The following is a 48908-nucleotide window of genomic DNA, read 5'->3' on the forward strand; positions in this document are numbered from 1 at the left end:
GGCCAGGCCGAGGAGCTTGGCAATGGGCGGTGATGCGGGAGCGCCCAGAATGGACCTTGACGCCGCGACGATCATCGCCAATGCCCCGGATCCCGTGTTCGTCTCCGACCTCCACGGCAAAATCTTGCAGGTCAACGACGCCGTCTCCCAGCTCCTGGGCTTCCGCCCGGACGAGGTGCTCGAGCAGTCCCTCTCGCGCTTCATCAGCCCTCAGGAGACCCGGGAGTTCACCGCCGCGCTGCGCGAGGTCGTCGAGCGCGGCGTCACCCGCAACGCCCGCCTCAACCCTCGCAGCGCCAGCGGGGAGGTCATCTCCACCACCCTCAACGCCTCCGCCCTCCGCGACTCCGACGGCAAGGTCATCGGCGCCATCGGCATCCTGCGCGACATGCGCGAGCTCGACAAGGCCCGCGCCTACGCCGAGAGCCTCATCAAGAACGCCCCCGACCCCGTCTTCGTCTCCGACCTCGAGGGCAAGATCCTCCAGGCCAACGACGCCGTCTCCCAGCTCCTCGGCTTCCGCCCGGACGAGGTGCTGGAGCAGTCGCTTTCGCGCTTCATCAGCCCCGAGGAGACCCGCGAGTTCACCGCCGCCCTGCGCGAGGTCGTCGAGCGCGGCGTCACCCGGAACGCCCGTCTCAACCCCCGCAGCGCCAGCGGCGAGGTCATCCCCACCACCCTCAACGCCTCCGCCCTCCGCAACCCCGACGGCAAGGTCATCGGCGCCATCGGCATCCTGCGCGACATGCGCGAGCTCGACAAGGCCCGCGCCTACGCCGAGAGCCTCATCAAGAACGCCCCGGACCCCGTGTTCGTCTCCGACCTCGAGGGCAAGATCCTGCAGGCCAACGACGCCGTCTCCCAGCTCCTGGGCTTCCGCGAGGACGAGGTGCTCGAGCAGTCCCTCTCGCGCTTCATCAGCCCCGAGGAGACCCGGGAGTTCACCGCCGCCCTGCGCGAGGTCGTCGAGCGCGGCGTCACCCGCAACGCCCGCCTCAACCCCCGCAGCGCCAGCGGCGAGGTCATCCCCACCACCCTCAACGCCTCCGCCCTCCGCGACCCCGACGCCAAGGTCATCGGCGCCATCGGCATCCTCCGCGACATGCGCGCCTACGAGCAGGTGGTTCGCGACCTCGAGAAGTCCAAGACCGAGCTGCAGGAGAAGATCCTGGACCTCGAGAAGTTCGAGGAGGTGGTTGTCGGCCGCGAGCTCAAGATGATCGCCCTCGAAAAGGAGCTGGAAGGCCTGCGGAAAGAGCTGGAGAGGCTGAAGGTGGAGCGGCAGCAGATCTGATGGGGCGGAGCGGCGATCGCCGGCCGGAAGCAGCGGCGCCGGACGACCGGCTCGAGTCCCAGGCCGGTCTCCACGAACATGTCAAGATGCTGGAGCTGCGCCTGCGCAAACGCGACGAGCAGCGCCGCGCCATGCTTCACATCATGGGCGACCTCAACGAGGTCAACAAGCGCCTCGGCAACCAGCGCAAGGCGACGCTCCACATCCTGGGGGACTACGAGAAGGACCGCAGCCGGCTGGCCCGCCAGACCGAACGGCTCGACAACTCGCGGCGCGCCCTGCTGCACATCCTCCAGGACTCGCACCGGTCCAACCTGCGCCTGGAGGATAGCCGCAAGGCCATGATCCACATCATGGGCGACCTGCAGGACACGACCGCCGAGATCCAGCGTGGCGAGCAGGAGCTGCGCGACAAGCAGGAGCAGCTCGTCCAGGCCGCCAAGCTGGCCACGCTCGGCGAGCTCACGACCGGGGTCGCCCATGAGCTCAACAACCCCCTCAACAACATCGGGCTGTTCGTAGGCAACGCGACCGATCTCATCGAGCTCGGCGTATTGGACGGCGAGCGCATCGTGCGTGAGCTGCGGAACGCGATGCGGCAGGTCGGCAAGGCCACCGAAATCATCTCGCACCTTCGCACGTTCGGACGGGTGGCGTCGGTGAGCCGCCAGCCGGTCTCCATCACTCAGGTGATCGAGCGGGCCCTGTCGCTCATGCAGGAGCAGCTCCGGCTTCGTGACATCGAGGTCGCGCTGGACCTGGGGCCGGCGCCGGCGGTGGTGATCGGGAACGCCATTCAGCTGGAGCAGGTCTTCATCAACCTGCTCACGAACGCGCGCGACGCGATGGCCGACTCGCCGCACAAGCTGGTCCGCGTCTCGGCCCGCGTCGGGGAAGGCCTGGTCGATCTGACCTTCTCCGATACGGGGCCGGGCATCCCGGAGGGCCTCGAGCAGCGCATCTTCGACCCGTTCTTCACCACCAAGGAAGTGGGGCGAGGCACCGGCCTGGGCCTGTCCATCACGTACGGGATCATCAAAGACCACGGCGGCACCATCGCCGTCGCCAACCGACCGGGAGAGGGGGCCACGTTTCTCATCGAGCTCCCCCGAGCCCCCGACGATCGGCCGGCGCCGCCAGCGGTATGAGCGCGGCCCGGGTGCTCATTGTCGACGACGATATCGCCCTGTTGCGGGCGCTTCCCGAAGCCCTGCGGCTGCGAATCGACGCGGTGACGGTGGACACCTGCGACACCGCGTCAGAGGCGCTGAGCCAGATCGCAGCCACCGACTACGACGCCATCATCAGTGACATCAAGATGCCGGGCATGGACGGCCTGGCCCTCCTCGCCGAGATCCGGGCCCTGCGGCCGGACACGCCGACGTTGCTGATCACCGGCCACGGGGAGCACGACCTGGCCGTGCAAGCGTTGCGTGGGGGTGCCTACGACTTCATCCAGAAGCCCATCGACCGGGAGTACTTCGTGGCCTCGCTGAGCCGGGCGGTCCAAATGCGGCAGCTGAGGCGCCGCGTCAAGGAGCTCGATCAGCTCAAGACGCAGTTCTTCGCCGACGTGAGCCACGAGCTCCGGACGCCGCTGGCCTTGATGCTGGGGCCAACCCAGAAGCTGCTGGCGGTGGGCGGGCTGACCGAGGAGCAGCACCACGACCTGGAGGTGATCGACCGCAATGCGCGGACGCTGCTCAAGCGCGTCAACGACCTGCTCGACGTCGCCAAGCTGGATGCCGGACAGGTGGGCGTCAACTACGCCGAGGTCGACCTGGGGCGGCTCCTACGCCTCACCGCCGCCCACTTCGAGGCATTCGCGCAGGAGCGCCGGATCTCCTTCTCGGTCCGGACACCGGGGAGCGTCATCGTCCAGGCCGATCTCGAGAAGCTGCAGCGGGTCTTCTTGAACCTCCTGTCCAACGCCTTCAAGTTCGTCCCCGACCTTGGTCGCGTGAGCCTGGAACTCCGCGTCGACGGCCAGCACGCGCTGGCCACGGTCCAGGACAACGGCCCCGGGGTGAAACCCGAGCTCCGCGAGGCGATCTTCGAGCGCTTCCGGCAAGGCGAGAGCGGCTCACGTCGCGGCTTCGGCGGTACCGGCCTGGGGCTGGCCATCGCCAGGGAGTTCGTGGCGCTGCACGGCGGGACTATCACCGTCGGCGACGCCCCCGGAGGTGGCGCGCTCTTCAGCGTGGCCCTGCCGCTGGTGGCGCCGGCGGGCGCCAAGGTCGACACCGCGGCCGAGGGCGCCGACGATGGTGTGGACGTCGCGCGCCAGACCCTGGAGGAACTGCGCCAGAGTCGCCCCGCCGGCGGGAAGCCGGATCGGGCGGAGACCCCGCCGCCCGCGCCCCGCGCTCCGGCTGGGGGGACGGGCCCGGAGCCGCCGCGCCCGCTGGTGCTGGTCGTCGAAGACAATCAAGAGATGAACAGGTTCATCGCGGAAACCCTGGCCCGCGACTATCGCGTCGCCACGGCCTTTGATGGCCAGGAAGGTCTCGAGAAGGCGCGCGCGCTCGGTCCGGACCTGATCCTCAGCGACGTCATCATGCCGCGGCTGAGCGGCGATGACCTCGTGCGCGAGGTCCGCCGGCATCCCGAGCTGGACACCGTGCCCCTCGTCCTTCTCACCGGGAAGGTCGACGACGAGCTGCGGGTGAAACTGCTTCGCGAGGGCGCCCAGGACTACCTCACCAAGCCCTTCTCAGCCGAGGAGCTGTGCGCGCGGACCCGAAATCTGGTGATGATGAAACGCGCCCGCCAGACGCTCCAGGAAGAGCTCGCCACCCAGAGCGACGACCTGGCGGCCCTGGCCGCCGAGGTCACCGCCCGCCAGCGCCAGCTGCAGGCCGCGCTGGCCGCGCTGCGCGACAGTGAAGAGCGCTCCCGTCTCCTGGTGGAGAGCGTCAAGGACTACGCGATCTTCATGCTCGATCCCGACGGGCGCGTCGTCAGCTGGAACGCCGGGGCCGAGCGCATTACCGGCTATGCCGCCGACGAGATCATCGGCCAGCCCTTCGCCCGCTTCTATCCCCCCGACGCCGTCCGCCACGGGGCGCCCGAGCACGACCTGAACCGAGCGGGTGCCGAAGGGAGATTCGAAACCGACGGCTGGCGCGTGCGCAAGGACGGGACATCGTTCTGGGCCAACGAGATCCTCGCTCCACTGGGCGATGCCGCCGGCCATCACCGTGGCTTCTCCATCGTCACCCGCGACGTGACCGAGCGCCGGCGGGCGGAGGAGCAGATCAGGACCTCGCTCAAGGAGAAGGAGGTCCTCCTCAAGGAGCTTCACCACCGCGTCAAGAACAACCTGCAGGTCATCTGCAGCCTGCTCAACCTCCAGTCCCTGAGGATCAAGGATCGCCGGGCGCTCGAGCTGTTCAAGGCCAGCCAGAACCGGGTCAAGTCGATGGCGCTCATCCACGAGCAGCTGTATCAAGCCGGTGACCTGGCCACGATCGACTTCGCCGAATACGTCCGGCGCCTGGCCGTCAACCTGTTCCGTTCGTACGGGATCACCACCGATGCCGTCCGCCTCACGCTGAATCTCGACACCGTCGCGCTGGGGATCGATACGGCCCTTCCTTGCAGCTTGATCATCAACGAGCTCATCACGAATTCGCTCAAGCACGCCTTCCCGCCCGGCAAGGCCGGCGAGATCCGCATCGGCCTCCGCGCCGGCCCCGACGACGCTTGCGAGCTCAGCATCAGTGACAACGGCGTCGGGCTCCCGCCCGATTCCGCGCTCTCCACCGCGCCGTCATCGGGTCTGCAGCTCGTGGCCACCCTCACCAGTCAGCTGGGAGGCACGATCGAGGTCCAGCGCAACGCCGGCACTCGATTCACGATCCGAGTCCCGGGAGAGACCGCCAACGAAAGGGGGGGTCGACGATGAGCCCGACCCGGATTCTCGTCGTGGAGGACGAGGCGATCGTCGCCAAGGACATCGAAACCGCCTTGCACGGCCTGGGTTATTCGGTGCCCGCCGTGGCCGCCTCCGGGGAGGCCGCCATCGAAAAGGCCGAGGCCCTGCATCCCGACCTCGTGCTGATGGACATTCGGCTGAAAGGGCAGATCGACGGCGTCAAGGCCGCCGGTGAGATCAGCGGGCGCCTGGGGATCCCCATCGTGTACCTCACCGCTCACGCGGACCAACAGACCTTACGGCGCGCCAAGACCACGCAGCCGCTCGGCTACATCCTCAAGCCGTTCGACGAACGCGATCTCAGCGCGGCCATCGAGCTGGCGCTGCACCGGCACCGGGCGCAGCTGACCCTGCGCAGCCTCGCGCTGGTCGACGAGCTCTCCGGCCTCTACAACCGGCGCGGGTTCTTCACCGTCGCCCGCCAGCACGTCAAATTCGCTCGCCGGACGAAGCAGGGGTTCTGGCTCCTGTTCATCGACGTGGACCGTCTCAAGCAGATCAACGACGTCTTCGGACACCAGGAAGGCGACGCCGCCCTGGTCACCACCGCCGAGATCCTCAAAAAGACGTTTCGGGAGTCGGACGTGCTGGGACGCCTAGGCGGGGACGAATTCGTCGTGCTGGCCATCCACGCCTCGGAGGACAGCGCGGCCTCGATGATGGCTCGCCTGGAGGAGAATCTCGCCGAGCGCAACCGGCAGCGGGCGGGCGGCTACGAGCTGGCGCTGAGTGTGGGGATCGCGCGGTTCGAGCCGGAGAGCAGCGCCTCCATCGAGGAGCTCCTGGCCAAGGCCGACGAGGCCCTGTACGAGCACAAGCGGACCAAGCGGAAGAGAACCTGACCCGGGCCGGTCGCCGGGGCGACCGGTCAGAAGTACTCGAACGTGGTCTCGCCACGCTCCATCCGCAGCCGCAAGTCGGCCATGAAGACCAGATAGGGGTGGGCGCCGCGCGCCAGCAGCGCTTCCCGGTCGCCGGCCAGCAGGGCGCCCTGCTCGTCCTCGGCGAGACCCATCTGGCGCAGGGCGGCGGTGGCATCGGCCAGGAACCGCGCCCGGAAAGCTGGATCGGACTTGAGCGCGTAGAGGCAGCGGTTGAGCCGGTAGGCGCTGGCCGGCGGAAACCGGTAGTGAGCCTCGTCCATCAGAGGAGCCGCTCGATCGCGGTCGTCATATCGGCCACTCGACCACCGCGTTGCCGTGGTGCCAGGAGGGCTCGTAGCAGTAGACGTCGGCCTTCGCATCGCCGACCGCGCCCAGGACCGTGATCCACGTGCGCAGCTCGATGTTGCCGACCTGGTCCAGCTCCTCGCCGGTGACCTCCGCCAGCTCCCCGCCGCGGCCCCCCGCCAGCTTGTCGAGCACGCGCCGATCCCAGTCGAACTCCGGCGAGGCGTAGCGGTCGGTGCCGGGGAAGTGCGACATCCCGCCCGACGCCATCAGGACGACGCGCTCCGGGCGCGCGCGCACGATCTCCCCCACCACCCGCCCCCACTCGTGACAGCGCCGCGGGGTCGGTTGGGGCGGCAGGTAGACGTTGACATGGAGCGGCACGATCGGCACCGCCGGCTCGGGCATCGTGAAGTGCAGCGGCACGAAGAACGCGTAGTCGAGCGGCGCCTCTTGCGTGTAGAAGAGGTCGAAGCCGCGCTCGACCCCGTGCGCGACCAGGGCGCGGGCCAGCGGCTCGTGGATGAGGAAGCGGTAGCGGTAGGGCCCGAACGCGCCCGCGCACTCGACGCCCACGTACACGGCCAGCGCCGGCACCGCGTCGAGGAAGAACGCCTCGATATGATCGCCGGCGACGATCACCAGCGCGTCGGGCCGCAGCTCGGCCAGGCGCCGCTGGACGCGCGCGAAGGCGGCGTGCACGCGCAGCACCAGGTCGCGGTCTTCGCTCTCCGGCCGCGCCAGGAGCTGGGGCGTGTGGGCGCAGGCGAAGGCGCCGACCAGCATCAGCGCCCGGCCGCCGCCACCAGCACCGCCCGCGGAATGATGAGCCGCGCCGCCATCACCGGCCGGGGGGACGTCCCGATGCGCAGCTCGCCGACGATGGAGAGCAGCATGTAGGCCTCCCGGCGGTCCAGGCCGGTCCGCGCCACGAAGAAGTCGACGGCGCCCCGCGCGGCGTCCTCCGTCGCGATCTCCACGGTGGGGCCGAAGCCGAGCACCTGCACCGTGTCGTCGACCTCGATGATCGGCCGGTCGAGGGCGCGCTGCTTGTCCAGCGCCACCCGCGCCCGGACGGTGGCATCGCACTCCACGCCGGTGCCGCTGATGATGCCGTCGCTGATCGCCGCGTGGGGATCGGCGAAGAAGAGCAGCGCGCCCTCCACCATCACCGGCAGGTGGACGCGGGCGCCGGCGCGCACGTCCTTCTGGTCGAAGTCGCCCCCGTAGGGTCCGGCGTAGGCGGGCTTGTAGCCGTCGGGCGGCATGGTGGAGACGGTGCCCAGGTTCGGATTGAGCGGGAGGGGAATGCGCCCGCCGAACCACGCGTAGCCGTCCTTCACGGGACAGCCGACGGCGGTCGGCTCGCCGAACTCCGCCCGCAGCACGCCGAAGTCGCGGACGATCGCCGTCTTGCCGTCGCCGTGGGGCGTGATCTCGAGCAGGTCGACGACGACGGCGTCGCCCGGCTCGGCCCCGCGCACGCGCACGGGCCCGGCGATCGGCGCCAGCGGGTGGCCGTCACAGGCGGGCGTGAACGGCGTGGGGACCAGCCGGATGTCGGGCACGTCGGCGAAGGCGCCGCGGACCTCGAGCGTGAACTCCTCGCCCGGCGCCACCTCGAGCGCGGGCGGGGTGGAGGGGTTGACGTCGAAGAGGTACCAGGTCTTCACCGCGGTCGTCATGTGGTCAGCCTCCGCACGATCTCATCGAACGCCTTGTCCGCCAGCGCCCGCACCTCCTCGCGGGTGAGCGGCTGGATCGGATGCGGGACCACGACGGTCCGGTAGTCGCGGGCGCCCAGCGCCTCGGCCTGGGCGCGGGCGGCGTGGACGAACTCGGAGGAGACGACCGTCGCGGTGGGAATGCCATGATCCTCGAAGAACACGCCGTCGTGCACACTGCACGTGGTGCACGACCCTCAGTCGGCGAGCGCTTCGATGAGAACGTCGGTGCGCCCCACGATCTCCTGGCGCAGGGGGTCGGGCGCCGGCCGCGCGAACGTCGGCTTCTTCTTGCGCACGATCGCCTGGGGCCGCGCCCGCTCGCGCAGCAGCTCCTCGATGCGGTCCAGCAGGTGGTCGCCCTTGGCCTTGGAGATGTCGAGCAGGGTGATCACCGTGCCCTCGAGCGTCGCCGGCCGGCGCGCCGTCTGCCGGGGAACGGCCACCGAGTCGGTCGGGTCCAGATACTCGTCGGGCGGGTTCGCGGACATGGGGTCCTCCTTCACGGGATGTGGATCTTCCTGAAGACCAGGCTGGAACCCTTGGAAAACGTCCAGCCGGGGACGATCGCCGAGAACCGCCCGGCGGTGCCGCCGGCGACGACGATCTTGAGGTTCTCCGGCGATCGGAACTTGGGAACGAGGGTGTCATCGTCCTCGGGCCGCGCGAACTTCCGCAGCACGTGCTCGGGCAGCCCCTCGCCGCCGTCCTTGCCGGGGACGAGGTCGCGCACCGGGCGCCGCAGCCGCTCGAAGAGGTAGCCGCGGATGTCCGCCTTCGTCCACCCGTCGCCCGCGATGGTCCGGGCGTGTTCGGGCGACAGCACCAGGAGCGTGTCGCCCCAGTGCGTCATCTTGTGGTTGGCCACCACGGCCAGGCTCGGCGCGATGGTCGCCAGGAGGTCGGCGGCCCGCCGGCTCCGCTGGTCGTACACGCCGAGCGGCGCGTCCGCCGCCAGCACGGCGACCGTGCTGTCCTGGGGTCCGAACCCGTGCTCGACGGCCAGCGACGGCCACGGGCTCACCTCTTCGTATTCGCCGATGCAGTAGGTGTAGCGCCCGGGATGCGCGAGGGTCGACATGCTGATGGCCCCGGGTCGCGCGCCCCCGACGTTCACGCACACCAGTCTGAGCGCCCGGCCGATGGTGGCGTTGGCGCGCCGGCCCGAGCCGAAGACTCCGGCACCGCAGTTGACGTCGAGCGCGGTGCGCGCCGGCCCGTTCACGATCACCAGCGGGCTAGGGGCGTTCGTCGTGGCGGAAACACCGTGGAGGTCGAAGGCCTCGTCGCACACCGCCTCCACCGCTGCGATGACGACGGGCAGGTACTCCGGCCGGCAGCCGGCCATGACGGCGTTGACCGCGATCTTCTCGACGGTGGCGCGGCCGTAATTGGGCGGGACGAGGGCCACGAGGTCCTGGCCGTGGCGGCCGCAGCCCTCGACCGCGCGCCGGACCCGGTCGGGCGTCGGCGGTACCACGGGCAGCCCGTCGGTGACGCCCCGGGCGTGGAGCGCCTCGATGGGGTCGGCCTCGGTTTCCGGCTCCACGATTGGTCGGCCTCCCGGCGGCATGCCAGGAGGCTAGCACAGCTCAATCGCCGACGGGCCCCGTGGACCACCCCGTTTCGAGCGCCGGCTCCGCCGGCGCCACCTTTGGGGGAGGCTCGGAGGGGGGCCGTGAGGCCTCCCTTCGACCATGAATTCGGAGGGGGGCCGTAACGCCCGTCCCCTCCGATTCGACTAGTGCCGTTCCAACTTGTTGATACTAAATCTGTCCACGAACGACGTACACGGTGCCTTCCTAGGCGCGAATAGTTGGAACGGCACTAGCTGCGGCAGACCCGGAAGTTCGCGTAGTCGCCCCGCGCGCTCGACTTGGTGTCGTCGGAGTCCGTGAGCACGGCGATGCCGGCGGGCTTGGGCACCTCCTTCTCCTCGAAGAACTTCAGAAAGTCATCGCGCGTGTTGACGCGCTCCTCCACCCACTGGCCCTTCCGGTCGGAGCCGCTGCGGAGCACGCGCACCTGCGTGAGCCCGTTGTTCGAGGTCAGATGGACGCCCACCGGGACCTTCTCGCTCCAGACGTACTTGACCGCCTTTGGCCCCACGATGCGGGAGTAGGGCACCAGCATGTATACGGCCAGCGCGCTGTCGTTCTTGCCGTCCTTCTCGTCGGCCCCCCGCGGGAACTCCTGCGGTCGCCACGACCAGGCCAGGACGGGATAGGCGTCGAGGTTCCACTCGTGCTGCTTGGCCGCCTGGATGCCGAGCCCCTTGGAGTGGGCGCGCAGGAAGCGGAGCCCGCCATCCTCCTGCACCGAGTAGACCGCCTTGCCCGCGTCCTTCCGCGCCTCCCAGTCCGCCGGGAACTCGCCGACCTTCGCCTGGGCGAAGTCCTCGACGATCTTGCAGGCATCCGGCGCCTGGGCCGGCACCGGCGGCGGGGGAACGACGAGCGCCATGACCAGCGCGAATGCCAGGGACAGCCACGACCACTTCATGAAGGCACCTCTTTCGAGCGCCGGCCTTGCCGGCGCCCTCCTTCCTGGGGGAGGTTTGGGAGGGGGCCGTCGCGCCCTGTGGGCGCGCCTGTGAATCGCCCTCTCCCACGTTAGCGTCCCCGGCGCCACCAGTGATGCACGAGGTTGTCCACGACCTCGCCGAGCTGGCCGATCGTCCGGCACTCGCGGACGAGGTCGCAGGCCGGCGCGTACAGCGGCATCACGCTGTCGCCGACGCCCCAGCCCCACTGACCCTCGGGGTTCAACCAGATGATACCCTTCACCCGCTCGCGTATCATTCTGAGCGCCCAGGCCTGCGGGTCGTTGTAGTTGTTCCGGGCGTCGCCCAGGACGAGGATCGTCGTCCGCCGGTCCAGGGTGTCCAGCTCCGTCCGCACGAACTGGCTGAAGGCGTACCCGAAGTCCGAGCGGCAGTGGTAGTCGACGGGCGCGGCCTTGAGCGCCCACTCGATGGCGCGTTCCACCGGGTAGGTGCTGAAGGCCTCGGTCACCTCGGCCACCTCCGAGACGAACACGAACGAGCGCACGCGGCTGAAGCACTCCTGGAGGCTCCAGACGAGCTGGAGCATGAAGCGGGAAGCGTTGCGGACGGAGTCGGACACGTCACAGACGGTCACCAGCTTGGGCTTGTCGCGGTGGCGCCGGCGGAGGAAGACCTCCATGGGGACCCCGTCGTACTGCAGGCTCTTGCGGATCGTGCGCCGGGTGTCGAGGCGGCCTCGCTGCTCCTGGCGCTGCCGCAGCACCAGCGCGTCCTTGATCTTGCGGGCCAGGCGCGCCACCACCGTCTTCATCTGCGCGACCTCGTCCGCGGTCAGCGCGAAGAGGGGCTTGTCGGCGAGCGTCTCGCGCTGGAGCCTCTCGCCCTGGCGCCAAGCCCGTCGCTCCAGCTCCCGCTCGACGTGCTGGCGGATCAGGCGGCGAAACGCCTCCAGCCGGAGCTCCAGATAGTTGCGGATGCGCGCCAGCTGCCCGGGGTCCAGCCCGCGAGCCTCCAGCAGCCGGAGGATCTGCTCGAGATCGCGCTCGATGGCGGCGACGTCGAGGCGGTCGGCGAGGCGGAGCGAGAAGTAGCCGACCTGCAGGAAGTACATGAGGCGCTCCAGCCCGACGTTGCGTCCGCCGGAGCGGATGGTCATCTCCATCTCCGCCCCTTGCCCGCGCAGCAGCAGCTCCGTGAGCTCGTCGAGATCCAGGCCCTCGTCGGCGACGAGCTGGTCGAGGAAATCTTGAAGATGGGGATCCTCGGGCCCGACCGCCTTCTTGAGACCTTCCCCCAACGCCTGGAGATCGAGGAAGTACAGGTCGAAGAGCCGGTCGAAGGTCGCGCGGTCACGCCCTTCCTTGACGAGCGTGGTGGCCAGGGCGGTCTTGAACGTCTCGCGGTCCCGGAGCCCGACTTCGGCGGCGGCGGCCAGCGCGTCTAGCGCCTCTGACGGCGAGATGCGGATCTCGGCCCGGCGGAGGTCGCCGATGAACTCGAGGATCCGCTGGTCCACGCTCAGTCGGCGAGGACTTTGTCGAGCGCCCCCCGGACACGCTCGAGGTCCTTCTCGTACTTCACCAGCATCGTCAGCGTGGACTCCACCAGCGCGGGATCGAGCGTCTGGGCGTTGAGGATCACCAGCGAGCGCGCCCAGTCCAGGGACTCCGAGACCGACGGCGACTTGCGCAGGTCCATCGCCCGGATCCTCTGGACTGCCGCCACCACCGCCTTGGCCAGCCGCTCGGGGATCTGCGGCACCTTGAGGCGGATGATCTCGAGCTCCTCGGCCGGCGTCGGGAAGTCGATGAACAGGTGCAGGCAGCGCCGCTTGAGGCCGTCGCTGAGCTCCCGCGCGTTGTTGGACGTGAGCGCCACGAACGGGATGTGCCGGGCGCGGATCGTCCCCAGCTCCGGCACCGAGACCTGGAAGTCGGAGAGCACCTCCAGGAGGAACGCCTCGAACTCCGGCTCGGCCTTGTCGATCTCGTCGACGAGGAGGACGACCGGCGTGTCCGCCAGGATCGCCTGGAGCAGCGGGCGCGGCGAGAGGAACCGGAAGGAGAAGAAGGCGTCCTCCTGCCCGGCGATCTTGGTGACGGCGTCGGGCAATGACATCGCGTCGGTGATCAGCTCACCAATCCGCTCTCGCAGTAGTTGCGAGTAGAGCAACTGCTTCGCATATTTCCATTCATACAGCGCCTTGCCCTCGTCCAGCCCCTCGTAGCACTGCAGGCGGATCAGCGGGCGCGCGGCCACGTCGGCCAGCGTCTTGGCCAGCTCGGTCTTGCCCACCCCGGCCGGTCCCTCGATGAGCACGGGGCGGCCCATCCGGGCGGCCAGGAACACGACGGTGGAGATCCGCCGGCTCGCGATGTAGTTCGCGGCGCGGAACCGCTGCTGGACGTCGTCGACCGATTCGAACATGGACGCTCCTGTCGGAGAGAAGTCGGCCGCTGAACTTCGAGTCATTGTAACGTAGAATGCAGCATCCGCGAGCCGGGAGGAGTCTGCATGAGCCGCCGTCGCACCCTCCGCACCCTGGTCGAGCAAAAGGCCGGTCTCGTCGTGCCCGGCGCCTACGACGGCGTGTCGGCGAGACTGATCGAGCACGGCGGCTTCCCCGCCGTGTACATGACGGGTTACGGCGCCTCGGCCTCCCGGCTCGGCCTGCCCGATCTCGGCTTCACCGGGCTCGCCGAGATGGCCGACCACGCGCGCAACCTCGCCGCCGCGGTCCAGATCCCGCTGATCGCCGACGCCGACACCGGGTACGGCAACGCCCTCAACGTTCGCCGCACCGTCCAGGCCTACGAGGCCGCCGGCGTGGCGGCGCTCCACATCGAGGACCAGGCGGCGCCCAAGCGCTGCGGCCACCTCGCGGGCCATCAGGTGATCCCGCGCGGCGAGTTCGCCGGCAAGATCCGCGCCGCGGTCGAGGCGCGCAGCGACCCCGACCTCCTGATCATCGCGCGCACGGACGCCATCTCCGCCGTCGACTTCGACGAGGCCCTCCGGCGGGGCGAGGCGGCGGCGAAGGCCGGGGCCGACGTCCTCTTCATCGAGGCGCCTCGCGCCGAGGCGCAGGTGGAGCGGATCGCGCGCGAGTTCGACACGCCGCTGCTCTACAACTACGCTCCCGGCGGCCGGTCACCGCTGCTTCCCTTCGCGCGGCTCCGCGAGCTGCGCTACGCGATTCTTCTGCTGCCCGTGGACACGCTCTTCGTCGCGGCCAAGGCGGTGGCGGACTTCCTGCGGGACCTCAGGGCCGGGGACGACGCGCGGTCGCTCGCTGACCGCTACATCGCCTTCCGCGAGTTCAACGACCTGATCGGCGTGACCGCTCAGCTCGCGCTGGCCGAGCGCTACCGGGACGACGGCCGCTAGCGTTCGGCGGAGTGCCCGACATCGGGCATAGTGCCCGCCTTCCGAGCCCTCGGCACCGCTACAAGCCGCTGATTTCCTTGATCCCACCCCTGGCATGCCGCCTGCTCTGTCTCGGTGCCGAGGGGGGAGTTGGAAATGACGGACATCTGGTACGACCTGACGCTGAGAGAGCTGAGCGGACGTGACGACATCAGCGCTGAGCGCGTGAAAGAGGCGCAGGCAGCGCAGGCGTCCGCCTCCGACGAGAAGTCCCGAGAGCCAGCGGCCGAATCCCGCTGACGCCGGCGCCCTCGTCAGGCCGCCTCGCTGGCCAGACCCGCCGGCAGCGTCACGACGAACGCCGCGCGGCCGCCGGCAAACTCGGCGCCGACGTTGCCGCCGTGCTTCTCCACGATGCGGCGCGCGATGGCCAGACCGAGCCCTCACCGCCCGGAGCTTCTCCCACGGTCCGCACCGTGATCTGCGGGTGCCCGTGCGCCTGCTCGAGGCGAACCTCGATGCACCCGCCGACGGGCGCGGCCATGGCGGCGGTGGCTAGCACGTTGGCGACCGCCCGCTGCAACCGATCCAGATCACCGACGAAGGCGGCGGCAGCAGGATCGAGCGTCGCCTCCACCCGAATCGCCCGGGCATCGACCGCCAGCCGGGCCACCGTGATCGCGTCCCGGATCAGCATGACGAGATCCAGCGGACGGAGATTCAGGCGGACCTTGCCGGTCATGACCTCCGAAACCTCCCGGAGGTCGTCGATGACTTGCACCTGCGCCAGCGCGTTGCGCTCGATCGCCTCGAGCGCACGCCGGCACGTGTCCTCGTTGAACGCGCGCGCTCGAAGCACGCGCGACCAGCTGAGGATCGCGGTCAGGGGCAGTCCGCAACTCGTGCGAGAGCATGGCCAGCAGCTCGTCGAGCCCGATGTCCGCCAGGGAATCCTTCTCCATGCCCAAGATCGCCTGACGATGCAAACAGCCTACCGACCGGGACGCGCGATTCGAATGTAACTCTTGCTCGGCCGTGGCCTCGAGCGCCCGCCGGCTACAGCTTCGGAGCGAGCTCAGAAGCGAATCGCTCGAGGTGGTCGAGCTCGTCGAAGACCGGATTGAGGAGGATCAGGCGGGCTCCACCGGCCATCACCCGCGCGAGCCCGTCGAGGCACTCCGGCCCGTCGCCCCAGACGGCCGCTTGCTCGGCCAGCGCGGGCCGGCCGTAGAAAGCGCCGAACCACTCGGCGAGCCGACGACCGGCCCGCCCGCGGTCGCGATCGACCGCGATGTAGACGCGCTTGCCGATCGGAAAGCGCGCCGGATCGCGTCCGGCCTGGGCGAGCAGTTGGCGGAGCGTTTTCACCTCTTCGGTGAACTGCGCCGTAGAGATCGAGCCGGCGCCGATGAAGCCGTCGCCCAGCTCGGCGGCGCGTTTGAGCGCGTTGGGATGGTGGGCCCCGAACCAGACGGGTGGGTGCGGCTTCTGCAGCGGCTTCGGCTCCATCGCCGCGTTCTCGAGCTTCCAGAAGGCGCCCGTGAACGTGACGCGCGGCGCGGTCCAGAGCAGCTTCATCACGCGGATGGACTCGGCGAAGCGCGCGGCCCGGCGTTCGGCGGTGATGCCGAAGGCGGGATAGATCTTGGCGTTGCCGCCCAGCCCGACGCCGACGATCAGGCGGCCGCCGCTCAGGTGGTCGAGCGTGGCCAGGCTCTTGGCCAAGTGCACGGGACTGCGGAGCGCCGTGAGCAGAACCGCCGCGCCCAGGCGCAGGCGCTCGGTGACCGCCGCCGCGTAGGCGAGGAGCTCCACGGGCTCCAGGCTCGGAATTCCTCCGAGGATCTGCTCGACGACCCAGGCGCTCCCGAAGCCGAGGGCCTCGGCGCGGCCGAGGAATTCCCGGAGGCGCGGCTGATCGATCTGCCCTTCGGGAAACGTCTGGGGAATCGCGACGGCCAGCTCGACGCGCGTGCTCACTCTCGCACCTATTTTTCTATAGGCTCGCCTCGGACGCCGGGGCCCCAGCCCCTGGCCGCCCTGCGGCTCGCACGACCTTACTTAGGCTCGCCTCGGACGCCGGGGCCCCAGCCCCTGGCCGCCCTGCGGCTCGCACGACCTTGCTTAGGCTCGCCTCGGACGCCGGGGCCCCAGCCCCTGGCCGCCCTGCGGCTCGCACGACCACCGTCGATCACGAGACGCGCGCATCGTACCATACGTGACCGGCACCTGGTGGCGCAGGCCCACCGGACGTGACTCGAGTGGAGGTCAAGCACATGAAACGTCGACGACTGACGCCCAGGGAAACCGCGTTCCTCCAGCGGGAACGGGTCATCCGTGTTGCCACCGTGGGCCGCGACGGCACGCCGTGGGTCGTGCCCGTTTGCCACGCGGTCGAGCGTGGGGCCATCTACTTCGGCAGCGACAAGGACGGCCGGAAGGTGCGGAACATCGTGAAGACGAAGCGCGTGAGCCTGGTCGCCGACCGCTACAGCGACAACTGGGGGCGTCTGCGCGGCGTGGCCGTGGCGGGGCGGGGCGAGATCCTCACGCGCGGCCCGGCCTTCGCGCGCGCCGTGCGGCTGCTCTACCGGAAGTACCGGCAGTACGAGAAGGTGGCGGCGCTCGAGCCCGGGGAGTCCGTCATCGTGCGCGTGCGACCCAGCCAGGTCATGAGCTGGAATTACGCGCAGTGATATAGTGAGCCCGCCGATCATCACCCCAGGAGAACCCTGATGAGCGCCGTCAAGGACGACATCGCCAAGGCCGTGGACCGCCTGGCCGACGACCTCGAGCGCCTGTCCCGCAAGATCCACGACAATCCTGAGCTGGGCTACCAGGAGGTGAAGGCGTCCGGCTGGCTGGCCGAGTTCCTGGCCGCCCAGGGCTTCAAGGTGGAGCGCGGCGTGGCCGGGGTCGAAACGGCGTTCCGGGCGACGATCGAGACGGGCGAGGGACCCACGATCGCCATCCTGTGCGAGTACGACGCCCTTCCCGGCATCGGCCACGCCTGCGGTCACAACGTGATCGCCGCCGCCGGGGCGGGCGCCGGCGCCGCGCTGGCGGCCCTGAAGCAGCAGCTCCCGCAGGGCCGCATCCAGGTGGTCGGCACGCCCGCGGAGGAAGGCGGCGGCGGCAAGGTCCGGCTCGTCCACGGCGGGGTCTTCAAGGGCGTGGACGCCGCGATGATGATCCACGGCTGGGACAAGTGGATCTCCCACCAGGATCTACTCGGCATCGTGCGGGTGGGCTTCGAGTTCACCGGCCGGGCCGCCCACGCCTCGGCGGACCCCTGGGAGGGCGTCAACGCGCTCGACGCCGTCATCCAGACCTTCAACAACGTCAGCATGCTCCGCCAGCAGGTGAGGCCCGAGTACCGCATCCACGGCATCATCACGCACGGCGGCGCCGCGCCGAACATCATCCCGGAGTTCGCGGCCGCGACCTTCTACGTGCGCGCGCCGAAGCTCGACGAGATGTGGGCGCTCCACCGGCGGGTGGTCGCCGGCGCCGAGGGCGCCGCCAAGGCCACCGGCTGCACGCTCAAGGTCGTCGAGCAGGACAACACCTACGAGCCCATGAAGCGCAACCAGACGCTGCTGGACGCCTTCCGGGCGAACATGGCGCGGCTCGGGCTCCTGGAAGCTCCCGCGGTGAAGGACCGGCTGGGCTCGTCCGACGTCGGCAACGTCAGCCAAGTCGTCCCCACCATCCAGCCGCTCGTCAAGATCGCGCCGGACGGCACGCCCATCCACTCTCGCGCCTTCGAAGCCGCCGCCGTCAGCCCGCTGGCCCGTCAGGGCCTGCTGGCCGCCGCCAAGGTCATGGCGATGACGGCGCTCGATCTCCTGGCCGAGCCCGGCCTGCTGGCCCGAGCCCACCAGGAGTTCGCGGCGCCGAAATGAGCGCTCCTGTGTCAACCCAAACGTCCGCCGACTCCATCAAGCCCAAGATCGCCGAGGCGGTTGATCGCCTCGCCGACCAGCTGGAAGCCCTATCGCACCAGATCCACGACCATCCCGAGCTCGCGTTCAAGGAGGAGAAGGCCCACGCCTGGCTCACCGAGTTCCTCGAAAAGCAGGGCGTGCGCGTCGAGCGCGGCGTCGGCGGCCTGCCGACCGCCTTCCGGGCGACCCTCCCCGGGACCGGGGCGGGGCCCACCATCGCCATCCTGTGCGAGTACGACGCGTTGCCCGGCATCGGGCATGCCTGCGGCCACAACGTCATCGCCACCGCCGGCGCCGGGGCCGGCGCGGCGCTGGCGCGCGCGCTGGGGACGCTGCCGTTCCCCGGTCAGATCCAGGTGATCGGCACGCCGGCGGAGGAAGGCGGCGCGGGAAAGGTGAAGCTGCTGGAGGCGGGCGTGTTCCGAGGCGTGGACGCCGCGATGATGATCCACGGCCGCTGCGGCACCCGGGTCTGGCGTCCAAGCCTGGGCATCATCAAGGTCGAGGCCGAATTCTTCGGCAAGGCGGCCCATGCCTCGTCCTGGCCGTGGCGCGGCGTGAACGCGCTGAACGCGGTCATCCAGCTCTTCGTGGCCATGGACGCGATGCGCCAGCAGCTCCGTCCCGACGCGCGCGTGCACGGCATCATCAGCCAGGGCGGGGCCCAGCCCAACATCATTCCCGAATACGCGAGCGCGGAGTTTTACCTGCGCTCGCTGGACAAGGCGTACTGCTACGAGTTGCTCCGCCGCTTCCAGGCCTGCTGCGAGGGCGCCGCGGCGGCGACGGGCTGCCAGGTGAAGGTGACCCCGGAGCCCACCGTTCACGAGCCGCTCAAGCCGAACGTCACGATGGCGCGTCTGTTCGCCAGGAACCTCGAGCTGATCGACTGCCCGGAGGATCCCGAGGACGGCCAGGCCGGCTACGGCTCGACCGACTGCGGCAACGTCAGCCAGGTCATCCCCACGATCCATCCCTACGTCCGGATCTCGCCGGACGGTGTGCCAGGCCACTCGCGCGAGTTCGCCGAGTGGGCGCGCTCGCCGCTGGCCCGCGCCGGGATGCTGGCCGGGGCCAAGGCGCTGGCGATGACGGCCCTCGATCTGCTGGCCTCGCCCCCCGTCCTCCACCAGGCCCAGGAAGACTTCTCACGCGGAGGAGGCATGTCATGACAGCGCTGAGCCTGCTGGCCGTCCTCTCGCTCCTCGCCGCCGGCTGCGCGGGCATGATGCAGCCCACAGTTGCGACCGCGACCGCGCAGCTCAAGAATGCCACCGGCGACGTGGTCGGCACCGCCACCTTCACCGAGGTCAGCGGCGGCGTGCGCATCGTGCTGGAGACGCGCGGCCTGCCGGCGGGCGAGAAGGGTGTGCACATCCACGAGGTCGGCCAGTGCGACCCGCCGGCGTTCACCTCGGCGGGCGGGCACTTCAATCCCGGCAAGCGGCAGCACGGGCTGCAGAATCCCCAGGGGCCGCACGCCGGCGATCTACCGAACATCACCATCGCCGCCGACGGCACCGGTCGCCTGGAGACCACGACGAACCGCGTCACGCTGAGTGGCGGCGACACCTGGCTCCTCGACGCCGACGGCAGCGCCCTGGTCGTCCACGCGGCGCCGGACGACTTCAAGACGGACCCCACCGGCAACAGCGGCGCGCGGATCGCCTGCGGCGTGATCGGTCGCGGCCAGTCCGCGTCGCGCCCGGAGCCGCCCCGGGCGCGACCCCTGATGGGCGGGTACTAGGCGTCCGGTCGGAGGTACGTCACCGTGTGGTGCGTCAGCAGTCGCCCCTGGCTAGCCACGCACTCCGCGACGCCATAGATCATGCGCCGTCCCAGCTTGAGGATCCTGGCCGTGCAGAGGAAGTCCTCGCGCCGGGCGGGGCTGAGAAACGTCGTCTTCAGCTCGGCGGTGACCGACCGGTCGTCCGGCCCCAGCCTCGTCGCGATCGCGAGCCACATGGCGATGTCCGCCGCCGCCATGAAGGCCGGCCCGCCGACGAGTCCCCCGGGCCGCTCGAGACCGGCCCGGAACGGGACCTGCACGGTGCACTCGCCGTCCCCAAAGGCGTGAAGCCTGAAGTCGTAGTCGCGGGCAAAGACCGCCTGCGCCATCAACTCCCGCAGCTCACCCTCGGTCGCGGCGAGCGTCACAGGGCCGCCCGGACCTTCTTGGCCTGGTTGAGATGATCGAGCGCGTGCAGGCGCCAGACGATGGCGTACGCCTTCCAGTCCAGCTCCTCCACCCAGTGGAGCGGGACCAATTCCCCCCCGTCGCGCGGCACGTTGACGACCATGACCAGCGGCGCCCGAGCCTCGGTCTGGAAGTCCTCGCGGACGCGGGCGAGCGTGTCGACGATGTCGCCATGGACGCGTTTCAGCTCGCTGCGCAGCCACGGCCACGGGCGCAGCAGGGGCGCCTTGGACTGGAGGCTGGCCGGGATCGGCTCCCCCGGCGGGCGCTGGCCAGCCAGCAAGCAACGCAGCTCGTCCAGCCCAGGCCGGTGCGTCTCCACGAGATGGTCGACGACCTCCTGGATCGTCCACTCGCCGGCGATCGGGCGGCGCGCGACCATCTCGGGCGGGACCGAATCCAGGAAGCTCTCCAGCGCCGCGAAGGCCGCGGCGACGCGCTCCTGGATGGCCGACGGCGCCACCAGCGTCCCCCGTGCTCGCAGGTACTCGCGCGCCTTCTGCCGAGCCTCGGCCTCGTGATCCATGGACCCCTCCTTCTTCGTCGGACCCGTCAACGAGCGAGATACCGCTCGAGGGCCTCCTCGCAGAACCGTGCCGCCGCGCCGACGCTGAACGCCTTGGGATCGAACGTGAGCTGGAGCGCGACGCCGTCGAGCAGGCCCAGGACGACCGCGGCGGCCTGGGCCGCGCCGACGCGCCGGTACCGTCTCGTCCGGATCCCCTGGGCGACCAGCGCGGCGAGGAGCCTCCGCAGCCGGATGTAGAGCTCCGCGTTGATGGCGCGCAGCCGCCTGTCGTGCATCATCTCGCCCCAGAACTCGACGAAGACGATCCAGACCTCGCGCGCCTCCACGGCCGCCTCCAGGCTCGCGCGGATGAGCGCGCGCAACCGCCCCCGGGGGTCCGCGCCGCTTCGGGCCTGGGCCGCCGCCACCCGCCGGTCGAGGTCGGCCATCACCGTCTGCAGCGCGGCCACCAGGATCGCCCGCTTGTCGGCGAAGTAGTAGTGCAGGATCCCCTGGCTCACCCGCGCCTCGCGGCTCACCTTCTTCATGGTGAGGCCCGAATACCCTTCGCGGGCCAGGCACCGGATGGTCGCGCGCACGATCTGCTCGCGCCGCAGCGGAGCGACGCCGACTTTCGGGCTCAGGGAAACCGTCTCCTTCGGGTATGGGCTGTTTCTTGATTGGCCGACCAATTATGTGCGATCGGCGCCGCGTTGGGCAAGGCTCGTTTTCGGAAACGGGCTTACAGTCAGGCGAACAAGCCGGCGAGCGTGGTGCGGACGTCACCGCGATCGAGAACTTCCACGTAGGCGATCCCGCCGTTCACGCCATCAGCGGCGGGGCCCGTCGCCGGGCGCCGTGGGGATCTGGATGAGGGCACGGCGCTGCCGCCCATCGTGTACTGGGGCAGCCGGCCGTCTCCGCGCGCCAGGTACTACTGCTGGATCAGCGCCGGCGTCAGCGAGGAAGCGACCTTGGCGTTGTAGGCGGCCTCGGCTCGCCCTTGAGGCGCAGCGCCTCGGCCACCCCGCGCGCCTCCTCGCGGGCGGCATCGCCCTTGCCCTTGGCCGCCATGATCTCCGCCTGGCGCTGGGCCTGGATCAGCTCGTACCGCTGCTGCTCCGCCTTCTGCTCCTCGATCTGCTTGGCCTCGATCGCCTTTTCGTAGGCCGGATCGGGGCGGATGTTGGCCAGCGAGGCCTCCTTCAGCTCGACGCCGTACTTCGCCAGCCACGTCGCTCACTGCTGCGCGCGGCGGCGCTCGGCCGCGCGCTCCGCCTCCAGGCGCTCGAGCGCCACCGCGGAGTGGTCCGCGAAGGTCATGGCCGCGGCGATGGCGCGGTGGCCCGCGCGCTCCGCGATCAACCGGTGCATCGCCTGACAGATGCGGCGGTACGACGGATGCCCCTGGGGGGCGCTGCGCAGCTCAATCACGTGCATCGCCTCGCGGGCGTTCATCTCCATGTAGAAGCGGACGCGGTAGGCCATGGACACGGCGTAGGAGGCGACGTCGGGCAGGCCGGCGGCGGCGAGGGCGTCGTGCAGCGTGGCGGCCTCGTCCATGACGCGCGCCCAGTCCCCGCGCCCGCCCGCCTCCTCGACGGCGGCCGGTATCAGGTAGCCGTGGCGCGGCGTGAGGCGCTGCCACTCGAGCGAGAGCAGGCGATGGCGCTGCAGATCGCGGAAGGCGCCGTAATCGCCCAGGATGTCGAAGCGGTAGGACGTCCGCTCGAAGGCGCGGCCCGGCCGGTGGCGGCGGTTACGGCGCTTGCCGACGTACGCGGTCAGCACGGCCAGACGTTCCTCGTGCGTCATCTTCCGGGCGGCGGCGAGGAGCTGATCGTCGGGCAGCGCCGCCGCGGCGTAGAGCGCGGCGGCGACCACCTTCACCTCGCCCTCGGGATCGAAGTCGCTCAGCGTCACCTCGTCGCGGGGTTCCGTCTGCATGCCCTCCAGGAGGCGCTCCGCCACCTCCCGGACGGCCTGGCGCGTCTCCGCCAGATAGGCGGACCAGACGCCGCCCCGCTCCGGGTTGTCCACGCGCCGCAGGAACGCCGGGATGACCTTGCGCAGCTCCGTCAGCATGAGGTCGGCGTACGCCCGCACTTCGGCCAGCGGGTGCGTGCGCATGCGGAGCAGGAGCTGCTCGTAGGCCTGTCCGGTGCCGTAGATCCCGACATTGGAGATCGTCGCCGCCGGCAGGAGCCCGCGCAGGGTGTCCAGCGCCTTGGCCCGGATGCTCAGGCGATGCACCTGCTCGGAATCGCCCTCGGCCCGCGGAAACCGCGCCGCGTAGAAGTCGCGCAGGCGCGGCAGCCAGGCGCAGTAGGTCTCAAAGGCGCGGTCGAGCGTCGCTACATAGCGCTCGCGCAGCGCGCCCGGGAGCTCGGCGGGCACGTGGTACCGGTAGCGGCCGCCGGGGCGGTCGTCGTAGGGGACGTAGCGCGTGGATTGCTCGAGATAGGCCATGAGGCGGCCCCACTCCAGCACCTTGGTCAGGATGTTCGACGCGCCCTCACAGGCCAGGTGCACGCCGCCGAGCTGGGCCACCGAGTCGTCGCCGTACTCGACGAAGACCCGCTCGTAGAGCTGCTCGGCGCGCGCGGTACCGACCTCGCCGGCGCTGGGCCGACCGGCCGCCGGCGGCGCCAGGCCCGCGGTGAGGAACTCGTCGAGGAACAGCCGGCGGAGCGACTTCGGCGACCGCGAGTACCGCGCGAAGAGCGCGCCCTTGACGACCTCGGGCAGATTGGTCAGGGCGAAGACGGGCCCATCGAGATTGGTGAAGTACGGCGCGAGCGCGGCCCGCTCCCCCGGCGTGAACGCCTCCGGCATCCCCTGCGATATTACCCGAACCGTCCCGCGCCGGCGTGAAAACGCTCGCCACCGCCAACCCGGCGCCCGGGAGCGACTCCCGGGCGTCCGGCGACGTCGCGGTGAGCGACGTCAGGCGATGGCGACCGAATTACCCGGCGATCCGGTCGCCCCCTTGAGCGGCAGGGGGGTGAAGGACCAGGCGAATTCGTAGACCTTGTCCTGCGCGAGGTCTTCGAGGTACTGGTTCTCGATGTTGTAGATGCCGTTCGTCGTCATCCAGATCGCGTGGCACTCGAAGGGACGATCTTGATCCTCCCCGGGCACCGCCTCGGTCGCCCAGTTGTCCCCGCCCACACAGGCGATCTTCTTCTCGACGAGCCACTTCGCCACGGTCGCGCCCGGACCGGGCTCGCCCTTGTTGAACTCCACGTTGTCCTTCTTCCAGAGCTTGATGTGGCCGGTCCGAAAGAGGACGACATCACCTTCGCCCGGCTCGCGGACGCCCTGGCGCCGCAGGGTCTGCATGACGTCGTCCATCGTGATGACGTATCCGATCGGCAGGCGATCGCCCCCCTTGTAGGAGAGCACGTCGAGCAGGATGCCGCGGGTGAAGAAGGGCTTGACGTTGTGGATGCCGAGCTTCTGCAGCCCGTAGGGCCCGCCCACCTGGGCCTGGGTGAAGCCGTTGTAGTAGCGGATGTCGTTACCGACCTTGATGGCGATGTGACCGAGACCATCGAACTGGGAGCCGACCTGCCCGATCTCGCCGCTGAACATCTCGTCGTTGTAGTGGAGCTGATGCTTGCCGAACGGTCCGCCCGTCGGCCCGCCGGGGATCGTGATGGACACGTGCCGGGCCCCGAAGAGCGGGATGCCGGCCTCCAGGATCATCCCCAGACGATAGACCGTGCCACGCTTGATCAGGCGGGCGGCCTCGAGCACCTTCGCCGGCGTGATCCGGTTGGAGGCACCCGCCTCGTCTTGCGGACCCCAGGGCGAGGGCCACCAGTCACGCCCCATCGGGTTGACCGCCTGCGCCTCGGCTTGGCCCACCGCGCCCACGACGGGCCCCGCGGCTATCCCCCCCGCGACGCCAGCCGCGAACCCGGTCTTCACGAAATCTCGCCGCGAGACCGCGCCTTCCGCCGTCTCGAAGCACCCATCCTCGGGCAGGGTGAAGTATCGCTTCAGCCATTCAGGTTGCACGGTCAGACCCTCCTTCCGTGACTATCCCTTGCGCATGTAGGCCGGCACCTCGCTCGTCAGGAAGTCCTCCCGGGGCGGCGAGAAGATGTCGACGACCTCGGTGTCCTCCGGGAACCAGGCCTCGTGCTCGACCCCCCCGGGGATGAGGCCCACGTCGCCGGCGACGCACATGCGCTTCTCGTTGCCGAGGCGGAACTCCATCCGGCCCGAGAGCATCCAGAAAACCTGCTCGTGCGGATGCTGGTGGGCGGCGGCGTGGGCGCCCGCTCTCATCGACCACCAGACGACCATCTCCTTGTCGCCAGCAAGGACGCGCCGGCTGATCTTGTCGGTGACCTTCTGCTCGGGCAGGTTCCGGAGCGCGTGAAACCCTTTCATGACGGGCATGGATGCGCCTCCTTCGCGGGCTCGGGCCACCACCGTAATCAGGCCTCCGCACGGTGTCAAGGACGCCGGACACGCGCGGAATGCGGTAGCATGAGGGGCCCATGGCCCGACTGAAGATCGGCTTCATCCCCATCGAGGGCGGTCACTACTACCAGGAGGCGCTCGAGGAGGTCGCCAGGGCCGAAGCGCTCGGCTTCGACTCCGTGTGGATGGAGGAGCATCACTCCGTCACCGATCACTACTGGCCGTCGCCGCTGACCGTGCTGGCGGGATTCGCCACTCGCACGTCGACGGTCATGCTGGGCACCGACATCCTCGTCGCCGCCTTCTACCATCCCGTGCGCCTGGCCGAGGACATCGCCCTCCTCGATGTCATGTCCCAGGGGCGCATCACGCTCGGGATCGCCATCGGCTACAAGCCTGACGAGTTCGCCCTGTACGGTGTCGACCTCGAGAGACGCGGGGCCCGGTTCGAGGAGCAGCTCGCGATCATGAAGGGCCTCTGGACCCGGGAGCGCGTGAGCTTCGAGGGCCGCTACTACGCGCTGGAGGGGCGGCTCGAGCCCAGGCCGGTCACGAAGCCGCACCCGCCCGTCTGGATCGGCGGGTGGGGGGAGCTCACGCTGAAACGGGCGGCGACGCTGGGCGACAACTGGATCCCCGGACCGACCGCCGACCTCAGGCGCCTGCTCGAGGGCAAGCGGCAGTTTCTCGAGAACCGCAAGGCGGCCGGCCGGACGGAGCCGATCGCCGAGTGGCCGCTGACCCGCGACCTCATCATCGCCGACACCGACCGGAGGGCCCGCGAGCTGGCCGAGGAGCACATCATGGTCGCCTACCGCAAGGAGTACGCGGGGGGCTGGCGCCACCCGTTCATCGACGCCAGCATCGCGACGAACCTCGAGAAGCTGATGGAGGATCGGTTCATCATCGGCGGCCCCGAGCAGTGCGTGCGCCAGATCCGTCGCTTCGTGGAGCAGTACGGCGCGACCCACCTGATCTGCCGCACGTTCTTCCCCGGCATGGCCCACGCCCACATCATGCGCGAGCTCGAGCTCATCGCCCGCGAGGTCGTGCCCGCCTTTCGGTGAAAGGTCTAACCAAACCCGGGCATGTAGCCTAACTATCTGATATACTGGGGTTTCACCGGGGGATTCCCGGGGGAAAGGAGTGGAGCCCCATTTCGCAGGCTGTCTACCGGCTCGACCGCTCCTATGCTTGGAACTACGCTCACGCCCCCGCCCTCCCGCGTGTCCGCCGGCTCCCTCCCGGGCGGGGCGGCCACCTCTTCGATTACTCCCTGAACTCTCCGCTCGGCGTGGCCGCCGGGCCCCTGCTCAACTCGAAGTGGGTCGAGGGGTACGCCCGCCTGGGGTTCGACGTGCTCACCTACGCCACCGTCCGTTCCCGGATGCAGCCGGCGCACAGCCTGCCCAACATCCGCTACGTGGAAACCCGTGACCAGGTGGCGATCGCCGCGCGGCGGTCGCCGGTCGACGGCGCCACCATCGCGTTCTCCCTGGGCCTGCCGTCGATGGAGCCGGAGGTGTGGCGCAAGGACGTCCGCCGCGCCAAGGAGCGCCTGGGGCCCGGCCAGATCCTGGTCGTCAGCGTGGTGGGCACGCCCGACCAGGAGGCGGGCATGGAGGCGCTCATCGACGACTACGCGCGCTGCGCGGTCTGGGCGGCGGAGGCCGGCGCCGACGCCATCGAGGTCCACCTCGCCGTCCCCAACGTCTTCGGCGAGCCCGGGCAGATGGTGTACGAGCATCTGCCGCTGGCGGCGCAGATCCTTTATCGCATCCGGACCGGCGTGTCGGTCCCCGTGCTGGCCAAGCTCGGCCTCTTCCGCAGCCCGCGGGCGCTGCACGAGACGGCGACGAAGCTGGCGCCCTGGACGCACGGCTTCGTGCTCGTCCACGGTGTCCCGCGCCGTGTCCTCGACGAGGACGGCAACGTCGCCTTCGAGGGCAGCGGGCGCGAGTGGGCCTACGTGGTCGGTGCCGCCACCTACCCGGTGTGCTCGCGCCAGGTCGAGGAGATGCTGGCGTGGCGCAAGGCGGGCGTCTGGAACCGGGCGGTGCTGGCCGTCGGCGGCGTGACCACGGCCGAGCGCGCGCGACACTTGCTCCAGGAAGGCGCCGACGCGGTGCTGGTGGCTACCGCCGCGCTCTCCGACCCGCTGTTCGCCACGCGCTTCCGGCAGGCGATGGCGACCTCCGCCGTCGCCTAGCCCGGTCCCCCGCGCGCTCACGTGGCGACGTACCCCGCGCCGCCTGGACGGCGCGGGCCATGGTCGCGGCAGCCCGTGCTACGCTACTGGCGATGCGCTGGCTGATCGTCCTTCCATTCGAGCGGCCGGGGCTCGCGGGAATGGACTTCGCCGACGAGCTGCGCGCCCTCGGCCACGAGGTCCGCACCTTCGCCTACCGCCGCGACAACCCCCTCTACAAGAACCGCGGGACCAAGGCGCTCTACCAGCGCTTCATCCTGGGTCGGCTGGAGCGGGCGTGCACGAGCTGGCGACCATCCGTCGTCCTGGTGGTCAAGGGCGGGCCCATCGCGCCGGGCGCCATCCGACGCGTGAGGGCCCGGATCGATGCGCTCTTCATCAACGTCTTCTTCGACAACCCGCTCTGGATGATCCCCTTCGAGTGCATCGAGCCCTACGACCTGTTCTTCACCAAGGATCGTTACGCGCTGGGCAGCCTGCGGCAGGTCGGCCTTACCAACGTCCATTACCTGCCGCTCTACTGCATCCCGGCCGACCATCATCCGGTTACGCCCACCGCCGACGAGCGCGCGCGGTACGGCGCGCCCGTCTCGCTCGTCGGCAGCCGCTATCCCTACCGCGAGCGCTTCGTGCGCGCGCTGGCCGACTATCCCCTCCGGATCTGGGGCTCCGGCTGGCAGCGGGCGGAGGACCCGATGGTACGACGGATGGTCGCCGGCGGCCCGGTGTGGGGCCGGGAGAAGCTGCTCGTCTACTCGGCTTCGACGCTCTCGCTGAATCACCATCATCCGATGAACGACATCGTGGGCACCAACAACCGGACGTTCGAGCTCGCGGCGGCGGGCGCTTGCCAGGTGGCCAACTTCAAGGAGGACCTGACGGATCTCTTCAAACCCGGAGAGGAGATCCTCGTCTACCACGATCTCGGCGAGCTCCGCCGGCACCTCGATTACTATCTCGCCCACCCCCAGGAGGCCCGCGCGATCGGAGAAAACGCCCGACGCCGCGCCCTGGGCGAGCACACGCTGCGCCACCGCATCGAGGAGATGCTACCGCTCATCGACCAGCGCCTCGGAGCGACGGCCCGAACGTCGGGCGCGGCGGCGCCCCCCCGGCCAAGATGACGTCGACGGACTCGCTCGCTCAGAACCTCACCTGCATCGACTGCGGCGCCAGCTATCCGCTCGGCTACCGGCTGGAGTGCGCCAAGTGCCAGGGCCTGCTCGAGCTCCGCTACGACCTCGACGTCCTGCGCGGGCGCGGTCCCGCGCTCTTCACGGGCACCGGACTCTGGCGCTACGCGCCGGTGCTGCCCATCGCCGATCCGGCGCACCGCATCACGCTCGGCGAAGGCGGCACGCCGCTGCTCGACTGCCCCCGGCTGGCCGCCCAGCTCGGCGTCAGGCGTCTCCTGATCAAGTTCGAGGGCCCCAACCCGACCGGCACCGTGAAGGATCGGTCCTCGGCTACCGCGATCGCCGCCGCGCGCCAGTTCGGCTTTCGCGCGACCTCGGTGGTGAGCTCCGGCAACGCCGGCTCGTCCATCGCCGCCTACTCGGCGCGGGCGGGACTGCGCTCGCTCGTCTTCGCCTACGAGCGCGCCTCGGCGCCGAAACTCCTGCACATGGCCGCGACCACCACCGACCTCGTCATCTACCGGGGCGTCTACGACGACCTCATCACCCATTGGGACCGGCTGGTGGAGGAGCGCCTGTTCTTCGACTGCGGGGCCTCTCGCAACGCCTACAAGCACGAGGGCAAGAAGACGCTGGCCTACGAGGTCGCCGAGCAGACCGGCTGGCGGCCGCCGGACGTCGTGGTGGCGCCCGTCGCCGTGGGCGAGACGTTCATCGCCGCCGCGCGCGGCTTTCGGGAGATGCACGAGGCCGGGTGGATCCCCCGCCTACCGCTGATGGTCGCGGCCCAGGCGACGGGTGCCAACGCCATCGCCCGCGCGTTCCGCGAGCGGGGGCCGATCACGCCGCTGAAGATCGGCTACACGGTCGCCGAGGGACTGGCCGCCGGCAATCCCGGCCGCAAGGGCGAGTGGACCCTGCGCCTGCTGCGCCAGCTCGGCGGCCTCGCCGGCGACGCCGGGGACGAGGAGATCCTGGCCACCCAGCGCACGCTGGCGCGGACGGAAGGCATCTGGGCGGGGCCCACCGGCGTGGCGGCCCTGGCCGTCCTCACCCGCCTGCTCGCGCAGAAGCAGCTCGATCCCGCGCAGACGATCTGCGTGATCGTGAGCGAGACCGGACTGAAGACCGAGGCGGAGCCGCCGAGCCGGCAGGGCGTGGCGTTCGACTCCGAGTCGCTCGAAAAACTCGTCCGCGAGCGTCTCGGCGTCTAGTGCCGCTGCCCCGGCGGTTTTATCTCCGCCCCCCGCGCGCCGTTGCGCGCGGTCTCCTGGGTTGCATCCTGGTCTCGCGGATCGGCGGCAGGCTGACCGCCGGCCGCATCGTGGAGACCGAAGCCTATCTCGGCCCCGAGGACGCGGCGTCGCACGCCGCCTTCCGCCCCGGCAGCCATGCGCTCTTCTACGGAGACGGCGGCTTCGCCTACGTCTACCTCAACTACGGGATGCACCACTGCCTGAACGCCATCACGGAGCGCGCGGGCCGGCCGGGCTGCGTGCTCCTCCGCGCGCTGGAGCCGGTGGCCGGGCTCCGCGCGATGGCCCGGCGCCGCGGCGTCCCCGCGCAGTCGCCGCGGCTGGCCACCGGTCCGGGAAACCTGACGCGCGCCCTCGGCATCACGGCGCGCGAGAACGGCGCCGACCTCACGCGCGGCCGGCTCACCATCGAGCCGCCGGACACGGCGCGCGACCTCCGCATCGCTCGTGGTCCCCGCGTGGGCATCACCCGCGCGGCGGACCTTCCCCTGCGCTTCTGGATCGCCCGCAGCCGGTTCGTGTCGCGCTGACCCACCAAATCGGGGGCTCGCAGAACTCTTGAGCCTTGACCTGGGTCACGAGGGCAATGGCTCCTTCCGCCCTACGTCCTCCTGGTACGCGTTGATCTCCGCGTCCATCTTGACCTCAAGGAACGCTGGCGTCTGCCGGATCAGTTGCACCCTCCAGCTCTCGTCGGACCGTCGAGGGCATCCGGCGCCCTCCCCGCTCGAGCGGGTCAGTCCAGAAGCGGCGCACGCTCCGTCCGCCGCGCCCGGATCACTCGGGGCCGGTCATTCATTCTCCTTCTCCGGTAGCGAAAACGCGATGATGGCATCTCCGACGGGGTTGGGCGGGAAGTTGTTTCTATCCGGCACGTTTCCACCAAAGGCATTCACGATGAACTGGCGGCCCTTCACCACGTAGGCGATCGGAGAAGCTGCGGCTCCACCAGCGTTCGCGACACGCGCGGGTGCATCGAAGGTAAACAGGATCTTGCCCGTCTCGGCATTCGCGGCGTGGAACTTACCGTTGCCCTCCCCGAAGAACACCAGATCGCCGGCGACCACCACCCCTGATTTGGCCGGCTGATCCACCTCGATCTTCCAGACCACCTTGCCGGTCCTCGTGTCGGTTGCGCCGAACAGGCCAAAGGGATTCGAACCGGGAACCCGGTTGATGAAGCTGGAGCCGAGGAAGAGCCCTGCCGCATTGGGGCCTCGATTGTCCGGTCTCGTCTGAAAGAGCGTGGGCTCGTACCTGGTGCCATAGTAAACGAACTTGGTACGCGGGCTAAAGGCTGCTGGATTCCATTCGCATCCCCCGTCATCGCCCGGCACGATCAGGCGCAACGTCTCATCGGGCGGGGTGTACTGCGGCGACAGCGTAATCGGCTCGCCGTTAAAGTGCGTGGGAGTAGGCCTGACGAAAGTCAACGGCGTCAACGGCTCGACGGAGGACACGGGCTGGGTCGGCGCGGCATGCTGGAAAGCAGGACCTGGCGGGACCGGTACCTCGGTCACCGGAAATATCGGCTGGCCAGTGATTCGGTTGAGGATATAGTAGTTACCGTTCTTGCTGCAGTGGCCCAGCGCCTTGAACTTTTCCCCATCCTTTTCGAGCGGGAACAGGACTGCCGGTTGGGCGCTGTCATAGTCCCAGATGTCGTGGTGCACTGCCTGGAAGTGCCACCGGGGCCGACCCGTTCTCAGGTCGAGAGCCACGATCGAAGCAGAAAACAGATTGTCCCCGGCTCGGTCCTGGCCGAGGACATCCGGCGCAGCATTCCCGGTGACGACGAAAATCAGTCCCAATTCCGGATCGATGGCGGGCGGGTTCCATACTGCCGCGCCCCCTCTCCGGAATGAGTCCCCGGCAAAGCTCTGGGGCTGCGTGGTAAAGAAGCGCCACACTTGTCTGCCGGTCTTCGCGTCCAAGGCGATCACCTGGCCTCGCACCTCGAACTCGCCCCCCGATGGGCTAACGATGACCAACCCATCCACAAACTGCGGGGCATTGTTGATGACAAAGCGTTGCCTGAAGTCGACGACCGTGTTCTTCCACACGACCGCGCCCGTGGCCGCGTCCAAGGCCACGACCACGCCGTCGAGCCGGCCATGGAAGACCTTGTCGTCTCCGACAGCAACACCCTTGTTGTTCCGGCCGCAGCAGACCGAAAACTGCTCAAGTGGCGGCATCTCGTTCGGAATCTCCAGGGGCTTAAAGGACCAGATCTCCTGGCCCGTCGCCGCATCCAGGGCGAACAGGTTATCGTGCCCGTCGGTGACGAAGAGCCGGCCATCGACGGCGATTGGCGAGACCTGCAACTCCGCTAGGGGGTCAAGGACACCAGTGTGGAACACCCAGGCAACCTTCAGCTTGTGGACGTTGTGCCGATTGATCTGGTCGACCGGCTGGAATCGCGTGTTGGCCAGGTCGTTGCCGTAGTGAGGCCAATCGAGGTTCTCCGCAGCTTTGACCAAGGGCAGGTACGGGAGGAGCCACAACGCCAAGACGACAACGAAGACCAGCGCAATGCCTAGCCGAACCGGGTAGGACGCGAGTCTCTTCCCTCTCATGGTTTCCTCTCCTCTCCTGTGCGAAGATCATCTGCCGACAGCCCAGCCGCGGTCCGCATCTGCATATGGCTAGTGCCGTTCCAACTATTCGCGCCTAGGAAGGCACCGTGTACGTCGTTCGTGGACAGATTTAGTATCAACAAGTTGGAACGGCACTAGTCCAATCCCACGGATCGTTCGAACCAGCGTGGCGCAGTCCATTTCAGGGGCATGGCTGCTTCCCCTAAGGGCCGGACGGTTGGGTCTGACGACACGGGAGCCTAGCCCCGAGCCGTTATGGCTGTCAATCGGGTGAAGTGTCTCGGCGAGGTTGACCTCCCTTGCCTTGACTGGCAGCTGGGCGGGGCCGGGGACGGCACCGGCGGGGCCGGCCGCGAGCCGACAAGGTGAATCGAATACGGTCACCCTCTCGCGCGCACTACAACGGGTACGGCACGAACTCCTGGGCGATCTCCACCGGCCCCCCGAAGGCCTTCCCCGCCTCGTCGGCGAGGGCCTCGAGCTCGTCGTGGTAGTCGGCCTCGATGTGGGCGAGGATCAGCCGGCGGACGCCGGCGCGCGCGGCCACTTCGCCGGCCTCCCGGCCCGTCGAGTGCACGCCGAAGCGGCCGCGGTCGCGGTGGGGAAACGTGGCCTCGTGGATGAGCGTGTCGGCGCCGCGCGCCAGGACGACGACCCGGTCGCAGGGCGCGGTGTCCGACGAGTAGACGACGCCGCGCCCGCCACCCGACGCGGCGTCCACGCGGACGGCGAAGTTGGGCATGGAACCGTGATCGTTGGGCGTGGTGCTCACGCTCAGCGGCCCCAGGACGAACGCCCGTGCCCCCTCCTCGAGCGCGATCCCGGCGAGGTCGAGTGGGAACATGCCGGGGCGCTCCCAGAGACGGAAGACGCTCAGCACCTGGCGGAGAGGCTCGACGTGCTCCGGTCGGCAGCGGACGGTCAGCGGGCGCTGCCGCCCGAGGAGGATCAGGTTCTGCAGGAGGGCGGGGAGGCCATAGGCGTGATCGGGATGGATGTGCGTGATGACGACGTGCGTGAGCGCGAGCGGGTCCGCCCCCGCGCGCCGGAGCCTGGCCACCGGGCTGCCCCCGCAGTCGACGAGCATGGCGCCCTCGGGCGCGACGAACACCAGCGACGTCGTGTCACGCGCCGGCGATGGAATCGCGCCCGCGGTGCCCAGGAACGCGAAATGCACCTAGCGTCCCCGGCGCAGCGCCTCGGGGTCGAACAGCTCGTCGGGCAGGTTGGCGTTGACGGCGACGGAGCGGACGATGACCAGCAGCACCATGCGGCCGTCGGCGAAGAGTTCCTGGCGGTAGGGAAAGAAGAGGCCGTCCAGCAGCGGCCGGTGTTCGGACAGCGTCAGATCGACGAGCCGGACGCCCTTGAGCAGGCGCTCCCGGGTGATGACGCGGATCACGCCGTACTGCTCGTCGAGCCACACCGCCGGGCTCGCCGGGTCGCTGGGCCCGGCGCCGATGATGGTGACGGGGCGTCCCCGCACGCGCACGGCGTGGCTCACGTCTTCGCGCACGCCCAGCCCCCTCCACTCGGCCAGCAGATCCGCGGCGCTGCGGCGGAAGGGCGCGAAGAGAGACGTCCGGTCGCGCCCGCCGGTGGTCGGCGTCTGCACCGTCGTGCCGTCGGGCTGGCGGACCCACGTCCGGTCGTCGACCGTGAGCCGGATTTCCCGCTGGCCGTCGAGCGTCTGCTCGAGCCGCTGGCGCCGCGGGGGCTTGATGTAGAGTTGCTGCTCGCCCGTCGATTGCGGGTGGCGTCCGTCGGGGTGATAGACGGTGAGCGTCTGGCGGAGGGCGAGGTCGGTCACCGGGGTGCCCGGGAGGCGGCGGACGTACGCTTCGACAGCGCGGCGCGCGTCGGAGGCGTCGGCCCCCGGCGCCAGCACGGCGGCGAGGGCGAGGAGCAGCGGGCCGAGTGCGCGGGCCACGGATCGGTTATACGGGCGCTGCGCGCGGAAAGTCAACGAATGGCGGAGATTTTGGTACTATCGAAGAAACGCATGAGGAGCCGCCGTGTCCCCTACTGATGCCCTGCACACCGGGGTCTTCGAGCTCGTTCTCAGCGCCGGACCGGTTGCCAAGATCGTCCTCACCATCCTGCTGTTCTTCTCGGTGGTGAGCTGGGCGCTGATCGTCGAGAAGTGGTGGCAGTTCCGGCGCGTGCGCCGCCAGACGCTCGCCTTCCTCAAGCTGTACCGCGAGAGCCGCCGCTCGGCCACCGTGCACGCGGCGGTGAAGAAGTACCGGGAGAGCCCGCTGGCGCAGCTCTATGCCGCCGCCTATCAGGAAGTCGGCGGACTGGACGAGCCACTCGAGGAGCTCGACGAGGGCCGCGGCTCCGAGCGCGTCGAGCTGGCCCAGCGGGCGCTGCGCCGGGCCGCCACCCACGAGATCGCGCGCCTGGAACGCTACCTGCCGTTCCTGGCGACGACGGCCAGCGCGACACCCTTCATCGGCCTCTTCGGGACCGTGTGGGGCATCATGGCCGCCTTCCATGGGATCGGCCAGCAGGGGTCGGCGTCGCTCGCCGTCGTCGCGCCCGGCATCTCGGAAGCGCTGATCGCGACGGCGTTCGGCCTGGGGGCGGCTATTCCGGCGGTCATCGCCTACAACTACTTCGTCAACCGCGTGAAGCACTGGGCCGCCGAGATGGAGGGCTTCACGCTCGATCTGCTGAACGCCCTGATGCGCCCCGTTCCCAAGGTGGCGCGCACCGCCAAAGATGGCCTTTAAACTGGACGACGCCGACGGCTCCCGCCGCATCGGCACCCCGCTGGCCGAGATCAACATCATCCCGCTGGTCGACGTGGTGCTGGTGCTGCTCCTCATCTTCATGCTCACCGCGCCGATGATGTACCGCGGTATCGACGTGAACCTGCCCCGGGCGGCCTCCAAGCCGACCGCGGTCGAGGAGCGGATGGTCCTCACGCTGACCAAGGACCAGGGGCTGTTCCTGAACGAGCGTCGGCTCACGGCGGGCGGGCTGGAGGCGGCGCTCCGCGACGCCTTCAAGAACCGGAAGGAGAAGACGCTCTACCTCAAGGCGGACGCCGGCCTCTCCTACGGCGCGGTCGTCGAGACCATGGACCGCGTCCGTCGGGCCGGCATCGAGCGGCTCGGCATGGTGACGGAGCCCGTCCGCGAACGCTGAGATGTCCACGGCGGCGATGACGCTCCGGTGGCGCCCGCGACACGGCCCTGCGCTTCGACGCGGGCCGGTGCCCTTCCTGCCCCTGGCATTGTCGGCCAGCGCGCATGTGGCGCTGATCGTCGCCATGATCGTGGGCGCCGCCGCCTGGCGCGCGGCCCAGCCGAAGACCTACGTGGTGAACCTGGTACCGGCGATCGCCACGGTCGGCGCCCCGCAGGGGCGCCCCACCCCGGACCTGCCCCCGCGCGCCGCGGAGCTACCGCCGGCGAAGCCGGCGCCCAAAGAGCTGCCGGCGCCGAAGGATCTCCCGCCGCCGACGCGCGAAGCGGCGCTGCCCGAGCGCGCGCTCCCCTCGCGAGCGCCGGCCCTGCCGCGACCGGGCGACAAGGAGCTGCCGACGGTGGCGAGCGCGCCCACCCCGCGCGTGTCGCCCACGCCCACGGCGGCCGCGCCACCGCCCCCTCCCGCGCCGCCCCTGGGCCAGCCTTCCGGTTCGCCGCAGGGCGCGGGGACGGTCACGCTGAACGTGTCGGACTTTCCCTTCGCGTACTACATCCAGATCATCGGACGCAAAATCCAGGAGCAGTGGGAGGGCCGCGCGCTTCCGGGCCGGCAGCCGGAAGTCATCTTCGAGATCGCGCGCAACGGCCAGATCCGCCGGCTCGCTGTCGGCCGGAGCTCCGGCAACCCCGCTTACGACCAGATCGCGCTCCGGGCGATCGCTGACGCCAATCCGTTTCCGGAGCTCCCCAAGGAATTCACGAAGCCCACGCTCACCGTGGGTCTGCAGTTCGTTTACGATCCCCGCACGAGGTAATTTCACGTGAGACGACCGCTCAGCGCTCTCGTTCTCGGCCTCTTGGTCGTGACGCTCATCGCGCCGGGGGGCTCGCCGCCGGCTTCCCGCGCGCAGGGCGTGGACGTCTACATCAACGTCACCGGGGGGGGCGCCAAGAAGCTGAACATCGCGATCCCCGAGTTCAGCGTCGTGGCCGGCACCGACGCGGGCGGCGTGGCCAAGCTGCTCGCCACCGTGGCGGGCCAGGACCTCGCCTTCTCCCAGCTCTTCAGCGTCGTGGCGGCCACCGGCTCGATCCCGCCCAACGATCCCGCCGCGCTCCGGCAATCGTGGACGGAGTTCGCCGCGGCCGGCGCCCACGCCGGCGTGCACGGTCTGCTGGCCATCCGGGGCGCCCGGCTCGAAGCCGAGATGCGGCTCTACGATCTGACCACGCCCGAGCAGAAGCTCATCGGCACCAAGACGTTCGAGATGCCGTCGGACCAGGCGCGGCGGCTGGCCCACAAGATCGCCGACGAGATCGCGCTCCAGTTCACCGGTGAGCGGGGGATCGCAGACACGAAGATCGCGTACGTCGTCGGGCCGCGGGGCGCCAAGGAGATCATGGTCACCGACTACGACGGGTTCGGGCCGCGCCCGGTCACCCGGAACGGCTCCATCAATCTGATGCCGGTCTGGAGCCCCGACGCCCGATCACTGGCGTATCTCTCGTACAAGAACGGTTACCCCGACCTGTTCCGCGCCTTCCCGTTCGAGCGCCGGCCGGAGCAGACGCTGGCCGCCTTCATCGGGATCAACTCCTCGCCGGCCTGGAGCCCGGACGGGCGCTCGCTCGCGCTGACACTTTCGAAGGACGGCAACCCCGAGATCTACGTGCTCATCCTCGCCACCGGCGTGTTCCGGCGCCTGACGCGTCACGCCGGCATCGACACCGACCCCACCTGGTCGCCCACCGGACGCGAGATCGCGTTCGTTTCCGACCGAGCGGGAAGTCCGAGCGTCTTCGTCATGGACCCGGAGGGCGCCAACCAGCGGCAGCTCACCACCGGCGGCTATCACACGCAGCCGCGCTGGTCGCCCAAAGGCGACACGATCGCCTTCACCTCTCGGCAAGTGACTCACGACCTCTGGGCGATCAGCCCCGACGGCTCCAACGTGCGGCGGCTCACCGCCGGCCCCGGAGACAACCAGGGTTCGTCGTGGGCGCCCAACGGGCGCCATCTCGCCTTCCAGTCGAACCGCCTGGGCGCCTGGCACATCTACGCGATGCTCGCCGACGGCTCCGAGCAGACGCCGGTCACCCGCAGTCCGGGAGAGCAGACAAGCCCCTCCTGGTCCTCGCGGCTACCGTGATACGATGAGGCGTTGCTCCTGTCTGCCGTCCTATCGCGAAGCGGAAAAAGGAGGAGTCATGCTAAGCCGTCGTTGGAGTGGCATGGTCGTGTCGCTCCTGGTGCTTTCGGTGGTCCTGGCCGGCTGCGCCAAGCGTCCCGCGACGACTCAGGCGTCGGCACCGGCGCCCGCCGGAGCTGCTGCCGGAAGCGCGCCCAGCGGCACGAGTAGCGGCGCCGGCGCGGCCGGCCCCGTGGCTCAGAGCGGCCCGAGCGCCGGGACCCAGCCGAGCGGACCCGCCGCCGCGGCCCCCGCGTCCCGGCCCGCGCCCAAGGAGTTCACCGCGATCCCCGATCTCAGGGACATCAACTTCGACTTCGACAAGTATGACGTCCGGCCCGGCGACGCGAAGATTCTCGACGCCAACGCGGCCTGGCTGAAGAGCAACCAGGGCTATCTGGTCTTGATCGAGGGCCACTGCGACGAGCGCGGCACCAACGAGTACAACCTCGCCCTCGGCGAGCGCCGCGCCAAGGCGGCCATGAACTATCTGGTCTCTCAGGGTGTGCCGGCCAGCCGGATCACGATCATCAGCTACGGAGAGGAGCGGCCGCTCTGCACGGAGCACAGCGAAGGGTGCTGGGCCAAGAATCGGCGCGACCATTTCCTCGTCAAGCCCCGCTGAGAGCCATCCCCACGATGGTGAGGCGGGCGCTCTACCTCGTCGCTGTCCTGCTGCTTTCCGGCGGTTGCGCGAGTGTGGCCGAGGTCACCGGCACCGCGACGCAGGACGACCTCGTCCAGCTGCGCGCTGACGTCGCCGCGCTCCAAAACTCCATCCGCCAGATCAAGACCCAGGTCGACACGCTGGCCCCGCAGGCGGAGGGGCGGCAGCGCGACGCGGAGAACGAGCGGCAGGCAGCCGGGCTGAGGCAGCGGCTCGACGGACTGGCGACGACGCTCACGACGCTGTCGACGCGCCTCGACGATCTGAGCGCCCGGATCGAGGCGTTGAGCCGCCAGCCCCGCGGCGCCACCTCGCCGCCCGCGCCTGGCGCATCTCCGACGGCGACGCCACCGCCCGCGTCGGCACCCCCCGCTGTGTCGACGGCGCGACCGGCACCACCGTCACCCACGCCGCCGGCCGGCGCCCGATCGGCCACGGGCGCCGTCCAGCCACAGGATCTCTACCAGGCGGCGTACATCGACTTCAGCCGGGGCAGCTACGCCCTCGCCATCACCGGGTTCCGGGAGTTCCTGCGGCGCCACCCCGACCATGAGCTGGCCGCCGGCGCACAGTACTGGATCGGCGAGGCGCAACTGGGCCTGGCCCGCGGCTACGCCGACGCGGGCCAGACGGAGGAGACGACCAAGGCCCTGCAGCAAGCGGTGCAGGAGTTCAGGAAGGTGCTGGCGAATTATCCGCGGGGCGACAAGGCGCCCGCGGCGCTCTACAAGGAAGCGATCACGCTCATCGAGCTCAAGCAGCCCACGCTGGCCCAGGCGCGCCTGCAGTACCTCGTCGACAATTTCCCCCAGGCCGAGGAGACCCCGCTGGCGAGGGAACGACTCGCTGCGCTCAAGGAGCGCTGAGGCGAGACGCTAGCTCATCGGAGGGGGCCTCGACGGCCCCCTCCGAGCGGTGTTTACTCCGACGCGCACCTATTCCAGGCCGAAGACCCAGACGACGGCCATATCCTGCTCGGCAGGCGCGTACACCATGACCGTGCCGCCCGGGTACTCCGTCCTCGCCGACCTGACGATGACCGCCGCCTCGGGCACCGGAGGCGAAGACAAGGCCTGCCAGAGCGTCAGTGAAACCAGGACCGCCGCGGCCAGCGCGCCGCCGAACGCCAGGCGTGGCCGCCACCGGAGCCGGCAGGATGGCCACGCGGCAGGCGCCGGGGCGGCGCGGCGGTCGGCGTCGAGCCCCCGCGCCACGCCCGCCCAGAAGCCGGTCCAGTCCGGGGCGGGAGGCGTCGGGACAGCGCCGCGCAGGAGGGTCCGGAGGCGACGCAACTCGTCGGCCTCGTGCCGGCACCGGGCGCACTCCGAGAGGTGAGCGGCCGTCGAGCGCGCCTGTCGGTCGCCCAGAGCGCCGTCGAGCCAGGCGCCGATGCGCCGTCGCGTCCGGTAGTGGATCAGCACACCCGTTGGACGGACGAACCACCCATCTGTATTCTCTGCTGCGTATGATACCCGAGCGGGCGGTGACCCTCGCGGCCAGCGACGGCGCGGCCCTCGAGGCCCGCCTTGGCCTGCCCGCCGCTCCGTCGGGCGGGATCGTGATCTGCCACCCCCATCCCCTCTACGGCGGTGACATGGACAACCCCGTGGTCGTCCGCGTCGTCGAAGTCTGCGGGGAGCTCGGTTTCGCGACCCTGCGCTTCAACTTCCGGGGCGTGGGCCGCTCCACAGGGATCCACGGCGGGGGACGGGACGAGCAGCGCGACATCGAGGCGGCCGTGACCTCTCTCCGCGAGGCCACCGGCGCCGGCCTTCCACTGGCGCTCGCCGGGTACTCCTTCGGCGCCACCGTCGCCGCCCAGGTCGTGGCCCGGCAGGACGCGGACGCGGCGGTCACCGGGCTGGCGCTGATCGCCCCCCCGGTCGCCGTCATGGGCGACGCGCCCTTCCTGGCGCTGGCGGCCATCGACGTGCCCCTGCTCATCGTCGCCGGCAGCCGTGACGAGTACTGCCCGCGCGACGCGCTCGAGGCGCTCCGGCGGAGCCTGCCGCGCGCCGCCTTCACCGTCATCGACGGCGCGAACCATTTCTTCTTCGGCAAGCTCTTCCCCCTGGGCGAGGCGGTGGCGGGCTGGGCTCGCCGGCTAGAAGCGCGGCAGGCGAGCCGGCGTGGCGGTGCCGGCTGAGAGGATGATCCGGATGCCTTCCTCGACGGTCAGCCCGGTCGGCATGACGTCGGCGCGCGGGACCAGCACGACGTCGCCCAGATACAGGTTGTTGGTGGGAACGAAGGTGGTCACCATCTCCACCTTGCCGGTCGGCGTATCGACCATGACCTCGCTGGTCACGAACCCGAAGGCGTACCCGCCTTCACGGGGATGCTGGACGAGGACCACCGCCTTGAAGGCGCTGCGGCGCTCGGGCGAGAAGGCGTCCACCAGCGTCTTGACCGATGGGTAGAGCCGGCCGAAGACCGGGACCTTGAGGAGCAGCAGCTCCCCCCAGGCCAGCACGCGCCGGCCGGCGACGTTCCGGGCGATGATGCCCATCAAGAGAATCACGACCACCGCGGTGAGGAAGCCCAGCCCCCGCACGGGATGGCCGAAGATGCGCTCGTACATCGGCGTGAAGATGTCGTCGATCCCGCTCCAGAAGACCCACAGGAGCCAGGCGGTGGCCACCGCGGGCACGGTCACGAAGAAGCCGGTGATGAGCCGGCCCTTCAACCAGTTCCGCACGCCGGTAGACATGACAAATCGATGATGACACCACAGCGGCGCACCCCCGTCAAGAAACGGCGCCGCGCGCTCGTCACCGGCGGCGCCATCCGCCTCGGGCGGGCCATCGCGCTGACGCTGGCGCGCGCCGGCATGGACGTGGCGATCGGGTACCATCGCTCGACGGGCGACGCCCGCCGGACCCTCGCCGACATCGAAGCCCACGGCGTCCGCGGCGCCGCGCTGCGGGTCGACCTCGCCGATCCCCGGGCGGCGCGGGAGCTCGTGAAGAGCGCGGCCCGCGTGCTCGGCGGCCTCGACGTCCTCGTCAACAACGCGGCGGTCTTCTTCCGCACGCCCTTCGCGGCCACGACCCCGGCCCAGTACGACGCGCTGCTCGACGTGAATCTGCGGGGGGCGTTCTTCTGCGCCCAGGCCGCGGCCGCCGTGATGACGCGCGGGGGCGGCCACATTGTAAACATCGCCGACGTTGCGGCCGACCGCGCCTGGCCCGGCTACGTGCCCTACGCGCTCTCGAAGGCGGGCCTCGTCGTCCTCACGCGGAACCTCGCCGTCGCGCTGCGGCCGCAGAAGATCGCCGTCAACTGCGTGGCGCCGGGCGCGGTGCTGAGGCCCGCCGGCTTCCCGCGCTCGCGCTGGAAGGTGATCGCCGGGGGACACGAGGGCGGCCCCGACGACGTGGCGGCCGCTGTCCTGTTCTTCGCCACCTGCCCCCGCTACATCACCGGGCAGGTGCTCCGCGTCGACGGAGGGGAGAGCGCGTGATCGGCGCGGCCGGCCGGGATTACGGAGTGACGATCCGGCTGCCGCCGCCCATCACTCTGAGGAAGTCGCCCAGCGACGCGAAGCGCAGGAACGGATTCTGGCGCTTCTCGGCGCCGAGGGTGGAGGATGGGCCGCCGTAGTTGTGGCCGGGCAGCAAGATCGTATCGTCGGGCAGCGCCGCCAGTCGCTGCGTCAGCGAGTAGTACATCTCGCTGGGATCGCTCCCGGGCAGATCGGTGCGGCCACAGGAGCCGATGAAGAGCGTGTCGCCCGAGACCAGCCGGCCGTCGACCAGGAAGCACTGAGAGCCCGGCGTGTGGCCGGGCGTGTGCAGAAAGCTCAGCGTGAGCCGGCCGATCTGGAGCGTGTCGTGGTTGTCCACCTTGACGAGGTCGGAGCCGAAGCCCGTGAGGAACTCGCGCTCGGCCTTGTGCACGTAGACCTTGGCCCGGACCTTCTCCAGCAGGTCTTCCACGCCGGGAATGCGCCCGGACATTCCCCAGTCCGAGAGACTCCCACCGACGTGGTCCTGATGGGTGTGGGTGACCAGCGCGCCCGTGATGGCGAAGCCGTCGGCCTGGGCGGTGTCGACGATCGTGTCGATTTCCCAGGCGGGGTCGACGACGACGCATTCGCGGGCCAGCGGGTCGCCGATGAAGTAGACGAAGTTCTGCATCGGCCCCAGCTCCATCTGCCTGAGATAGATCGCCCCCTCGTCCACGAGCGATATGGTAGCGCGGCGACCCCGGGTGCGCTAGACTGGCTCGGCTGAACGACCGTTCAGCGGAGGCCAGGGGCGATGACGACGGGACAGCAGGCGGCCGGGCGGCGCGCGTGACCTACCAGCTCGAGACGCTCTGGGATTACGACTACGAGCCCACGCATCACGAGCTGGAGACGCTCTACGAGACGGCGAAGAAGACCGTGTGGCAGGAGATGGGCTGGGACGGCGACAAGATCTGGCGCGACACCGTGGCCAGTTCGCCCACGACGAAAGCCTTCAACAGCTTCCTCTTCCAGGAGAACCTGATGCCCCGCCTGCAGCGTCTGGGGCTGATCTCGGAGCGGGTCGCCCCGCGCTACCGGGAGATCGGGCTGCTGAACTAGTGCCGTTCCAACTTGTTGATACTAAATCTGTCCACGAACGACGTACACGGTGCCTTCCTAGGCGCGAATAGTTGGAACGGCACTAGCCGCTCCCGGACTCAGCCTCCGAAGTCGTCGGGGACCTTGGGAATCTCGAGCTGCTTGGGGTCGACGGCGTAGATGGCGGGGGACGTCCTGGTCTTCACGTAGAGCCGCCCGCCTTCCTGCTTGCCGACGAGGACCGTGACGATCTCGGTGCCGTCGGGCCGGAAGAGCCCCACCTCCGCCGTCGGCGCGTCGAGCCCGTACCGGCCCGCCTCACCACCCGCGGGCGTGACCAGCTCCCTCCACTTGAGGGCGCGCAACGCCCACAGCAGGTCGTCGACCTTCGTGCTCTTGGCCGCACCCCGGCCGCCCTCGAGGACCTTCCACTCCGTGTCGCTCTTGCGCTCGAGCAGGATGGCCTTGCCGCCGCTCTTGACCTCCAGGCGCTTGACGTCCTTGGGTTCGAGCGCGCCGACGAGGCTGCGGTCGCGCAGGTCGTTGAGCGAGCGCCCGAGCTCGGTAAGGGCGGAGGCCTCCACCAGCACCACCGGGCCGCGCCCGGCGATGGCGGCGTACGCGGTCGCCTGGCCGCCGCGCGTCTCGGGTGAGGGCGCCAGCAGCACCGTCAGCGGGCCCGGCGCGCCCTCCAGCGTGAGCGTCGCGCGGACCGTGGGGCTGGCGAGGTAGCGCGCGATGCCGGAGGCGTCTTCGGCCAGGAAGGCCTGGGCCTTGAGCCCCCTGAGCCTCATCAATACGCTTCCCGCCGCCACCTGATCGGCGGGCAGCGCTTGGGGCTGGGTGATCCGCCAGCGGTTCTGCTCCCGCGCGAGCGTGAGGCGGCCACGGGGGCTCTCGATCTCCAGGCGCGCGACCTTCTCGCGGTCGAACTCGACGATCGCCTTGTTCCGGACGGCCGCGGTGGTCTTGGGCAGCGCGGTCCAGACGTCCTCCGACAGCAGCAGCACGCTCGGCTCGCCGGGCCGCAGCGCATACACGCCCTTCTTCTTGTCGTCCACGTTGCCGAGCAACAGCGTCTTCGTCGCCCGGTCCTGGCCCTTGCCGGTATGGATGGCCACCCGCACCGGCCGCGCGAGCCCGTACGGCTCGAGCGCGCGGGGCGCCTCGGCGACGAACTCCTTGATGCGGGCCGACGCCAGCTTGTCGAAGAACTCCGCGACCGTGTCGGTGTCGGCCGGGAGCTGGCGGGGGCGGGTCAGCTTCCACCCGTGCTCGCCCGCTGGCTCCACCGCCAGCGTCTCGGCGCGGGTGACGATCTCCAAGCCCGTCACCTCCTTGCGGTCGAAGGCCAGGACCGCCTTATTTCTAAAATCGGCGACGGGACGGGTGGCATCGCGCAGCACGCCGTCCGAGACGACGAACACGTTCGGCTTGCCCCGCTCCTGCGCGTACACCCAGACCCCCGTCGGGTTCTTGGCGCCGAGCAGGAGCCCGACCTGCTTGCCGTCCTTGAGCGTCAGCGTCACCTCCGCCGCCGGCTTGTCGAGGCCGAACTCGCCCGGGTTGGCGGGCCGAGCGGCGATCTCGCGGTCCATCCGGGTCGTGGCCACCGAAGTGAGCGCCTCCTCGATAGGTCCGCGCTCGCCGCGGCTCCGGACGGGCTCGAGCATCTGCCAGCCCTCGCCCTCGCGCTTGAGGCGCACCATCTCCCCGCCGCGCTGGAGGACCAACTCGTTGACGTCGGAGGGCTCCACGCTGAAGACGCGCCCCTTGCGGCTCTCGGCCTTCTCGCGCTCGGGGCCCAGCCGGATCTCGTAGATGTAGAAGAACGCCCCCAACGCGATCAGGATGACCGCGAGGGCCGCCGTCGTCTGCCAGCGCATTTTATTCGGAGGGGGCCTCGACGGCCTGCCTTTACCTGGTGGCGCGGCGCCGCACGAAGGTCACGATCCCGCCCACCATCACGAGGCCGGGCAGCAGGATCACGGGGACGAGGAAGACCACCTGCGCCTGCTGCGAGGTGAGGAAGACCGGCGTCTGCCGCGTGTCCTTCGGCCGGATCGAGATCTGGTCTTCCTGCTCGGCCAGCCACGAGACCGTGTTCAGGAAGAAGTCTCGGTTGCCCTGCAGATTGAAGAACTGATTGGCGGCGATGTTCGACGTGCCGTACACGACGATGCGCGCCTTGTCCTTGGTCGCCACCGCGGCGACCGACAGCGGTCCCTTGGGATCCGGCGGGTCCGGCTTCACCTGCCCCGTCTGGAGCCCGGCGCCATCCGTCTCGCCCCAGCTCTCCGCGCTGGTGCGCGCCAGCGGCTGCGCGCTGACGCCGGCGGGCGGAGTCCTGGCCGGCACCACCGTGCGGGTCAGCGGGAAGAGCGTGCTGATGCCGCTCATATCGCGGGTGATCGGGTGCGCCTCGTACTGCTGGATGATGGGCACCTCGGGCCCGATGCCGAAGAGGCGGCCGAGCGGGTTCAGCTCGATGACGAGGTTGTCGCCCAGGTCGACGCCGTACTTGGCCGCGAACCGCTTGAGCCCCTCGCTCTGCGCGCCGCCCAGGATCGTCGGGTCGACCATGATCAAGAGCTTGCCGCCGCGGCCGACGTAGCCGTCGAGCGCGTCCAACTCCGGCTGGAGCAGCTCCGTGCGCGGCCCGGCCACGATGACGACCGCGGCATCGTCGGGGATCTTGCCTTCCCGAGCCAGGGCCAGGGGCTTGACCTCGTAGTTGGCGCGCTCCATCGCGGTCTTCGCCTCGCTGAAGCCGGGCCGGTCCGTGTTGGCGAGCTCGTGCTCGCCGTGGCCCTGGACCACGTAGACGAGGCGCTTGCCCTCCCGGGTCAGCTTCACCAGCCCGTTGGTGAGCTTCTCCTCCTCGGCATCCAGCACCTTCTCGGAGCGGTCCTTGGTCTCGAGCACCACGGTGCCGTACGACTCGACCGCGTAGCGGCGGGCCAGGCCCGGCTCGCGGTCGGGGTCGACCACCTTCCAGGTGAAGCGACCGTTGGAGTAGCGGGCGTACTGCTTGACGAGGTCCTCGGCTACGCGCTTGCCCGGCTGGTCGCTGCGGAAGAAGGCCACCGCGCTCACGTCGGTCTTGAGCGATTTCAAGAGCTGGATGGTCTGGGGCGAGAGGCTGTGGCGCCGATTCTCGGTGAGATCGATCCGCGCGTTGTGACGGTAAGAGACGGCCTCGACCAGCCCGATGATGCCCAGCAGCAGCACCACCATGACCGCCGTGTTCAGGCCGTAGCGGGCCGTCCGGCCGCCCAGCGTCCCCCGGAAGTCGTCGAGATGCCCGGCCGCGGAGGCCAGCACCAGCACGACGCCCGCGACGAGCAGTCCCCACCAGAGCCAGGCGCCCCGCGGCCCCCCCAGCAGCGGCGAGCGCGTCCAGCTCAGGATCGCCAGCGCCGCCAGGGCGGCGATCCCCACGTAGCCCGCCCAGTCGAGCAGCCGCTTCATCTCAGCCCTTCCACCGTCGAGCCTCCAGCGAGCGCAGCGTGAGGAAGAGCGCGATGATCGTGAAGTCCAGGTAGTACACGACGTCCTTCGTGTCCAGCACGCCCTTGGCGAAGCTGTCGAAGTGCTCGAGCAGGGAGACGTGCGTCAGGACCCGTCCCACCACGCCGCCTACGTAGTCGGCCGACCACCCGATGACCCAGAAGATCAGCAGGACCCCGAAGGTGGTGATGGAGGCCACGATCTGGTTCTCGGTCAGCGACGAGGCGAAGACCCCCACGGCCAGGAACGTCGCGCCCATCAGGAGGAGGCCCAGATATCCCGTCAGCAGCACGCCCCACTCGACGCGCGCGAAGTACAGGACCAGGGCCGGATAGACCAGCGTGGCGGCCAGCATGACGCCGTACACCGCCAGGGCGGCGAGGTACTTGCCGATCAGCACGGCGCCGTCACGCACGGGATAGGTGAGCAGCAGCTCGATCGTGCCCGAGCGCCGCTCCTCGGCGAAGAGCCGCATCGTCACCAGCGGCATGAGCAGGAGCAGGATGACGCTGATGTTGGAGAAGAGCGGGCGCAGCACGCTGTCCGTCACGTTCAGCTCGCGGCCCATGGCCGGGTTCATCATGGACTGCATCGAGGCCAGCGTGAAGAAGGCGAAGATCGAGTAGAAGAAGTAGCCGGTGATGAGCGTGAAGATCGTGAGGATCACCCAGGCGATGGGCGAGGTGAAGTAGAGGCGCATCTCCTTCTTGAAGATCGGCCAGATCCTCACGGCGCCGGCGCCTCCTCGGCTTCCGCCGTCTCCTCCGCCTCCGCCGTGTCCTCGCCGGCCACGATGCGGATGAAGACCTCCTCCAGCGTCATGCCCACCCGCTTCAGCTCGCGCAGCTCCCACCGCTGCTGGGCCGCCAGCTGGAAGATCTCGGCGCGCACATCGCGCCCGCGGGCCGACTCCACCACGTACGTGCCCCGCCCGTCCGCCAGCGCCTCGTCCCGCACCTCCAGCACGCCGGGGACCCGCCGCATTCCCTCCCGCACCGCCGCCGGGGGCCCGACGATCTCCACCTGCACGCGCGCCGTCGGGAAGAACTGCTCGACCAGGGTGTCGATGGGGCCCTGGGCCACGATCACGCCCTTGTTGATGATGATGACGCCGGCGCACAGCATCGAGACCTCGGGCAGGATGTGGGTGGAGAGGATCACGGTGTGCTCGCCGGCCAGCGACTTGATGAGCGCGCGGATCTCGGCGATCTGCTGCGGGTCGAGGCCGATGGTGGGCTCGTCGAGGATCAGCACCTCGGGGTCGCCGAGGATCGCCTGGGCGAGCCCGACGCGCTGCCGGTAGCCTTTCGACAGCCGGCCGATGAGCCGGTGCTGGACCTCGGTGATGAGGCACCGCTCCATCACCTCCGCGACCTGGCGCCGGCGCTCGCCGCGCCCCACGCCCTTGACCTCGGCGACGAAGTCCAGGTACGACCCCACGCGGAGGTCCCCGTAGAGCGGGACGTTCTCCGGCAGGTAGCCGATCCGCTTGCGGACCTCCAGCGACTCGCGGAGCACGTCGCGCCCCGCGATCCGAGCCGTGCCGCTCGAGGCGGGCATGAAGCAGGCGAGGATGCGCATGGTCGTCGACTTCCCCGCGCCGTTCGGGCCGAGGAAGCCCACGATCTCGCCCGGCGCGACGTTGAACGACACGTCGCGGATCGCGGTGATCGGGCCGTAGTGCTTCGTCAGGCTCTGGACTTCGATCATACGAGTTCGACCGACGGATTATACACCGGGTTACGCACCGGGCTTCGGCCCCGGCTGAACGACGGCCACGACGTCTCGCAGCCACGGGGGCACCGCGATCATCTTGCTCGTGGCTGGATCCAAGCAGGCGTGGAGCGTCGACCCCGTGGCCACCGTCTCGCCTTCCTCGCTCAGGATCTCATAGGCGAACCGAAAGCTCGCGCGCTTGTGCTCACTCACCCAACAGCGGACCTCGAGCAGGTCGTCGAGGCGCGCGGCGCGGACGTAGCGCACGACCGCCTCGACCACGGGAAGGTGGACCTTCCGGTCCACGACCGACATCGGGAGCCCCTGCTGGCGGAGGAACTCGACGCGGCCCACCTCGAAGTAGGTGAGGTAGTTGCCGTAGTAGACGACCTGCATGCAGTCCGTGTCCTTGTAGCGGACCCGGATTTTCGTGGACACGAGCATCTCAGAGATACTGACCGTAGCGGATCTTTTCGACCACCCCGCGCACGCCCTTGTAGCCGTCGATCGCCTCGAGCAGGTTCTCGGTGGTCACGAGCGACGGCGGTCCGCCCGCGGCGGCCGCGTGCACCTTCGCCTCGAGGGTCCGCCGCATGATCACCGAGATGTCGGCGCCGCTCATGCCCCCCATCACCGGGAGCACCTTGCCGTAGTCGATCGGCGCGAAGAGCTGCCGCCCGGCGTTCTTCTCCGTCTCCACGCGGACGAGGTCCAGGATCTCGCGCTGGGCGTCGGTGTCCGGGAGCGCGATCTCGATCAGGTGGTCGAGTCGTCCCGGGGCGACGAGCGCCGGGTCGAGTGCGTCGGTCCGGGTCGCCGCCGCCACGACGAGGACGCGCGTC

At 69.8% G+C, this 48908-nt stretch carries 52 protein-coding genes; 24 read left to right on the forward strand and 28 right to left on the reverse strand.

Translation table 11 applies throughout. The features are described from left to right. Positions 1–49: 49 nt before the first annotated feature. The 4 genes from VGV13_00005 to VGV13_00020 are packed head-to-tail and all read left to right on the forward strand — an operon-like array spanning position 50 to position 6073. On the forward strand, positions 50–1294 hold the full coding sequence (locus VGV13_00005; protein ID HEV8639462.1) for a PAS domain-containing protein: 1245 nt from the start codon (positions 50–52) through the stop codon (positions 1292–1294). Continuing rightward, the gene (locus VGV13_00010) at positions 1294–2442 is read left to right on the forward strand and encodes an ATP-binding protein (protein ID HEV8639463.1); all 1149 of its coding nucleotides are present in this window, start codon (positions 1294–1296) and stop codon (positions 2440–2442) included. Before VGV13_00005 ends, VGV13_00010 begins: the two co-directional genes overlap by 1 nt. An 11-nt stretch (positions 2443–2453) precedes the next feature. After that, positions 2454–5201 carry a response regulator gene (locus tag VGV13_00015; GenBank protein HEV8639464.1) on the forward strand — a complete coding sequence of 916 codons (2748 nt, stop codon included), beginning with the start codon at positions 2454–2456 and terminating at the stop codon, positions 5199–5201. Next, positions 5198–6073, forward strand: coding sequence for a diguanylate cyclase (locus tag VGV13_00020; GenBank protein HEV8639465.1), 876 nt, complete (start codon positions 5198–5200; stop codon positions 6071–6073). Before VGV13_00015 ends, VGV13_00020 begins: the two co-directional genes overlap by 4 nt. 26 nt (positions 6074–6099) lie before the next feature. Here VGV13_00020 and VGV13_00025 read toward each other — a convergent pair whose 3' ends face one another. From VGV13_00025 to VGV13_00060, 8 genes are all read right to left on the reverse strand, one after another. Continuing rightward, entirely contained in the window at positions 6100–6375 is a 276-nt protein-coding gene (locus VGV13_00025; GenBank protein ID HEV8639466.1) for a hypothetical protein, read from the reverse strand. A 25-nt stretch (positions 6376–6400) separates the two neighbouring features. Then, positions 6401–7186, reverse strand: a complete 786-nt coding sequence (locus tag VGV13_00030; protein ID HEV8639467.1) for a hypothetical protein — start codon at positions 7184–7186, stop codon at positions 6401–6403. After that, a complete protein-coding gene (locus VGV13_00035) occupies positions 7186–8085 on the reverse strand; it encodes an acetamidase/formamidase family protein (protein ID HEV8639468.1) in 900 nt (299 codons plus the stop codon). The genes VGV13_00030 and VGV13_00035 overlap by 1 nt, the downstream gene beginning before the upstream one ends. After that, positions 8082–8615, reverse strand: coding sequence for a UGSC family (seleno)protein (locus tag VGV13_00040; GenBank protein ID HEV8639469.1), 534 nt, complete (start codon positions 8613–8615; stop codon positions 8082–8084). Before VGV13_00040 ends, VGV13_00035 begins: the two co-directional genes overlap by 4 nt. 11 nt (positions 8616–8626) lie before the next feature. Next, a complete protein-coding gene (locus VGV13_00045) occupies positions 8627–9673 on the reverse strand; it encodes a hypothetical protein (protein ID HEV8639470.1) in 1047 nt (348 codons plus the stop codon). 278 nt (positions 9674–9951) lie between these two features. Next, a complete protein-coding gene (locus VGV13_00050) occupies positions 9952–10626 on the reverse strand; it encodes a DUF3047 domain-containing protein (GenBank protein ID HEV8639471.1) in 675 nt (224 codons plus the stop codon). A gap of 110 nt (positions 10627–10736) precedes the next feature. Next, positions 10737–12146: a VWA domain-containing protein gene (locus VGV13_00055; protein HEV8639472.1), complete on the reverse strand. Its 1410-nt coding sequence runs from the start codon at positions 12144–12146 to the stop codon at positions 10737–10739. A gap of 2 nt (positions 12147–12148) precedes the next feature. Continuing rightward, a complete protein-coding gene (locus VGV13_00060; GenBank protein HEV8639473.1) occupies positions 12149–13057 on the reverse strand; it encodes a MoxR family ATPase in 909 nt (302 codons plus the stop codon). A gap of 87 nt (positions 13058–13144) precedes the next feature. Here VGV13_00060 and VGV13_00065 point away from each other — a divergent pair, with 87 nt between their 5' ends. Further along, positions 13145–14017, forward strand: a complete 873-nt coding sequence (locus tag VGV13_00065; GenBank protein ID HEV8639474.1) for an isocitrate lyase/PEP mutase family protein — start codon at positions 13145–13147, stop codon at positions 14015–14017. A gap of 135 nt (positions 14018–14152) precedes the next feature. Then, on the forward strand, positions 14153–14296 hold the full coding sequence (locus VGV13_00070) for a hypothetical protein (GenBank protein HEV8639475.1): 144 nt from the start codon (positions 14153–14155) through the stop codon (positions 14294–14296). A 49-nt stretch (positions 14297–14345) separates the two neighbouring features. Here the strand turns inward: VGV13_00070 and VGV13_00075 are convergent, their stop codons facing one another. After that, positions 14346–14855, reverse strand: coding sequence for a hypothetical protein (locus VGV13_00075; GenBank protein ID HEV8639476.1), 510 nt, complete (start codon positions 14853–14855; stop codon positions 14346–14348). A 197-nt stretch (positions 14856–15052) separates the two neighbouring features. Beyond that, entirely contained in the window at positions 15053–15976 is a 924-nt protein-coding gene (locus VGV13_00080; protein HEV8639477.1) for an LLM class flavin-dependent oxidoreductase, read from the reverse strand. A gap of 296 nt (positions 15977–16272) precedes the next feature. Between VGV13_00080 and VGV13_00085 the strand changes: the two genes are divergently transcribed. From VGV13_00085 to VGV13_00100, 4 genes are read left to right on the forward strand one after another with little or no spacing between them, the layout of a single operon-like run. After that, positions 16273–16692, forward strand: a complete 420-nt coding sequence (locus tag VGV13_00085; GenBank protein HEV8639478.1) for a pyridoxamine 5'-phosphate oxidase family protein — start codon at positions 16273–16275, stop codon at positions 16690–16692. A 39-nt stretch (positions 16693–16731) separates the two neighbouring features. Then, positions 16732–17901 (forward strand): M20 family metallopeptidase, encoded by a 1170-nt coding sequence (locus VGV13_00090; GenBank protein ID HEV8639479.1) that lies wholly within the window; start codon positions 16732–16734, stop codon positions 17899–17901. Between the two features lie 8 nt (positions 17902–17909). Beyond that, positions 17910–19115 (forward strand): M20 family metallopeptidase, encoded by a 1206-nt coding sequence (locus VGV13_00095; GenBank protein HEV8639480.1) that lies wholly within the window; start codon positions 17910–17912, stop codon positions 19113–19115. Continuing rightward, a complete protein-coding gene (locus VGV13_00100) occupies positions 19112–19690 on the forward strand; it encodes a superoxide dismutase family protein (GenBank protein ID HEV8639481.1) in 579 nt (192 codons plus the stop codon). The genes VGV13_00095 and VGV13_00100 overlap by 4 nt, the downstream gene beginning before the upstream one ends. Here VGV13_00100 and VGV13_00105 read toward each other — a convergent pair. The 6 genes from VGV13_00105 to VGV13_00130 all read right to left on the reverse strand — a co-directional run bounded on the left by VGV13_00105 (position 19687) and on the right by VGV13_00130 (position 25058). Continuing rightward, a complete protein-coding gene (locus VGV13_00105) occupies positions 19687–20100 on the reverse strand; it encodes a PaaI family thioesterase (protein HEV8639482.1) in 414 nt (137 codons plus the stop codon). The genes VGV13_00100 and VGV13_00105 overlap by 4 nt on opposite strands. Next, positions 20097–20666 (reverse strand): DinB family protein, encoded by a 570-nt coding sequence (locus tag VGV13_00110; protein ID HEV8639483.1) that lies wholly within the window; start codon positions 20664–20666, stop codon positions 20097–20099. The genes VGV13_00105 and VGV13_00110 overlap by 4 nt, the downstream gene beginning before the upstream one ends. A gap of 26 nt (positions 20667–20692) precedes the next feature. Then, positions 20693–21247: a TetR family transcriptional regulator C-terminal domain-containing protein gene (locus VGV13_00115; GenBank protein ID HEV8639484.1), complete on the reverse strand. Its 555-nt coding sequence runs from the start codon at positions 21245–21247 to the stop codon at positions 20693–20695. Positions 21248–21887: 640 nt separating this feature from the next. Further along, complete coding sequence (locus tag VGV13_00120; protein ID HEV8639485.1) at positions 21888–23483, reverse strand: FAD-dependent thymidylate synthase; 1596 nt, start codon at positions 23481–23483, stop codon at positions 21888–21890. A 111-nt stretch (positions 23484–23594) separates the two neighbouring features. Further along, positions 23595–24671: a cyclase family protein gene (locus VGV13_00125; protein HEV8639486.1), complete on the reverse strand. Its 1077-nt coding sequence runs from the start codon at positions 24669–24671 to the stop codon at positions 23595–23597. 21 nt (positions 24672–24692) lie between these two features. Beyond that, entirely contained in the window at positions 24693–25058 is a 366-nt protein-coding gene (locus VGV13_00130; GenBank protein ID HEV8639487.1) for a cupin domain-containing protein, read from the reverse strand. Between the two features lie 101 nt (positions 25059–25159). Here VGV13_00130 and VGV13_00135 point away from each other — a divergent pair, with 101 nt between their 5' ends. The 5 genes from VGV13_00135 to VGV13_00155 all read left to right on the forward strand — a co-directional run bounded on the left by VGV13_00135 (position 25160) and on the right by VGV13_00155 (position 30213). Continuing rightward, entirely contained in the window at positions 25160–26149 is a 990-nt protein-coding gene (locus tag VGV13_00135; protein HEV8639488.1) for an LLM class flavin-dependent oxidoreductase, read from the forward strand. Between the two features lie 227 nt (positions 26150–26376). Beyond that, entirely contained in the window at positions 26377–27291 is a 915-nt protein-coding gene (locus tag VGV13_00140) for a hypothetical protein (protein ID HEV8639489.1), read from the forward strand. A 92-nt stretch (positions 27292–27383) separates the two neighbouring features. Beyond that, positions 27384–28415, forward strand: coding sequence for a glycosyltransferase (locus VGV13_00145; GenBank protein ID HEV8639490.1), 1032 nt, complete (start codon positions 27384–27386; stop codon positions 28413–28415). Beyond that, positions 28412–29641 carry a pyridoxal-phosphate dependent enzyme gene (locus VGV13_00150; GenBank protein HEV8639491.1) on the forward strand — a complete coding sequence of 410 codons (1230 nt, stop codon included), beginning with the start codon at positions 28412–28414 and terminating at the stop codon, positions 29639–29641. Before VGV13_00145 ends, VGV13_00150 begins: the two co-directional genes overlap by 4 nt. Then, positions 29641–30213, forward strand: a complete 573-nt coding sequence (locus VGV13_00155; GenBank protein HEV8639492.1) for a DNA-3-methyladenine glycosylase — start codon at positions 29641–29643, stop codon at positions 30211–30213. The genes VGV13_00150 and VGV13_00155 overlap by 1 nt, the downstream gene beginning before the upstream one ends. Before the next feature lie 261 nt (positions 30214–30474). Here VGV13_00155 and VGV13_00160 read toward each other — a convergent pair whose 3' ends face one another. The 3 genes from VGV13_00160 to VGV13_00170 all read right to left on the reverse strand — a co-directional run bounded on the left by VGV13_00160 (position 30475) and on the right by VGV13_00170 (position 34210). After that, positions 30475–32259 carry a PQQ-binding-like beta-propeller repeat protein gene (locus VGV13_00160; GenBank protein HEV8639493.1) on the reverse strand — a complete coding sequence of 595 codons (1785 nt, stop codon included), beginning with the start codon at positions 32257–32259 and terminating at the stop codon, positions 30475–30477. A gap of 418 nt (positions 32260–32677) precedes the next feature. Next, positions 32678–33457, reverse strand: a complete 780-nt coding sequence (locus VGV13_00165; GenBank protein HEV8639494.1) for an MBL fold metallo-hydrolase — start codon at positions 33455–33457, stop codon at positions 32678–32680. Continuing rightward, positions 33458–34210: a hypothetical protein gene (locus tag VGV13_00170; protein HEV8639495.1), complete on the reverse strand. Its 753-nt coding sequence runs from the start codon at positions 34208–34210 to the stop codon at positions 33458–33460. It abuts the gene before it with no gap. An 85-nt stretch (positions 34211–34295) separates the two neighbouring features. On the opposite strand from VGV13_00170, the gene tolQ reads away from it, so the two are divergent. From tolQ to bamD, 6 genes are all read left to right on the forward strand, one after another. Continuing rightward, positions 34296–35015: a protein TolQ gene (gene tolQ, locus VGV13_00175; GenBank protein HEV8639496.1), complete on the forward strand. Its 720-nt coding sequence runs from the start codon at positions 34296–34298 to the stop codon at positions 35013–35015. Continuing rightward, positions 35005–35433, forward strand: coding sequence for a biopolymer transporter ExbD (locus VGV13_00180; GenBank protein ID HEV8639497.1), 429 nt, complete (start codon positions 35005–35007; stop codon positions 35431–35433). Before tolQ ends, VGV13_00180 begins: the two co-directional genes overlap by 11 nt. A gap of 67 nt (positions 35434–35500) precedes the next feature. Continuing rightward, the gene (locus VGV13_00185; protein HEV8639498.1) at positions 35501–36250 is read left to right on the forward strand and encodes a TonB family protein; all 750 of its coding nucleotides are present in this window, start codon (positions 35501–35503) and stop codon (positions 36248–36250) included. Positions 36251–36256: 6 nt separating this feature from the next. Then, on the forward strand, positions 36257–37585 hold the full coding sequence (tolB, locus tag VGV13_00190) for a Tol-Pal system beta propeller repeat protein TolB (GenBank protein HEV8639499.1): 1329 nt from the start codon (positions 36257–36259) through the stop codon (positions 37583–37585). A gap of 58 nt (positions 37586–37643) precedes the next feature. Then, on the forward strand, positions 37644–38249 hold the full coding sequence (gene pal, locus VGV13_00195; GenBank protein HEV8639500.1) for a peptidoglycan-associated lipoprotein Pal: 606 nt from the start codon (positions 37644–37646) through the stop codon (positions 38247–38249). Between the two features lie 14 nt (positions 38250–38263). Beyond that, a complete protein-coding gene (bamD, locus tag VGV13_00200; protein HEV8639501.1) occupies positions 38264–39157 on the forward strand; it encodes an outer membrane protein assembly factor BamD in 894 nt (297 codons plus the stop codon). Between the two features lie 69 nt (positions 39158–39226). On the opposite strand, the gene VGV13_00205 is transcribed toward bamD, so the two are convergent. Further along, positions 39227–39712 carry a zf-HC2 domain-containing protein gene (locus tag VGV13_00205; GenBank protein HEV8639502.1) on the reverse strand — a complete coding sequence of 162 codons (486 nt, stop codon included), beginning with the start codon at positions 39710–39712 and terminating at the stop codon, positions 39227–39229. A 62-nt stretch (positions 39713–39774) separates the two neighbouring features. On the opposite strand from VGV13_00205, the gene VGV13_00210 reads away from it, so the two are divergent. Further along, positions 39775–40437 (forward strand): alpha/beta fold hydrolase, encoded by a 663-nt coding sequence (locus VGV13_00210; GenBank protein ID HEV8639503.1) that lies wholly within the window; start codon positions 39775–39777, stop codon positions 40435–40437. On the opposite strand, the gene VGV13_00215 is transcribed toward VGV13_00210, so the two are convergent. Next, positions 40396–40989, reverse strand: a complete 594-nt coding sequence (locus VGV13_00215; GenBank protein HEV8639504.1) for a DUF502 domain-containing protein — start codon at positions 40987–40989, stop codon at positions 40396–40398. The two genes, VGV13_00210 and VGV13_00215, sit on opposite strands and share 42 nt — an antisense overlap. 21 nt (positions 40990–41010) lie before the next feature. Between VGV13_00215 and VGV13_00220 the strand changes: the two genes are divergently transcribed. Then, a complete protein-coding gene (locus VGV13_00220) occupies positions 41011–41754 on the forward strand; it encodes an SDR family oxidoreductase (GenBank protein ID HEV8639505.1) in 744 nt (247 codons plus the stop codon). Between the two features lie 19 nt (positions 41755–41773). On the opposite strand, the gene VGV13_00225 is transcribed toward VGV13_00220, so the two are convergent. After that, complete coding sequence (locus VGV13_00225; GenBank protein HEV8639506.1) at positions 41774–42475, reverse strand: MBL fold metallo-hydrolase; 702 nt, start codon at positions 42473–42475, stop codon at positions 41774–41776. 113 nt (positions 42476–42588) lie between these two features. Here VGV13_00225 and VGV13_00230 point away from each other — a divergent pair, with 113 nt between their 5' ends. Then, positions 42589–42861 (forward strand): hypothetical protein, encoded by a 273-nt coding sequence (locus VGV13_00230; protein ID HEV8639507.1) that lies wholly within the window; start codon positions 42589–42591, stop codon positions 42859–42861. 98 nt (positions 42862–42959) lie between these two features. Here VGV13_00230 and VGV13_00235 read toward each other — a convergent pair whose 3' ends face one another. From VGV13_00235 to VGV13_00260, 6 genes are all read right to left on the reverse strand, one after another. Continuing rightward, the gene (locus VGV13_00235; GenBank protein HEV8639508.1) at positions 42960–44726 is read right to left on the reverse strand and encodes a DUF4340 domain-containing protein; all 1767 of its coding nucleotides are present in this window, start codon (positions 44724–44726) and stop codon (positions 42960–42962) included. 31 nt (positions 44727–44757) lie between these two features. Further along, entirely contained in the window at positions 44758–46311 is a 1554-nt protein-coding gene (locus VGV13_00240) for a GldG family protein (GenBank protein HEV8639509.1), read from the reverse strand. A 1-nt stretch (position 46312) separates the two neighbouring features. Beyond that, on the reverse strand, positions 46313–47080 hold the full coding sequence (locus VGV13_00245) for an ABC transporter permease subunit (GenBank protein HEV8639510.1): 768 nt from the start codon (positions 47078–47080) through the stop codon (positions 46313–46315). Next, the gene (locus VGV13_00250; GenBank protein HEV8639511.1) at positions 47077–48060 is read right to left on the reverse strand and encodes an ATP-binding cassette domain-containing protein; all 984 of its coding nucleotides are present in this window, start codon (positions 48058–48060) and stop codon (positions 47077–47079) included. The genes VGV13_00245 and VGV13_00250 overlap by 4 nt, the downstream gene beginning before the upstream one ends. 30 nt (positions 48061–48090) lie before the next feature. After that, a complete protein-coding gene (locus tag VGV13_00255) occupies positions 48091–48510 on the reverse strand; it encodes a thioesterase family protein (protein HEV8639512.1) in 420 nt (139 codons plus the stop codon). Position 48511: 1 nt separating this feature from the next. Beyond that, the coding region (locus VGV13_00260) for a hypothetical protein (GenBank protein ID HEV8639513.1) at positions 48512–48908 on the reverse strand (397 nt) is incomplete at its 5' end.

It is taken from the genome of Candidatus Methylomirabilota bacterium (assembly GCA_036001065.1).
GTDB lineage: Bacteria > Methylomirabilota > Methylomirabilia > Rokubacteriales > CSP1-6 > MNEF01.

Excerpts from the sequence above, each read along its gene's own strand:
- VGV13_00005 (HEV8639462.1), top strand. The coding sequence starts at position 50 with ATGGACCTTGACGCCGCGACGATCATCGCCAATGCCCCGGATCCCGTG.
- VGV13_00010 (HEV8639463.1), top strand. The coding sequence starts at position 1,294 with ATGGGGCGGAGCGGCGATCGCCGGCCGGAAGCAGCGGCGCCGGACGAC.
- VGV13_00020 (HEV8639465.1), top strand. The coding sequence starts at position 5,198 with ATGAGCCCGACCCGGATTCTCGTCGTGGAGGACGAGGCGATCGTCGCC.
- VGV13_00025 (HEV8639466.1), bottom strand. The coding sequence starts at position 6,375 with ATGGACGAGGCTCACTACCGGTTTCCGCCGGCCAGCGCCTACCGGCTC.
- VGV13_00030 (HEV8639467.1), bottom strand. The coding sequence starts at position 7,186 with ATGCTGGTCGGCGCCTTCGCCTGCGCCCACACGCCCCAGCTCCTGGCG.
- VGV13_00035 (HEV8639468.1), bottom strand. The coding sequence starts at position 8,085 with ATGACGACCGCGGTGAAGACCTGGTACCTCTTCGACGTCAACCCCTCC.
- VGV13_00050 (HEV8639471.1), bottom strand. The coding sequence starts at position 10,626 with ATGAAGTGGTCGTGGCTGTCCCTGGCATTCGCGCTGGTCATGGCGCTC.
- VGV13_00060 (HEV8639473.1), bottom strand. The coding sequence starts at position 13,057 with ATGTTCGAATCGGTCGACGACGTCCAGCAGCGGTTCCGCGCCGCGAAC.
- VGV13_00065 (HEV8639474.1), top strand. The coding sequence starts at position 13,145 with ATGAGCCGCCGTCGCACCCTCCGCACCCTGGTCGAGCAAAAGGCCGGT.
- VGV13_00070 (HEV8639475.1), top strand. The coding sequence starts at position 14,153 with ATGACGGACATCTGGTACGACCTGACGCTGAGAGAGCTGAGCGGACGT.
- VGV13_00085 (HEV8639478.1), top strand. The coding sequence starts at position 16,273 with ATGAAACGTCGACGACTGACGCCCAGGGAAACCGCGTTCCTCCAGCGG.
- VGV13_00090 (HEV8639479.1), top strand. The coding sequence starts at position 16,732 with ATGAGCGCCGTCAAGGACGACATCGCCAAGGCCGTGGACCGCCTGGCC.
- VGV13_00100 (HEV8639481.1), top strand. The coding sequence starts at position 19,112 with ATGACAGCGCTGAGCCTGCTGGCCGTCCTCTCGCTCCTCGCCGCCGGC.
- VGV13_00110 (HEV8639483.1), bottom strand. The coding sequence starts at position 20,666 with ATGGATCACGAGGCCGAGGCTCGGCAGAAGGCGCGCGAGTACCTGCGA.
- VGV13_00120 (HEV8639485.1), bottom strand. The coding sequence starts at position 23,483 with ATGCCGGAGGCGTTCACGCCGGGGGAGCGGGCCGCGCTCGCGCCGTAC.
- VGV13_00130 (HEV8639487.1), bottom strand. The coding sequence starts at position 25,058 with ATGCCCGTCATGAAAGGGTTTCACGCGCTCCGGAACCTGCCCGAGCAG.
- VGV13_00135 (HEV8639488.1), top strand. The coding sequence starts at position 25,160 with ATGGCCCGACTGAAGATCGGCTTCATCCCCATCGAGGGCGGTCACTAC.
- VGV13_00145 (HEV8639490.1), top strand. The coding sequence starts at position 27,384 with ATGCGCTGGCTGATCGTCCTTCCATTCGAGCGGCCGGGGCTCGCGGGA.
- VGV13_00150 (HEV8639491.1), top strand. The coding sequence starts at position 28,412 with ATGACGTCGACGGACTCGCTCGCTCAGAACCTCACCTGCATCGACTGC.
- VGV13_00160 (HEV8639493.1), bottom strand. The coding sequence starts at position 32,259 with ATGAGAGGGAAGAGACTCGCGTCCTACCCGGTTCGGCTAGGCATTGCG.
- VGV13_00180 (HEV8639497.1), top strand. The coding sequence starts at position 35,005 with ATGGCCTTTAAACTGGACGACGCCGACGGCTCCCGCCGCATCGGCACC.
- pal (HEV8639500.1), top strand. The coding sequence starts at position 37,644 with ATGCTAAGCCGTCGTTGGAGTGGCATGGTCGTGTCGCTCCTGGTGCTT.
- bamD (HEV8639501.1), top strand. The coding sequence starts at position 38,264 with ATGGTGAGGCGGGCGCTCTACCTCGTCGCTGTCCTGCTGCTTTCCGGC.
- VGV13_00220 (HEV8639505.1), top strand. The coding sequence starts at position 41,011 with ATGATGACACCACAGCGGCGCACCCCCGTCAAGAAACGGCGCCGCGCG.
- VGV13_00235 (HEV8639508.1), bottom strand. The coding sequence starts at position 44,726 with ATGCGCTGGCAGACGACGGCGGCCCTCGCGGTCATCCTGATCGCGTTG.
- VGV13_00240 (HEV8639509.1), bottom strand. The coding sequence starts at position 46,311 with ATGAAGCGGCTGCTCGACTGGGCGGGCTACGTGGGGATCGCCGCCCTG.
- VGV13_00250 (HEV8639511.1), bottom strand. The coding sequence starts at position 48,060 with ATGATCGAAGTCCAGAGCCTGACGAAGCACTACGGCCCGATCACCGCG.
- VGV13_00255 (HEV8639512.1), bottom strand. The coding sequence starts at position 48,510 with ATGCTCGTGTCCACGAAAATCCGGGTCCGCTACAAGGACACGGACTGC.